The following is a 57,671-nucleotide window of genomic DNA, read 5'->3' on the forward strand; positions in this document are numbered from 1 at the left end:
TGCCTTCGTTCACGTCGGCAGTCGTGTGGACCTTCACCTTGTGCACACAGCGCAAGTCGGAATCCAGCAGGGCGGCGTCCGTATTCGTCCCCCCCACATCAATCCCGATGCGGTAAACCTGGTTTGCATTAGCCGTTGTAACCTCGGTCATTTCGCCGCACCTCCTTTCGAAGCCAACGTCTCGATCGGCACATAATCAAAGTCATAACCGAAATATCTCGGCCCGGCCGTCTCGATGCCTTTTGGCGTGCGCCATTTGTCATCGCACGGCAAACCTGCTGCCGTTACCCGAGCACCATACTTCAAGTTCTCCGTCGTTACCGGCATACCCGTATCCTGATCCAACAGCGTAATCAGGTCAGGCGTAATAGCAAGCGGTTGATCATCAACGGTGGCGAGCAGGAACTCATTCTGGAAAAACAGCCGCATCGTTTTTCCCTTATTCTCGCCGGTACCTTCGAATACCGCTTCGCCGCGCGTAAAGCCGCCGTCCATGCGGCGACGGATATCCACGGCCTTGCCATGGAACAAGGCATGGCCGTTCAGCTTCGTGAGCAGCTCGCGCACAGGATTCAGCTTCTGCTGCTTCGCTTCGAACAGCGTCCGCCCGATCTCATAGGCGAGCGTCAGCGTGCCGCCGATCGCGCTCTGCTTCGCTTGGGCTCCGGATACCGGATAATCGCAGATGGAGGCAGAACCCCCCATCTCCACCGTCAGCGCACGCGCCATCCGTTCTTCCCACACGCCATCAATCGTATGCATCAGCGCGCTGTTGCCGCGCTCGTCCGCCATCGCCACCGGGCTGCACGGGATGCCTTCCAGATGGAACGTCACCATCTGCGATTCGGGAAACGCACGCCCCATCGCATCGGCATCGACGAGCGGAATTCCGCGCTGCGCCGCCGCAATGACCGGAACGAGCGAGTTGCCGCCGCCGACCTCGATCGGCATGACAGCATCCACCTTGCGGCCGAGTTCTCTCTCCATCAGATCAAGCGGTTTGGTCAGCTGTTCAGCCGAAGGGATTTTCTCCAGCATCACCGTCGGTGCTCCGATCATCGATACCGGCACGATAAGCCCTTCATCGTCCAGCTCTTCGAGCTGGGCGATTCGAACCGGGCCAAACTTGCGGATCGCCTCCATGGCCATCAATTTTCCGACATGAGGATCTCCACCGCCGCCCGTGCCAAGCACCGCAGCTCCTATCGCGATATATTCAATGGCTTGTTCATCCAATGTGGTTAATCTGGTTGCCTTGTTCATGCTTTCATCCCTTCTTTACTACCCATTTGCCTATGATTGCTTGTACGATAAATGCCATCAAGAAGCTGTCCAGCGCCGGAACCTGCGTCACATGGAACCATCCGAGCCCATCCGGGGCCATCGTTGTCATAAACCCGAAGAACGTGGCTATGACCCATACGACGATGGAGCGGGGAATCCAGCTCCGATTGCTGTCGAGCCCGTCAAACGAGAATTTATTTTTGTTCACCAACAAATACTCAGCCGTATATATGCCGCCCAGCGGTGCGACAAGCATCGTAATGTACGTCAGGAACGTCATGAAACGGTCATAAATACCAAAACAAGCAAGTGCCGTCGCAATTAAACCTGCAATAATCGTGATCACGAATTTAGGCATCCGTTTGAAGACAACGGAGAAGCCCAGCCCCGCGGAATATAGATTGTTCGTATTGGTCGTCCATTGTGCCAGTGTCAGCACGATAATCGCCGGAATACCGAGTCCGAGCGTCAGAAGAATGCCCGTCAGATCGTCGGAATCCATTGCACGCGACAGGAAGATCGCAATGATGGTCATGAAGCTGTTGCCGACAAAGAAACCGATAAACGCTGCGGTAACTGCATGCTTTGGCGTTTTGGCCCAGCGCGCGATGTCAGGGGACAGCGCCGTTCCAAGGATAAAGATACCGATGACCAGCGATATCGCCGTCCCCATCGGCAGGGCCTCACCCTCGAACGGTGACCAGACGGTGCTTCCGCCTTCCCCGTTAAGCGCCATAACCAGCGCGATAATAATAAACACAACGAGCAGCGGTACCGACCAGACGCTTAATTTTTCAATCGCCCTGTAGCCCCAGATCGCCGTGGACATCATGAGAAGTCCACCAATGATCGACAGCACCCAGAGCGACCAATGCCAACCCCATAGCTCGCTCAACGCCGTCTGGAAGTTGGAAGCGAAGAAGCCGACCTGAACGCCGAACCAGCCCAGCGATGAAATGCCGAGAATGACCGAGACGATCAGTGCCCCTTGGTTCCCAAACAGAAACCGGCTGATCATGGCCGTCGACAGGCCCGTTTTGGCTCCCACATATGCGCAGACAGCCCCGATTATGCCCAATATCGCTGAACCGACGATAACCGCCGTAAACGAGTCGCCGATACTCATGCCCGCGCCGAGCTGCGCACCCAGAAACATCGCAGACAGGTCAATGCCAATCGCAATCCAGACAAATGCCATCGAGAGCCACGATTTCCGCAAATGCTGGGGTACGGGCTCCCGTTCGTAATCTTCTATTTTCGTATCGTTGCTCATGTTCCACCCTCTGCTTTCTGTACCATCTTGTTGAATGCCTAAGCTTCGACGGATCTCCAGAACATCTCAAAGGCATGTTTCAGTTTCCGTTCGAACAGCTCCGGCGATTTATAGTAGTAATATTGCATGCCCAGCCCGTCCATCAAGGTGAGGTACGAATCCACCAGCGTCTCCATCGGGACGATGGCCAATTCGCCGCGATCCAGACCTTCCTGCATGATCTCGACGATAATGCGGCTCAACAGCGTATCGAAACGCCCAAATGCCTCCTGCATCCGTTCCAGCAAGAAATCCGGCGGGAAAATTAAGTACCGGAAGGCAAATACGGCAAGCTCCCGCTTGTCCCGGTGGAAATCGTATTGGCGAAGCAGCAGCGCATGCAGTTTTTTCTCCGTACTCATTCCTTTGCTGGTTTCTGCCATCGCTTGGATATATTCGTTATAGGCGCTCATCGATTCTTCGAAGACCGTCATGAACAGATCTTCCTTGCTCTCAAAAAAGGCGTAGATTGCCGGTGTCTTGACGCCGACCTCCTTCGCGATTTCCGATAATGCCGTTCCGTCGTAGCCCTTCTGTCCGAATAACCTCAGCGCAGCTTCTTTCAGCTTCGTTCTGGTCATGTTCATCCCCTTTTCTCCATTTTAATTAACGTTAATTAAGTAGATTATACAACTTTCTGCATAAAAATCAATCTATTTGATTGTTCTTCCAAATGGTCTTCCAATATTTATACGTTCAGCATTCAAGCAGGACCATGTACTGAGGTGGATAAAATACCATACCAAAAAGAGATATCCTTACTCGAAGGATACCTCTTCTGGAAACTTGAACCCTATTCATTCAAACAATCTTTGATGTTTATGAAAAAATCGGTAAAAGAATTGCACATTGTCCAGCTCAAACCATTCTGCCGTCTGCAAAATCTTGGCATCGAGATTGTAGATCTTGGCATGAAGCGTGCCCAGAACAAAGGGAGAGTGCGTAGCAATAATGAATTGACTGTCAAAATAACGCGCCAGATCGTTCATTTGCTCGGCCAGCTTGATTTGATTCGCCGGAGAAAGCGACGTTTCCGGTTCATCCAATAAATACAGTTTCCCGGGAAGCAAATATTCCTCAAAAAACTGCATCGAGCTTTCCCCGTTCGAATACTTCTCCTGAGCGAATTGAATGATATCCATCTTCTTCTTGAATTCATACGACTGCTCCAGCTCTTCTACCTCGGCCTTGCTCTTTCCCTGAACGAGCTGCTCATGCAGCAGCCCCTCGCGAAGCACGTTTTCCTGCTGTATTTTCTTGATTTCATACAATAGATCCTCTGACTTGATGTACCGGCTCCCGTCGGGAAGCTTATATATGGGACGCTCCTGTTCATCATGCCCGAGTTGATAGCTGCTCTCCTCGATAAACCGCTGCGCGTACACGTTGTGACCATAACTTGTCATTCGCTCAGCGCCCGCAATTCCCAATTTGTTGGCGATCAGATTCAGCAAGGTGGATTTGCCGGAGCCATTACTGCCGTATAATACCGTGATTCGATCAAACAGCAGAACTTCCCCTGCCATGTGTCTGAATACATGATCGGGATATATATTCGGGTTGCTGGAAATGTAAGGAGAGAGTTTGAAGTTACTTAAATATTGCATCGTCTCGCTCACCTCTCGGAAAATGAATTAATGCGGTTTAATATTCATACCCCGCAACCTTCAGCAAAGAAAGCTGGAAGCATATAACTTCTTCATAAGCGAAGTCTTCTCCTGTTCGATTCAACATTTCAGGCCGACTTAGCCTATGGAATGGTCTTTTGCAGCTTGCTTGATGTATAGAAGAAGCTAGGCATACCTATCAAATGTCTCGAACTACATCAAATGTCACGTCCTGATTCGCGGTTTCTGCGTTTGAACGACGGAAAACGCTGCATACAAAAAGAGATGACTCGCGGGGTCCATTAGCGGCCCTTTGAGTCATCCCTTTTAGCTCAAGATGATGTTTATCCGAATTTAGTTATTCCAGTATTGCTTGGCAATCTGTTGACCTTGATCGATTTTTGCCCACTGCTCGGCTTCGCTTAGCTCGTTTCCGCCATCGCAGGACGCAAAGCCGCATTGATGTGAGAGCAGCAGACGATCCTTATCAATGATTTTGGACGCTTCGTCAAGCAGACGGATGACGCGTGCTTCATCATCAAGCGTATTTGTTTTGGAAGACAGCAGGCCCAGAACAATCTCCGTTTCCGGTCTGTCCTTGAAAACCTCCAGTGCTTCAATCGAACCCGCACGATCATCATCCCACTCCAGGAAGAAGCGATCATATTTCAATTGCTTCAGGAACAGGTTGGCGATTTTCGCATAAGATCCACCGCCCATGTTGCGGGAATCGTAGTTACCGCGGCAGTTGTGTGTCCACATTTTCAAGCCGAGGCTATGACCGAAGTCAATCACGGTATTGTTAATCTCAATAAATTCGGTGGCGAGACCCTGTACTTCCGCTTGATTAATATGCTCCCCTGTAAACGGAGAGTTCGGGTTGTCGTCTGCAAACAGCTCCCATAAGCAATCATCGAATTGCAGGATTTTGCCGCCTGCCGCAGCGAATTCCTCCACGAATTCTTTATAGGCGCTCACAAGGCCCGCTTTGAGCTCCTGTTTGTTCTGATAAACCGCATCCGTACCGCCAATGTTATCAGACCAGGAAAGTTCACCGTAGATATGGGAAGGAGAAGGGACACAAAGTTTCGTTTGCTGATCGCCAGCCGTTTCTTGCAGCTGTTTAAACAGCTTAATGAAGTGATGATTCTTTCCGCTTAGTGCGCCAGTAATGCGCAGGCCAATATCTTTGCGTGTTTCATATTTTGAGGTTCCGTCCACATCCCGGAAAAAGTAGCCATGGTCCGCGATATAACGCTCAACTCCGCCAAAGCCCCACACAAAATCAAGATGCCACATCGATTTGGAGAATTCGCCGTCCGTAACAACCGACAGGTTATGCTCGATTTCCTTTTTCACGACCTGTTTGATCGCCTCGGTCTCGCACTCGGCATACCCTTCGAAATTCTCATAGAACGGATACTGGATATCATCACGATGTTCAATTTGCGTTTTATATTTCAGCAGCTCTTCGGGCCGCAACAAACTTCCTACGATCTGAAACTTATCAGTCATGTACATAACCCCCTCGTTGTATAGCGATATCATATCACGACGAGCGGGGTTATAAGGCATACCAAAATCTCATAACTAGTTATAGCTAAAAGCTATAACAAGCATGACGGCTGAGATTACTATGGATACTGAATGAGACTGGAAATCGTTATTTTAAGGCTTATAATACAAATCAAATTATAGGTGTCCATTTAGAAGGAAGTAAGGAACAGTGCAACATGCCATTTGGTACTCACGCTTATGCTACCAAAATATATGGGCTTTCAAATGTTGGTAGAGTAACGTTGTATACTAGTAGTACTGCAAAATCATATTAGGGTCAGCCCCGTACTCACTTATTTTCTTTCTCAATTCGTTCAATTAGGTCCCTTAAATCGTTAGTGGATTGATCTGGTTTAAGAAAGTATGCAAAGTTTGTTTCCGAGACGACAAAGTAATGTCCATTCCCTCCGAAAATTAGATTTATCTCTTTACCGTCTTTCATGCTAATTATAACATCGCGATATCCCACATCATTTACTGCTCCTGGACTTTCAGTTTGATATTCAGAGTTTATGAGGTTGATAAAATTTCGTATGTCATCCGGATCGGTAATTTCCGTTCGATTTCCTTGAGAACCTACAATAACGATAGTAGCAACATCATGCAATTGAATCTTAAACTCCGGTTTTATCTGTTCTTCTTTGGCTGGAGGTATCACTTCTTTTGAACTGCTACAAGAAGTAGTCAGCGGCAAGATACAAAAAAATAAAACAATAAATATAAATTTTTTGCTCATCACAAACCTCCAATTTTATTGTTAATTCTTATAACGTAATAATTACCATTAAGTTATCCGACTAATTTTTTCTCGTTCCGGATCTACGCTGAATCTATCCACTCTTGCTTCTCAACTTTAATGGTTCTTTTATTATATTTTAGATTAAAAAAGCAGAGAGAATGTAATGTTCCCTCTGCTTCATTTACCTTTCGATTTACTGCCCCTAACCAACACACCCACACTCTCCACATGTGTGAACTAAGAAAAATAGACAGTCGTGAAAGAGAATGGTATCTGCACTTGATCCTGATCCCGTATTAATATGAAATACCGACACGTGATTTAATATATTCGCTACTGTGAATCTGGCGGTATGTGAACTCCGCAGTATCCGAAACAGCGATAACAAATCCACCCTCAGGCAAAAAGTCACGTTCTTCACGATACTTCTCCATCCGTTCTCCGTCGGATAAATAGGCAGGACAGACAATCGTCCATTCGAGGTCTGATTGTTTCAGCATGCTGTATACTTTATGATGTTCTTCCGCTGCACGGGTAGACTTACGTTTGGATTCACTTGCCTGATAACGAAGGATCGCAGGGCTGGTTCTGCTTTGCAAAATTCCCGCCGTTCCAATGGTGATAAGTCGTTTTTTGCCTTCGGTTTTCATTGCTTCCATAATGAGCGGCATACTTTCCGATAAAGTAGTGGTTCCATCTGTACTTAATGCACTAACGACCACATCTATGCCACGTATAGAACGCCTGATATCATCTTTATTTAAGGCATTCCCTTGGATCAGGGTTAAATTTTCATCCGTATATTTCATCTTAGCTGGTGTGCGAACAAGTGCAGTAACATGAAGTCTTTCCCTAAGTGCATTCAGTGAACTAAAAAGACTGATTCCGTCGATAACCCAAAAGATGCTGACAAATCAATTACGGGAATTAGAAGAACAGAACATTATCCAGCGAGTTGTCTATCCTCAAGTCCCGCCCAAAGTTGAATATTCCATTACCCAGTATGGGAACACGTTGAAGCCTATTTTGTTCATGATGCACGAATGGGGAGCTGCTCACTTGGAATATATGGGTAATAAAAGCGGCACACAAGATCAGTTGTTACCATAAAGTTAAATGAAAAAGAGGGGCATGAGCCCCTCTTTTCTAATGTAGACTACCAGCCTACCTATTCTGTTCCTCCACCACAAATTCATCAAGCAGCGCCCTTACTTCACTTGTTGATTTTGCGTTCATTAAGTTATTTCTGAGTTCACTTGCCCCTCGGAATCCACGAACATAGATTTTGAAGAAGCGGACAAGTGCGCTGAAGGAGCACCGCATCTGTGCCGAATATTGATCATGGAGATCCAGATGCAGCCGGAGCAGATCAAGCAATTCCTCACTGCTATGATCCCTCGGCTCCTTCTCAAAAGCAAATGGATTATGGAAAATCCCACGCCCAATCATAATGCCATCCACACCATATTGTTCAGCGAGCTTGAGGCCGGTCTGACGGTCAGGAATATCCCCGTTAATGGTTAGCAGCGTATCGGGTGCTACCTCATCACGAAGCTTCTTAATCTCTGGTATCAGTTCCCAATGCGCGTCGACCTTGCTCATTTCCTCTCTTGTCCGCAGATGAATGGACAGGTTCACAATGTCTTGCTTCAAAATATGGGTCAACCAGTCGCGCCATTCGTCTACAGCCGTGAAACCGAGCCTTGTTTTTACACTGACGGGCAGTCCCCCGGCTTTGGCCGCCTGGATAATATCCGCTGCAATATCGGGACGGCAGATCAGGCCGCTTCCCTTCCCATTCTCCGCTACATTCGCTACAGGACAACCCATATTAATATCAATGCCTTTAAACCCTTCTTTCGCCATCCCGATACTCATCTGACGAAAGAATTCCGGCTTATCTCCCCAGATATGGGCTACCATCGGCTGTTCATCCTCTGTAAAAGTCAAACGTCCGCGTACACTATGGTTCCCATCCGGGTGACAATAGCTCTCGGAATTCGCAAACTCCGTAAAAAACACATCCGGTCTGGCGGCTTCACTTACGACATGGCGAAACACAACATCTGTCACATCTTCCATGGGCGCCAGTACAAAAAAAGGTCGTGGCAAATCACGCCAAAAATTGTCTTTCATATCCAATACCCCTCTATAAATATCAGGACAAATCTTTGTCCTCGAAATGATAAATCTAACCTGTTCATGTCCTTGCTTTTCCTTCACTTATAGCATGTTTAAGCAGCGTAAATCAAACGGCAGTATATGTTAATCGTAGACCCTTATTTTATCGCCTTATGCATTGCCGCGACACCGCCACTATAGCTTTTTACATCTACCTTGGAAAATCCCGCTTCCAAAAACATTTGTTTCAGTACATTTTTATTGGGGAAATGACGGGCTGATTCTTGTAACCATGAGTATTCATCATAACTTTTGGCAATAAACTTTCCAAGCAAAGGCATGATATAGCGAACATAAAAGAGGGAAGCTTGTCTATAACCGATTAATGTGGGTTGGGATGTTTCTAAACAAACGACTTGTCCGCCTGGCTTAGTTACTCGATACATCTCCCGCAACACGGTTGAATAATCGGGTACATTTCTTAAACCAAACCCAATGGTTACATAATCAAATGAATCATCTTCAAAAGGAAGATCCATGGCATTTCCCTGAATAAGGGTAAGCTGCTTTAAAGCTTTTTGCTCTTGCTTATCTTGTGCTATTTTCAGCATGTTTTGGCTAAAATCTAATCCAATGACTTCTCCATGCGTTCCAACAGCATTTGCTAAAGCAATCGCCCAATCTCCGGTTCCAGTGCACACATCAAGAGCTTTACTACCTTCTTTCACATTCATCCGTTTCATAACATCATGTCGCCATGCGATATGTCTCCTAAAAGTGATGACCGAGTTCATCGAGTCGTATTGATCCGATATCTTTTCAAATACCTGATGAACTCTTTCCGACTTTGTTTGTTCAGACATGAAATTCCCTCTCTTCCACAAGTGCAATATGATTCTTTCTACGAAAATTATTTATGCTCATCACGCCCTGCGCCGCAGTTCATAAAAATATTGCACAATCGGATGCTTTAACTTCATCCTATCTGCCATGTTTAAAACCCGCTTTTTGCCAACTCGTCTGTCCACCAAAGCTAGAATATTCAATAAGATATCGTCGCTCTCTATGCTTTCTTCTATAGAAGTAGATAAGAACTTATTCGCTGTAGCGACAAAATTGGATTTACTTAATGCAGCCTGTGCTGACAAAAGCTCCTTTGCGAGTACGGATACTTTTCTATTTCTTGCAATGACGTTTAGACGATCCTCTGGAACGGTCCCTTTGGTTTCCTTTCTGACGGCTTCCAATTCATCATCGCTGATCGGAATTTGGATATGGGGATCATTCTTAATTTCCAGCTCCGTCTGATACCACCTTATTGAGCTGGTTTTATCACTCATATGGAGTACGTTCTTTTTATCTACCGAAATATAACAAAGCCCTGCTTTATCAGGTAAATAACGATAACCGGTTGCGCGATATTCAACTCTTCCGGCTAATGCAGGACTGAGAAAACTCTCCAGCTGTTGCTTCAATTTGCTCCAGGACATGGTTCCTCCTATGTTTTCAAACCCTGAGGGGCGCGGTATCAATCTGCACATCTTATTCAGTATGAATAAACCCCTGCCAAAAAACAACCCATAAACATGTCCCACATATTGAATGGAATATCTGCTTCTAGGTTCGTTTAGACAGCTCATCAAGGCTTCCTTGTCTGCCGTTCCCCCTATGTCCGCACCGTTTTTTTTCCAAATAATGCAACAACAAAGACCATGAATCGTATACAATGATAGTATATTAGAACCATTATACATACATTTGATAGTACCGCATTTTGTTGTAAGCAGCATGGTATATATATCCCCATTTATGTATGGATCCCCATCAATTTTTCTGCGTTTTACCATAAAGCCGGCTGCTTCATATATGTCTTCATTGAGCTATCGTTCCCCGTTAGCTTAATAAACTTCTTCGCTGTACCATATGTTTGTGATACGCTTCTCCGCGCTGCCTTTGACGGCAAGTTTAAGGGCCATCCTTTGTGGGATGGCCCTTCGCTTTCTCCCGGCTCCCCCATCGTAAAACGACCACAAAAAAAGGCCAACCAGAAGATAAAATGTACCCCATGTAAAGGACAATTAAAAAAGGTTAGGCACTCTGAAGAAGATGATTTCTGTACTGTACTGTACAGGAGTCATCTTCTTTAAGTTCCATTGATATCGATAGTGGTTGTAATACGTCATATAGCTTTTAATCTCTTATTTTAATTCATCTAATGATTCGCATGATTTAATTTCTGTTTCATCTTTAAAGTGTCCAAAGAATGATTCTTGAGGGGCGTTATCCCAACAGTTTCCACGTCTGGACATGGATTGTTTTAACCCTACTTTTTTTACAAGCTTTTGAAACGTTGGATTTGTGTAGTGGAATCCTTGATCAGAATGAATCAGTGCTTCTGATGTAAGTGTTATTGACCGGTTATTTTTTAGCTTTTTAACCGATTCTAGTGCAATATCAAGCGTAATCTTATCCGACACCTGATAAGCCAAAATTTCATTGGTGGATGCATCTTGAATCGTGGAGAGATATGCTTTCTTCCCTTGTCCATAAAATAAATAGGTAATGTCAGTAAGTAGTACTTTCCCAGGAGTTTCTTGTTTGAATTTACGGTTTAATTCATTTTTAATACACGATGTTCCTGCGTAGCCTTAGCCATTTGACGATAAGGATTTGCTTTTCGGATGGGGCAAACAATGTTATATTTTTTCATTATTCTACGGATCCGTTGACCACGTTGTTCACAGGGATCTTCCAAGCAACAGCGCAAGGAACCGCCGCATTTATTATGTCAGTTATTCAAGGAATTACTCTGATTCCTGTGCTCTATATCGCCAATCGGTTGAACGGCTTCCACGGGGTGGTCTGGTCGCTCGTCATTGCAGATGCCGTCGCGTTCCTTGTTGGTGCCATTATGCTGTATGTTTTGCGGAACAAATTGCATCCGGATTTGGATAGTTTAGTACAGTAGAAACCAAAACCTAAAACACGCAAGAAGGCAGGATAAAGGCACCCCATGCTCCTGTCTTTTTTAGTTACGGTGAAGCCGAAAATTTCGCCGTCACTTATGATACGGTTCAGCTTAACGGGGCTATCGGCGAAAAGTAAAGGCCACCTAATGGTGGCCCTAATTCAACCTGAAATATACTCTAAAGCAGCATTTACAGCAATACTCATAATTTTTCTGGATCGTTTTTCACCTATCATGCTGACTTTTCTCAAATCTTCCTCTGTCAACTTTAAAACCTCTCCTACATTGTTTACGCCTAATTCGTTTTTTAATTTCTGGTATAAAAAATCTGTTATATCTAATTCCTCAATTGGTCTTGTTAGAATAGATTCTATTGCGGACTTCATGTCAATATCAGCATCCATTGACCAAATTACCTCTAGGTCTTTAAACGTAGGATGATTAAATCCAAATTCCGTAAACCTTTTATTAGTTAGCCCTCTGCGAACCTCCGTAGCTTTAGGTACAGGATTACTTTCTTGTGATAATAAAATTCCTAGGTTTAGAGCATATCTATCACCAAGCTCTGACCTAGTCATTTTAACCCCCTCGGAATGGAGCCGTACTATTCCCGAATACTCCAAGATGCGAATAGCAGCCATTATTGCGGCAGGAGCATCTCTATGAATAACGAAGTATATAGTTCTTTCTTTCTCTCCCTTATCATCACGGCCATCATTCTTTTGCTTTGTATCAGGTAGAACAGTTGACTCTATGAAGGATCTTCCCCAATCAATTAAAGGTCTATGACCAACATAAGTCTTTGATAGTCTTGAATGTTCATTCCAAATATCAGCTCGATAAAAATCTCTTATTACCTCATTTACATTGCTCGTCCTAAATCTTGTCAAACTTTCGGAAGCTAAAGTTAAACTTTTTAACAAGTATCTTGGATTACCACTTGCGGCCAGCATTAAGGCATGTAAACTTTCACCGTTGTTCTTTAACATTTCCCACGTTTTATCTTCCACTCGTGCTTTAATGATTTCCTCCATTGTATTAATATAATCAACCGAATCAATATTACGCTCGACTCTCATTACAATGGCATCGTGAAATGCTTGGAAAGTTGCACCATAGGTTGTTAATCCAGGGTAGACTGCAGCAATGCCACATAACTTTGCAAACCTTAGATCCCTAAACAAACTAAAAAACTCTCTTTGCTGTTTTGGTATAAAATTATGTGCAGCCTCATCAAAAAAAACATTAATTCTCTGTATGTTGAATTCCTCACATATATCTTCTATTAATGCTTTAAAATAGTCGGTCTCGTTTAATGCATCTATATATTGAATATTTGAACCTAAGATAATCTTAATTTCCTCATCCTCTACTGTAAATCCATTCCCACTTTTCCAGGAGTTCTCAAGGAGGGATATAAAACTACTTATCTTACTACCTAAGTTATCATCGTCAATATCAATGCCTGTATATCTCCGGAACAGCCCTGTTGATGACGAAATCAACCCCATCTTTGATAATCTACGCTGTAATTGAAATAATATTTTTGCTAGCATCCATGGCCTGAACAATCTAGGTTCTACAAACGGGCTACTACTAAAACTAACCTCTAATGGCAATACTTTATTACTTCTATATTGGTCTAATAGTCTTCTTTCCGCTACCTTTAACAACATGGTCTTTCCAGTCCCACGGCTTCCAACAAGCAAAATAGGTGTAGATCCCATAATAGAATTCAAGATTGTTTCGTCTACTGGTGATGGGACGTAATAATCAAGTAACTCATCAGGATCAATATCTTCCGTTCGAATCCATGAGATTGCCTGTAAACCTTTACTCATCTCTCCACACCTCTGCACATTCTTTTGTCATCTCTTTTATATGTGCAACTATCTCTGAATCAAATGGTGGTATCCGGAATCTTATAGTCAACAAAGTCACTAATGCACTAACAATTTCATTAAAAACCCGCTTCCAATCATCGTATTGGCGTTGATTGAAAGCAATTTGCGCCCCATTGACAGTATGCATATAATTATATTTCCCATGAACATACTGTGAGCTTCTACGATAAAGTTGAACTATTTTATCACAGAAGCCCTTTGCTTTGTCACCTAATTCCGGACAAAAAAAGTGTATGTAATAAATTGAAATAATAGCATCCTTTTTCTCATTACCTGTAGGGTCGTTTAAATTTGCCCATTTGACATCATACATATCTTTTTTCCACTGTAAAAAGTCGTAGTTATGGTCATAAAAATACAGGAATGATATTCCCAGCTCCAGTGAACTTCTGAGCGACATAAACGCGTTCCTATATAATCCATTTGCTGCAGAATAAACTGACGAGAATAAGTCCCAGGTTGCTTCCTGTAAAACATCAACTGCTTCAATTTGCTTTTTTTCTCTTAAGAAAAGTACCCACTGGTCAAGGACATTTAAACTTATATGGGCAGTAGCAAAATCTTCTGGACGTTCTTCTACACAACGTTCCAAATTTGAACTAATGTGCTTGGAAACTTGCAGCATTTCTTCTACGATTCTTGGTAAGCTCATATTCCCTCCAGTAGCAAGCTCTGCTCATACCATTTTACTAATGTTATAAATATTAATCTACAATAATATAAAACAACCAAATCTATTATGCCCGTTGGCCCATTTACTTCCTATATTATACACCAAGACTTAAAATTTGCGTCACTTGTGATACGGTTCCCGCCCGGTAAATCTGCTCCACCAACACCAGCCGCATCAGCTGGTGTGGCAGGGTCATGCGCCCGAAGCTGAGTAAATGATATTCATTGGGAGAATCTGCAGAACGGAACCTTCCGAAATGAGATCATCGATTATACCATTCGTTGCCTGTTCATGAAGCTTAGCGATATTCGAAATTATCTGGAGCCACACCATCAGATTAGTAAATATTATGATCAGTTCCTGAACCTGAGAAATGAAGTTTTCAGTTCTCCTTCTACCTGGTATACTGTCGAGTTCTTGGCGGATAAGATGAATATGAGTCGGTCTTTTTCCAGCATATGTACAAACCTTTGGCATATCGGTAATTAACGATATCATCCTTAACAGAATAGGATATGCCTCTTATTTAAAGAACACATCGTATGCGATCAGCCATTTTCTGAAATTTGCGGTTATGAGAACGATGTACATTTTATGCGGCGATTCAAAAAGTTCGTAGGACTAATTCCAAATGAATACAGAGGAAGGTCTGAGGGTGGGCAATAAGTCTATGTTCTCTCTCTTCTCTTCCCCTTTCTTTAGACTTGGTTGACGGTTTGAAAACACTAAACAACTCCAAGAACGGAAGTTGTTTTTGTGTTTAAATTCTTTAATTTTAAAATTTGTATCAGCTGGTTTCATTCTTCCATTGTCGACTCGTTGAGTCCGCAAGTGACTGATTGGGTTCTCTATTACTTCTTTGGAAAATAAGCATCTTACAAAAGTATACCCAAAGGGTTTAGACATTTCACCGAGAATGGGGTTACCTTCCACTTCTTTCATTTCATATGTTCTGACATCTTGTCATGATGTGCTCGAACGATAAACCTCTTGATTTTTATTGTTCAGTGATTCCAGATTTACCACTTCATCTATAAAGATTGGACGGCAACCACAAGTTTTCGCAGAAAAGTTTGATACGTGAACATGAATGGTATTTGAGGCGAAGAGCTCATTCATAACCATTGCTCCAAAATGGCATCCTCGAACTTGAGCCCGAAGGGTATCATGAAGCATATGATGCTGATTATGATGAAGAATATGTTGACGAATATGGTGATGAGGAATATGAAGACGACGAATACGATGAAAGCGAGGATCAGGAGCGCGGACCTAGATCTATGGAATGCCCGAGCTGCGGAGCCAGGATCATCATATATGCTAATGATGAGAAGGAATGCGACTATTGCGGTAACGTGATTAGCGCGTAAAATGCGATGAAGAACGTTCTGCAAGCTGAGAAGCTGCCTCGTGCGATCTTTGCTGCTTCCGATCTAATCGCCATTGGCGCGATGAGAGCTATCGAAGAACATAATTTATACTCCTCTTTCGATCGCAACCACAGAAAGTACCTGCTCCAAGGATGAGCAGGCACTTTTATTTTTGAAAATAATAATCAGATCTTTAGGCTGCACGTAGTTTTTCAATTCTTCTAAGATTTAAAGCAGCGGGTTCTCGTGTTTCGCTTTCAGAATCGACCAGCGCCGCTCCACTTCTTTTTCAAATTCGCCAAGCATTTCTTTGTTTTCTTCCTTGAGCAGATGTCTTGATTTGCCCATATATTTCAGCCAGTCGCTGAGCGGTACCTGTTTTTTCTTCGCTTCAGGATCGTACGTAATATTCGTTTCTCCCTGCTCCACTTCATACAGTGGGAAGAAGTTTGAATTCACGGCCGCGCGGACGATGTTCTCCCCATCCTTGTCGCTCGATTTCCAGTTCAGCGGGCATGTGATCAACAGCTTGCCGTAGACGGTACCAACATTCTGAGCGTACCACTGCGCTTTCGCCGCCTTTTTCACAAGATCCTGCGGGAATGCTTCCGTCCCCGTGAATACGTACGGAATATGTGCCGCTGCCATCATTTGCACCGTATCTTTATGATGGAACGCTTTGCCCTGCTGCTGTTTGCCGACACCGGACGTACTGGTCATATGCCCTAATGGCGTAGAGTACGAAAGCTGCGCACCGGTGTTCATATAGCCTTCATTATCATATTCCAGAATGATCAGATTATGGCCCCGCAGCGCCGTCCCGATGGCCGAACCCATCCCGATGTCCATGCCGCCGTCGCCGGTCACCATCACAAAAGTGAAATCCTCAGGAACTTCGATTTCCCCACGGCGTTTCTTCTCAAGGAACGCTTCTACCGTGCCGGATAAAGTAGCCGGTCCGTTCTGGAACAAATTATGAATGAAGCTCTGCTTATGCGAGTTATATGGATAACCCGTTGTTGTGATATAAGCGCAGCCGGTATGGAATAAAGTAACGACATTGCCTTCAATCCCTTTGAAAAAGAGCTCCAGCGCCGGGAAAATACCGCAGCCCGGGCAAGCTCCGTGACCGGAAGCAAACCGTTTCGGTTTCGCGGCAAGCGCCCGCATCGGCGGTACTTTAACGGATAATTTACTTGTCTCTTCATCCACCTTTACAGTGATCAGGCCAGATTTAAAGCTGTCTCCATTCATCGGGGTAATGACCGGCTGCAGTCTCTGCTCCTCAACTCCCGGTGTTTGGCCGTAATAATCAAACGGCACTTTGGCATAGCTGAGCTCCATTGCCTCGATCGTCAAGGCAAAAAAAGCTTCCGCGTCATCCGCGTAATAGTCTTTCCCGCCAAGTCCAAATATGCGGGACAGCACAATAGGCTGCGGACCACGGATTTCCTGCAGGGCCGCTTTGACCTCATGGGTCAGATTGGCCCCGTGTGCACCGTAAGAATCGGCACGTTCGCCAACCAGTAGTGCTTTGACACCTGTCAACGCCTCGCGGATTTCTCTTGCCGGGAACGGCCGGAGAATATTCGGGCTGATTATGCCCGCTTTAATTCCTTTCGCCCGCAGCCGATCCACGACGTCTTTGGAGGATTCGGCCGCCGAATTGAGCAGGAATAAAGCCACCTCCGCGTCTTCCATGCGATACAGATCAAGCGGCGAATAGGATCTACCGGATAAAGCCGCGTATTCCTCTGCCACTTCCTTGAATACCTCGCCCGCACGGTACATGGCGTTTGACTGTTGGTAGTGGTTGTTCATCAAATCGTCGCCGTTCATATAAGCCCCAACAACGATCGGGTTGTTCTCGTCCAGCACATGTGGATATTCAGGTGCCTTTTCCCCTACAAACGCCTGAACGGTTTCCCGGTTCGTAAATATTTGTACCCGGCGTTTCTGGTGTGATGTAAAAAATCCGTCATAAGCTACAATGACCGGCAGGCGTACGTCTTCATGTTCCGCGATTCGCAGCGCCATGATATTCATGTCATAAACTGCCTGCGGTGAACGAGCGGTCAAAATCACCCAGCCAGTGTTCAGGCCGTAGTAAAGATCCGAATGGTCACCACGAATATCCAGCGGTCCGCTGACCGCACGCGTCACCAAATTCATGACCATCGGGAAACGTGTGCCCGCCTGCACAGGAAGCTGTTCGATCATATACAGGAAACCATTCGCGCTGGTAGCATTGAATACCCGTGCTCCGGCTGCGGCCGCACCGTAGCAAATCCCCGCCGATCCATGTTCGCCGTCAGCTGGAATCAGCTTGATGTCATGTTCGCCGCGTGTACGCATCATGTCAAGATATTGGGCGATTTCCGTAGAAGGTGTAATCGGAAAATAACCCATAATGTGATAGTTAATCTGGGCAGCCGCCATGGCAGCCATTTCGTTGCCCGATTCGAAGACTGCCGTTTGAGCGGCCGTCAGCTTGTTCTCCGTTGTTTCTTGAATTTGCATATTCATGATCGGACTCCCTCCGCAGTTAAATAGGGAAATGATTGCGGCACACGGTGCTGCTCCGCATAGTACGGCTCTTCTAACATGGCAGCTAAAGCGGTGGTCGGACAAGCTTCGATACACTTCAAGCAGCCTTTGCAATACTGATAATCGATACCTTTCATAAACATCTGCATATTCCCGCGCTTATCCGGTTTCTGCTCCCACACGATGCAGAAATCTGGACATACCGTATCGCAGGCGGCACAGTGAATGCAGTCCTCTATCTTGTACTCTGGCAAATATCCCTGCCGGGAGCCGCTAAGATCCTTCAGGACACTGTTCGCAGTAACGTTCAGAATCCCGCCCGGCTCCTGCGTTTCATATCCAAGAATCGGCTGCGGTCTTGCGAAAGCGATTTGGTCTATAAGCTCTGCGCCATTTCCTAAGGAAAGGAACTGGACTTCGTTATATCCTCTGTCAAAGGTCCGCACATTCGCTTCCACGAGGTGGGGCAGCTTTTTCTCAAATGTTGTGCGGATCACCAGCCGCATATCGTCCGGGTTCAGGAAGCTGCAAATCCGGAACAATGCCCCCAACATGGCCGTATTCACTTTGGTTTTTTCCTCAACGGAAATTTTCAGCGCATCAACTACGGCCAGCGTTCCCTGCGTCATGTTCAGATCAACGGCCACTTCGGAAAGGGCTCGCGCCGTATTCACAAGCACCGTTCCATCAGGCTGTAATCCGCTTATGACATCTATCGTCTTATACAATGCTTCATGAAATACGCCGACGACATGCGGCTGCTCAATGGGACTGTGATCGCGGATTTCCACCTCGGAATCGCAGAACCTTACGAAACTCTTCACGGGCGACCCTTTTTTCTCCGAACCATAGCTGGAAAAATTCGAACCGTTAAGTCCGGAGCCGGTCACCCCGGCTTCGGCCAGCATTTTTCCGGCCAGATTGGCGCCAAGCCCGCCGATGGATTCGAGACGGATCTCGAAAAATCCCAGTTCATTCTTTTGAGGTAAAATCGACATGTTCTCTCCTCATTTCTTCTTAGGTCATTAATTCCAGTTTAAAAGAAGAAACGGACCGGGTTTGTGATTAAACTCACTACTTAAGAAATTGTGATTCCAATCACTATGTCGGTTGTGGGAGCGAAGTATACTGTCTTCAACAGTCCAATTGCGAGGCAATCTTATACTGACCTTAAGGCAAAAAATCACGAAATTGGAGGAGAAATAATGTATAACAACGCCCAAGAGACCTTAAAGCATCAACCGTCCATGTTCTGCTTTCAATGTCAGGAAGCATCCAAAGGAACAGGCTGCACCATTGTCGGAGTATGCGGCAAACCGCATGATGTGGCGAATCTGCAGGATTTGCTGATTTATCTGCTGAAAGGTATCTCTTTTCTCAGTCTGGATGTCCGGCTGCCAGAGGTGCTTGAACAGCGCGTATCGCTGTTTATGATGGACTCCTTGTTTGCAACGATTACGAACGCCAACTTTGACCGCGAGGTTTTTGTGGGAAGAATCCGGGAAGCGATCGAGCTCCGCGACGAGGTGCGAACCTATTATAACGAACAATATCCGGAAGGAACCGCCAATCTCCCTGATGCTGCCGTCTGGCAGGCGGATAACGAAGCTTCTTTTGATGAAAAAGCACGTACGGTTGGTGTCCTCTCGACCCGCAATGAAGACATCCGCTCGCTGCGCGAATTGATTACTTACGGCTTGAAGGGGATGGCTGCTTATACGTACCACGCGCTTCATCTGGAGAAGGATGATAACGAATTAAACCGGTTTATGCGCCGTGCGCTTGCCGCCACGCTTGACGACAGCCTTGAAGTGCAGGATCTGGTAGCTTTGACGATGGAAACCGGTAAATACGGCGTCAACGCCATGGCGATGCTTGATGAAGCGAACACCTCTGTTTACGGAAATCCGGAAATTACGAAGGTCAATATCGGGGTAAGAAACCGGCCCGGCATTCTCATCAGCGGCCATGATCTGAAGGATTTGGAGGAGCTGCTGAAGCAGACGGAAGGAACCGGCGTGGACGTGTACACGCACAGTGAAATGCTGCCTGCCCACTATTATCCGGCATTCAAGAAATATGAGCATTTTGTAGGCAATTACGGGAATGCCTGGTGGAAGCAGAATAGCGAATTCGCAGCCTTTAACGGACCGATATTAATGACAACCAACTGTATCGTTCCGCCGAAAGACAGTTATAAGGACCGTATCTATACAACAGGCAACACGGGGTTTCCGGGTGTCCGCCATATTCCAGAAGGAACAGACGGTGCTCCCAAAGACTTCTCCGCACTAATCCAGCAAGCGAAAGGATGCCCGGCTCCAACGGAACTTGAAACGGGTGAGATCATCGGCGGTTTCGCTCATGCCGCTGTCATGAACGTGGCCGATCAAGTCGTCGATGCCGTGAAATCCGGGGCGATCCGCCGCTTCTTCGTCATGGCCGGCTGCGATGGACGGATGAAATCCCGCAACTATTACACGGATTTTGCGGCTGAACTTCCAACAGACACGGTCATTCTAACTGCAGGCTGTGCCAAGTACAAATACAATAAACTGGATCTAGGCGAAATCGGCGGTATTCCGCGGGTCCTGGACGCTGGTCAATGCAATGATTCTTACTCCCTCGTCGTGATTGCATTGAAGCTGAAGGAAGTATTCGGCCTTGAGGATATTAATGATTTGCCGATTTCCTATAACATTGCCTGGTATGAGCAAAAAGCGGTTATCGTGCTGCTTGCCCTGCTTTATCTTGGCGTTAAAAATATTCATCTGGGCCCTACGCTCCCTGCATTCCTGTCGCCTAACGTCGCCAAAGTCCTCGTGGAAAACTTCGGTATCGGCGGCATTACCAATGTGGAAGATGACATGAAATTGTTCCTTGGTGCCTAATTAGTAGTCGAAGAAAACCTGATAAAGAAAAATGGGCATGGGTTATGCAAGCAATGATCTGCTTGGTAACTCATGCCCTTTCAAATTAAATAAGCCGCTTCCACTCAACAAGGAAATCCTTCCACGTCGCTATTTTTCAATTTACCTATCAATGTAACACCTTAATTCTTACCGCCATAGCCCTTGTAAGTAGCGTAAACTGCATCTGCATATTGATCTGCCAGAATAGGACGGCCATAGGAATCCGTAGCTCCCGGATACCAGTTATCTCCACCGTTGTAGTGTAATAATCCGTTGTAGATATTTCCAAACTTCACAATCTTCTCATTTAAAATCAACGCGCCCAGATATACCTGATCTTGTTCACTGCTATGATTATACGCACGGCCAAATTTTGAGCTGAATTGAGATAAATACGCATTGCGTGTGTTTGGTTCTACCTGCATCAATCCGTCGCCGGCCGATGGACTACCTGGTAAACCGGCTCCAAAGCTGCTTTCCTTTTTGATAACAGCACTTAACAATAAAGCAAAATCTCCGCCTTTCCCATAGGCATTGTCCGCATTCATGACATATGTCCATATATGGCTTGGAACTTCGGCAGGCTTTGTTACTGTAGGAGGTGGTGAACCCGTATAAATCTTGACCGATGACATTTTGTCATTGATCGTGTTGCCAACCCAGGAAGAATCTGAAGTAAAGGTCCACTTGGTTCCTCCAAAATTATCATTCTCGTATACTTCAACCGTCCAACCGCTTGGAACCTTAAGAGACGACATCCAGTCATTCGGAATTCCGTTTGCGTTCAACTGAGACAGTGTATAATTGCCTATCCCGAGTGTCACTGCTTTTCCTCCATAGTTTATATCTGCATAGAATGTTACTCCGTTCGTTGTCGGTGGTGTGGTTGGTGGCGTAGTTCCACCGCTACCGTCTTTCTGCCATAAAGCAGGGACATTGGACGGTTCCCAACCTACGAGAGAAGTATGTGCCTGAAGACAGGTATAAGTGCTTCCACTATAGGTTACTGTGTCATTTACTGCATATGCGGTATTTGGAGCCCATGCTCCTCTAGCGGCTGCGCTCACTGACGGTAAGGCTGCGCAAAATGTGGATAGAAATACTGCTAAAACTACCAAAAGTGATAAGGGCTTAAAAGGAAACCTTTTATTAGTCATTTTCAAACCTCCTTGTTTCTTTATTTATCTGTAGCGCTCCCATGAGACATTCCACAGGTTTTTGTTGTACTATTATCTTACTTTATTTCCATTTTCTAAATTAATTCCACAAAAACAGAAGAAAGACTATGGAAAAATGAAGGGGGACGGATTAAATAAAAAAACCGAGGAAAAACAGGAGTGGATACCTGAATTTCGCCCGGCCTGTAACACAACTTTAGGCTTTAACACGACTTTATAGGCTTTGAGATGACTTTAATTACGTTCTACTCCTATCGCACTAACAGTGCGCAACACTCCACATGTGACGAGTTGACAGTGATAACAAATTACAGGAGCTATTCGCCCCTGCATATCAAAACTCTCGTTCTATCAAGCCCTTTAGTCATATGTAGATAGATAGTCCGTTCAATAATTGATGGGGTGTATCAAAATTTAACCCACCTTACCACTACATATAGATTAGTACCAGTCCCGCGCCAATAATTAATATCATGACGACAATGGGTAATGTTGTTAGAGTAATCCCCGCTATCGCCATACCTCTTCCTTTAGAAGATTTTCTTGCAATAATACCTAAGAAAAAACCTACAACACTAAGTATAAAAGCAAAGAGAATTGTGGCCATAGTACCTGTCGAAGGCATGTAGCTGTACTGGGAATCAAAGCCCAACTTTAACATTCCTACTATGAAAAATAATATTCCGAATATACCGAATATTAATGATACTACAGCTTGCCCTAGTCTATCCTTTGGCTGATTCTTCATGGCGGCTTTTGTTGTTTTACTCGTGTTACCAGAAGGACCATCCGCTCCCCCCCACTTTATTGATTGCTGTCCTGTTTACTTGAGGACTAGCCGCCCTAGATTTACTGCTAACGGTCCTGTTAGCTTGGGCGGGCGTTGTCCTATTGGGCTGATTGAATGCAGTAGTTCTATTATCCTGTTTCACTTCTTTTGACCCCCTTCTGATATGTGTATGTAGTTATTTAGAACTATTCGACGAAACTTCCCAATATCCTCTTTACAACCTCTGAGTCGAAAGTAAATCCATTGACTCTTTTTTAAGACATATTGATATAATTATCGAATCGGTAAGGGACCAAGTTCTTGTCCTGAGCAAAGGACAAGAACTTGGTCCCTTAAAACAGAAAACCCGCGCTGGGCGCGGGCTATTATGGGACTATGTTCTTGTCCACCCACAGTTTACCAGGTTGGCAATAAAACAAGAAGGAGCTGTATTTACGCAGCTCCTCCTTGTTTTATTTATTTTCATTTGATGAACGGTATTCAATCGAAAATTTTAAAACTTAATCTCAAATATATTGATGGTAAAAGGATCAGAGGACAGACTAGCCATATATCCTACATAATAATCTGAAACTGGAGCCTTATATGTGTCTGTTACTGTTTGTTTTATACCTTCAGATCTCCATTCATAAGGTGGGGTGGTCAAAGCTCTAATCCAAGTATAATGATTAGCAGGTCTGTTTAGTTGGTATCTAATGCTCATATTTGTACCTTTGACTGCATATAGTCCACTAGAATTACCTTCCGGAGTAAATGTCACCGCTTCATTATTATACAGCGTTATTCCCCGCCAAGCATATTGAGGCTTAATAATACCATCATCTGAGATTTGCATTGGAATAATTCCTTCTTCAATTACATTGCCATCAGCATCAAACTTTGTATAACTCCAGCTAATATCTGTGCTAGAAGCTTCTTCATTGGTTCCACTAGTAGATCCTGCAGCGCTTACCGATGTAACTAAAAAGAGTGACAATAATAAAACCGATACTAAACTCATCATTTTTTTCTTCATTGTTTATTGTCTCCTTAAAATTAATATAGTAGAATCAATTCCAAAATAAATGGTCTATTATGGTTCATAAAAATATCAGTTATTTTTTGTGAGCCTTAAAGTTCCCTCTCTCAAGGCAATCGTATCAGAACTTGCATTTATTATGTAAAAGTAATATTGCCCTGGTTCCTCAATAGTTAAATTGTAATTCCCCTTTAATTGATCGAATTGTTGCGATGGATTTAGAACACCGTCTTTAACGTAACCAATTAATATATTTTGGTTTTCGACCACCTCCGATTTATACTTTTCAAATACATATTCTACAGAGTCACCGGCTTTTAGTTCCCACCCCCTTCCATTAGTATCTGTTAAGACGCTTATTGAACCATTTACAGTAATTATCTCAGGGGAAATAAATACTCCGTTTTTTTCTTTGGTTTCTAACTCAAATATTGAAGAAGGCATAAAATTTTCTTCCATTATCTTTGTGATAATCCGGTTCTCAGGAAGACCATTTCGTGTTCTATTCTTTAATTCTTCTAGTGAGTACTCGATTCCATTAGAATCAATATATACTCCGTTTCGATATATCATATAATCGCCACTTGTTTCTTTTCCAATCAAATGCCGATTATAATCAGTTATTAACTGTGTTTCTTTTATTTCTTTAGGACTACAAGCAATAATTGTTGATAAACCAACAACGATTATACCGATAAACAAACTTTTTCGGATTTTTTTAGAGTTATTACTATTAAACACCATAAATATGAATCACCTCTCAGAGTAATTATCAGATATGTTATATGTTAATTCTACTGGATAAGATACGCGGTTCCTTTGCTATTGACGAATAACCCATATTCATCTCCTATATTTTGCATTATTGTCCATTCATTATTAATAACACCAATTACAAGGGGAAAGTTTGGTGTCTCTATTTATTTTTTATTGAATTAGCCGGCCATGAATGAAGCGTCCCAATCTACATTGAATCAAATCGGATAGGAGGCTACCCATCGAAGGCAAAGGTCTTCCAGAAGGGATGAGAGTTTTTGGCGACATTTTAAAAAAGTTCTATTACCTTTGCCTGGAGGGGTTCTGGATGATTGGCTATCATGACGGATACGACACGCCCACGGATTATTGCGGAAAAAACGAGAACCAGCCGCCATCGCATAACTAGGATCTGTTCGCTAACCTTCAATCTCTACATTTTCGAAACATCAAAAAAAGAGCCTCCGCATGTGGAGGCTCTGGTCGTACAGGTATGGCTTTCAAAAGGATTCGGAACCAAAGGGAAATGAAATCTACAGTCTCTTGGCAGCTTGCTGCGTAGAGCCTGTGAGTGCCCCCATCTGGATTTTTTGGATAGCGAATAACTTCCACTCCAGAAGATGTAAAATACTGATGCTCATTAAAGGCTGTCTCGACTTCAACCAAGTCGTATGACATTTTAGCTACGAAAAATAGAACCCATTGTATAAACTTCTGGAGAAATAATTCATCTAACAACAAAAAATATATATTGCGTAACGATACGCTATATAATATAATCAATTTAGGTTAGAGATTTCTTGTATAATTCAGTGAGGGATACACTTGAGTTATACTTATCCCAGAAAGTCTCCTTCCTTATATAATGCGTAACGAAACGATTTATAACATATTATTGGAGGAATTTAATTATGCCAAAGATACCAACTTGTACAACAAATGCATTGAACGCCGTAACTATCCCGAATGTAGCACCTACGTTAAATCTTTACGGCCAAAGAAACAACACACGTCGGTTCTTAATGTCTGACAATCCCGAATCGGTATATACAAACAACTTTACAAACGGAACTGCTGTACTTTGGCACGATTCCGTTTCTGGTCAAACAACAGTTTACTACCGCGTATACGTTTGGCATGTGAATAGAACCGGAGCACCCATGAAATTCGGAGTAACGATTGGAAATGCTGGCGCGAGTCCAATTACCGTTTCTAATCTTCAACACTGTGTTGCATTAACAACCAACTATATTGGACAAGGGCAGTGTACAGCAGCCTCACTTGTCGGTTCTTCTTTGACGAGTGACACCATTATTGACACATCGGTTGCCGCTGGTAAAGTCGGATTGATCCAAGAATGGACCGTTCCAAATGGTCAGATTGTTGGCGGCGCACTCGAGTTTCAAATCTCCTCTTCCGCAGCAATGTCTTACAAAGTGCGTACCGTTGCTTCGACCAATACAAGCACAAATTTGAGGACCATTAATAATAAGGTTGCAGATGCAAATAGTGATCACCCTCGAGGATCCTGGCCGTTCTCTAATATTACAGGATTTGCTAATTCCACTTTCTCCCAAAACATTATTTACGATCTAGGAAGTGGTAATAAAGCGTATGCGATCAACAACAAGGTAAATGATAATATCATGGTTAAAAAGGACAGTTATGACGAAGCCAATGCAATAGAATCGAACAAGGGGCACTATGGAGTTGTCTATAAGACTCCTATTACACTTAGAAACCCAACCACCACGGATCGAACAGTTAAGATTTATCTTACAGGTCGAGGGGGAAGTTACGGTGGAGCTGTAAGGTGGAATAATGGCACGACATATAAAGTACCGAAACTTGCGTCGAGCACAGAAGGAGTTCTGGTGGCAACTGTAACGGTGCCGAAGGGAACGAGTGTAAACCATGACATCTATACATCCACTGCCGGATCCCTAAGCACTCCTGCTGCCATTGTATGTATCTCGTAACAAAGAAGGTTTCCAAGAAGCGTATACGCTTCTTGGAAACCTTCTTCACTTTTTAGCCTTCATCTTTGAATGTCAGACCAGGGAAAACCGTGTACGATGATAGCCCCTTTGCTGATCTATCAATTTTCTTAATTAGATATTCATCCACTCTCGCTGGTTTCGGAGTTAAATCAATATCCCATGTGTTTTCAACTGGTGAAGAGCGGCCAACATAAGTTACGAATTTAACGCGTACTTTATACTCGCCTCTACCGTCTACTGTGCCCGTCTTTTTCGCATCAATGATGTCATGATCTAATAATGAAGGATAATTTCCGCCTACAGGGACATAAACTCCTGGGGCAATGAATGTCTTATCGAAACCTTCAACGACAAGGCTCTTAACCAACTCTTCATCCTGGCCATCGTATCCTAGAATAAACTGATCAATCACTCTCTTGACCGCAGCCCACTCCTCGCCATACGTATCATCAAGGGACTGGTTCCAAACATCGTTTGTTACTGGAGCATTAGAAGTTCCTTGTTTGATGGATACTGTCTGTGACTTGGGATCCCATGAAACGTTGGCCCCAAGTGCCTTAGAAATGGTACTGATTGGTACCATCACTCGGCCATTTACATTCTTAGGAGCAACATCAGTCGCGATACTCTCCCCATTCACAACGATTTTAATTTTCCCAGACCCAAAAGTGTAAACCCCGCCCATTACCAACGAAATACTTAGGACTACTGCTGAGACCGAGAATAACTTTTTTTTGTTCACTAACAATACCTCCTCAAATGATCTGCATTAATATAAACGCAATCTATGTTCAATTTGTTGCCAAAAAAGTAAAAAACTATTTATATTCAATTACCCATTTCCAAACATCCCTATACACCAACAAAAAAATATCTCGTCCTCTTTTCCCTCTAGGCATTCACACTTACTTAGAATAAACGAAAAAAATTTAGCGCACTTATTAACGCAGTTATCTTTATGGAAATTATATCCTCTCACAGTATTCCGTGACGATACGCAATATGATATAATCGATATACATACAAAAAAGTAATATAATTGCAAAAATGTAACCGAATAATCTGAAACAATTTAGCAATTAGAGTCGTAAAGAATATACAATAGAGGAAATTATATCCTTAACATGGGAACGTATGTTTGGTATAATTAACAAACCTAGTACAGATTAAACAAAAGGGGGCGTGACATATGGTAATTTTCAAAGGCAAATTCTCTACCAATCAATCCGATTTGTTGAAACCGCCACGACTATCAACAGAACTGTACCTACATATCATGGATATAATAGGATCAAGTCCCACCTCTAATTTTTTCAGCAGAATCAGTGAGAACTATCCTAATGTGCTCATTTGTTTAGTAGAACAAAATCAATTGGAATCGTATACAATGTGCCACATTTTTTCATTTGATCATATTGGAAAAGAATATTCTTATCAGACCGTTACAAAAGAACAGATAGCTTTCATAGAAAGCTATCTGAATGAGCTTAATCTTGTTTAGTGGACCCTTTTTGTTCTTGCATTACACGTTCATATTCTTCTTCAATCGTTTTTGAGAGCAGGTCTGTGGCTGTCATGTTAAGCTTCTTGGCAGCTTCAGCCAACTGCTTTTTTATATAAGCCGGAACATCATAATGAAACTTTACTTTATTACCGTAAGCCAATGCCTTCTCCTCCTATTGACCCATGACTTCTTGATACTTTTTCTCGATTATTCGTATTAACAGTTGCGTCGCGGACATGTCCTGTAAAGCAGCCGCTTCAATCAGCTTTTCTTTGATCTCCGGTTGGAATTCATATGGTAACTTAAGTTTAGGCTCAACCATACGTCCATCTAATGTTCGTTCAGCTTCTATTGCAAGATCCACTAACAACTGCAACGGTGAATCCACTGAAGCCTCTCTCCCATACTTTGGAAGTACGCGAATCAAGTATTGTTTAAGGGCAAGTTGATTTTCTTCCGGAATTTCAATACTTAAGGCATCATTGTTGACCCTGATTTCACAATCCACATTATAACCAAAAAGGTTAACCATGTATTTCATACAAACCCTCCTTATCGCTGTTGTTATTATATAGTGAAACGTTACGTACTACAATATACCTTCTTCTTTCTTGGGCTCCATTTTCAATAATTCTGTAAATATACCATTACCCCTAGCCTTATAATTTGCTAGCAGACCTAGCGTAGCCATAACGACTAATTGCGATTGGGATAGGCCGGTCTGATTGGCCATCTGTTCCAATTCACTCTTCGCAAGATCAGGAAGATAAACCGTTAGCCTAGGGGGTTTTTCTTTACTACTCATTCGTGCATCCTCCTAATTATATAACACATCTTTCATGTTATTATAACATATATTTTATGTTATGTCCTCAAATATATATAGCGTTACGATACGTAATATATTAGAATAAGAAGTATCAAATCTAGAAAGGAGGTACTTTTATGGAATTCGAAGCCTTTGTACAACTCATTGGAAATGTTGGGTTTCCCATCGCATTATCCCTCATCTTACTCCAGACGATATTGGTTAAATTCAACAAGCAGATGGATACATTGGAAAAACGGCTAGGGCAACTGGATAAAACCATGAATTTGTTAGTCCGAACCTACTACCAGAACACACCGAAAACGGAAAAAGATCATGATCAGTAATGGATGTTTGACACAAACAAAAAAACTGGAAATAAATATCGAAAATTATATTGCGTTACGTTACGCTATATGATACGATATAACCAAGTTGAGAAACTGCTAGACGAATTGATAGATTGAGGGATACAGTCTATCGGTCGCCTATATCCCAGCTGTTAACTTAACAAATAATATTATGGAGGTAATTTATTATGGAATATCGTGAATATACAGGAACAATTAGTGTGAATTTGAGTGATATGGGGAAAATCGTTGATATGCACACGGCCCTACTTAACCACGCAGAAACAAAGTATGGTCAAAGCAGGTTAGAACAACACCTTGCCGGTCTCGGCCTTTCTGTTAGTGCTGTTATTGGATATTTTTCAAAGATACCTGGTCCTACTGGGAAAATTGCCTTGGCAGCGGCAGCAATCGCTGCGCAAACGTACGAGATCCTTAGAGCCATCGTTTCCTCCCCATTTACTCTCGATAAAGTTCTTAAAGTAGGTCTTCAGGGAAGCACCAACTCAGTTGGCTTGGCTCGTAACCTGTCGTGGTTTGCGAGCAACTCTTCAAAATATAGAACTATTGAATTTGAAGCCGCATTCTTGGAGTATACCTATACTACATCATCGGGTCGCGAAAGTATCCGGTATATTCAAAGTTGCGCTTCCCCTCGTCGTCTTCAATTACATGACGGCACTTGGATCAGCGCTTCCTAAAATGATTACAACAAAAAGACGGGCCGTAAGCACGGCCCGTTTTTCACTTCAATATCCTAAGTAGTAGCAAAACGATCGTGAAAAAGATAAGTACAAATGCTAAACTAAATGAAACTTTATATCGTTTTGTTTCCTTAACATATTTCAACTCCATATAACCACGATAAAAAAAAGGTAGTGCGAATAGAAGCGCTAGCAATGGTTGTGGTTGGCTTCGATCCAAAAGCCATATTGCGAGTATTACAGGTATGAGTAAGAACCATGAAATTAAATTATACCGCTTATGCGCTGATGTATCACGAACGTCTTCCTCCCCGTCAACAAAAACTTTATTAAGAATAAATTGACCGATTATAACCACAAGAAAAATAAAAGCATACAAACCTTCCATTACAAACCTCCTAGATTTTATTTCAATAAACAGCAAATAAATCCACTTAATTTAATATTATAACAAATAAAATCAGAAAATAACTTGAAATATTTTCCATTTAATTTTCTTGTATTGGGTACTTCTTTCATACACAACAGCATAAAAGACCCGGTCTCCAAGGGTTGAATCTTCTCAGCATTTACCTCACACCCACTTTCAAAAGTGGCTGGGTGAATCCGAACCTCTCTACCGGTATCATTAAAAAAGTCAAATTTCATACGACACCCCTTCTCAAAGAAGAACTCTGGATAACCTCCAACGTTCCATGCTAGGTAATTGATACATGTCCTGTTGTTGAACCTTGGACATTGTTTGGTGCATCTCGCACTTGGATAATTTGTTCCCTACAGCCATAACCTGTTTGGTACATTCTTTCAGTGCTTTATCCAGCAGCTCCACAAGAGAAACGGTAGATGCAATTGAAGCCTTGATTACACATCTCGGCCGGACCAAGAATACGCTGCTGGATGATTTTAATATCTCGGTTAACCGAGTTTTGACGCTGTACGACTTTCTCAAGCTCATGTTTGTTCGGCTGCCGTATCTTATCGATCATCGATTTTGGTTTTAAGGCCTCATAGCGCTTATCCAGGTCTGCTTTACGAGCCTCTAATTTCGACAGCTCATGTTGGGCCCTAATCGGATTTTCAAGCTCGTATAATTTTTTCCGGACTTCTTTCAGCTGCTGCGAAAACTGTTCATTTTGTAACTCTTTATGTACTTCCTTTAATCCTTTATTCCATTCATTCATCGCTGTGAAGTTACATATCACCGGCGAATATCTTCTTCAGGAATGTGGTGACCTCCCTTGGCTACACGTTGAGCTACACTCTCGATATGAAGATTCACATTATCAAGGCCTACAATACAGATTGATATTAAATCCAGCTTGTTTTGCAAGCTCCATTTGCCTTATTGCATTCTGCCCACCCAAGGTAGTTTCGATCGAGAAAGACTTTCCGGATTGAATACAGTCCCGAACACGCTTCACAGCTTCACGGCCGGCAGCAAAGTCGGCTTTGTTTTGGTGTAAATGACGATATCCTCTTGCAATCTCATCTCCGTATCGATGACAACTACATCTGGATTCCGATGTTTAAAATGTTCGTCAACTCGGACTTACCCGCACCATTTGTGCCGGCAAAAACCGTCATCGAAATGAATGTTTTAAAAAAACCTGATCAGAGCCTATCGAATTTATCATAAACTCGTAGTATCACTCCGATCTATATTTGGCTTATAACATCACGACGGACAAAAACGAGAAATGCTACTCATTAACTCATATAAAAGACGAAATACCACTTGTATTTTGCAAGTGGCCTTTGATCTACCCGTTAACACCGTGATTATATGTGCTCTTTTAGAAATTCATATGATATATTCACAGTCTTTTAACTTTCCCCATTAATAACACTTCAACCCATTAAGTCAATAAGACTTCATCTAATCCCTAATCAATTAGCGCAACTCTCCATGAATCATCTTTATTTTTTGCAAATGTTGTGGTATGCATCTTAAGTTCTCTTTCATCTCCGCTTGTTCTGTAATAGAACACAATGTTAATTCTTCCGTTTTCGGAGAACTGGTCGATTATATAAGGTGTGCCGACAAATTCAAAGTCTTCATCGTTTTCAAGTAAAAACAGTTGACTATTCGCTACATCCTCCGAAATAAAACTATTTTTAAATGCAGTTTTATCTTTCGCTGCCCATGCAGTTAAATTCTCTTTGAATATGGTAACGATATCTTGATATTTCTCATCATATTTCATTTCATCTAGTGAGAGTCCCTTTTTGAAGGGGCCGAGTTCATTGATATCCACTTCTTTTGGATCCTCGACCAGCCCACTATTGCTTTGGTTCGTGTCCTCAGAGTTTTCTTGTTCTTGAGTCTGTGATGTTGGATCATGATTGGAGCCACTATTTGTTTTTTCAGAGTTACTCGTACATGCTGTTAAGATTAAACAAACACACAGGATTGCAATAAAAAAAATACGCATAAGGAAATCCCTCCAATAAATTATATTGCGTAACGCTACGCTATATTATATAATATGATTATAGCTTACGTTTGATTCGAAGATGAAGGGTACATTTTCGAATCAGATACCCTCTAAGTTAAACAAAAGAAGGAGTGATAGTAATGGCACAAGCAAAATATTACAACAGTACAATCAGCGGAAAGACAGTTCACTATATTGCTGCAGATCCAGAAGCGATTAATGTTGAAGATTTGGGTGGCGCAGTATTGAGTAGTAGCTCTAAATTCGGAATCAACGGGACATTTTTTGATGATAAGTTAAAAAAAGTATTTGGTATTGCTTGTACTCGATTTGGTCACAGCGTCCGAGAAGCAGGGAGTAGCGCTGTTTACCAACGAGGAACCATGGTTTGCTTACAGCAAAATGCAAGTGCTGCTCATGAGTTAGGAGTATACCAACTGCTCCAGATCGCAGATCTACCAAATAAACATGGTATCAGTCCTAACTACATTAAATGGGCCATCAGTGGACTGGGCTTGTACCTCAATGATTCTAGTATTACTGATAGCAAAACGTTGACAAAAAGGCTGGTAGATAATGAACATGGTCAGTCTGTGAATGCCGTTTCTCCAGCAGCTAATTCAGATCGTGCAGCAATTGGTTACAATAGTTCTACTAAAAAAGTTATTTTAGCAAATATTCTAAATGCTACTCCGTGGGATGTGCGAGTAGTCATGAAATCCTTGAATTGTTCAAGCGCTGTTATGCTTGACGGTAGTTCGGCAACACAACTTCGAGCTAAAAAGGCTGATCAGACTGTTGTTAAGAATGGTGGAGGTCGCAATATTTATAGCATTGTGACTGTCAACGCAACTTGGGTTTAATCTCTTCATATAAGTAATAACGTTATCAAATTCAGGATGTTGCTAAATAATTTGGTTGTTTTAAATTTTGTTATATATTTCCAAAAATTAAACTGTGAAAAGCCTCTCTTTTGGGAGGGGCCTTCGCAGTTATTTTTATTGTGATTTGCTTATTGTCGCACGGAAAGTCTCTTGTAGCACTAGATACGTTCCCGCCGAATGACAATCCTTCCGTCACTAATCAACAGATCAATTCGTTCCCGAGTATGGATAACAGCCGTCACCTCTTACATGCTTCGTACAATGGCCGAGGATGAGCCCAGCTAGGACGTTTACGTTTGGAAATCGTGTTCTCCATGGAATCGCTGCGAGTCAAAATCGCATACGTGTAATCGTTTGCTTCACACCTTGTCCCCAACTGTAAAGCCGGCTGCTTCCAATGATGTTGGCTCAATCCAGATCCGAGTATTTTCACGGTGATAGCTAGTTATCTTTGGTTCTAGTTTTAAATTGATTGGGGCAATTGGTGGTATAGGTATGTTTATTATGTCCCTTTCATTACCTGTAAGTATCTTAGTTGGATTCGTTGGGAGAAGCACTCTTTTGTATAAGCGTTATTCATCCCTGCAACAAACCCCTGTTCATCCCCGGCCACTCTGAACAGCAGTGTATTGATCGTGGGATGCAATATATTATTAAACGTAAAGAACAACATCGTGACTACCATGACATAGTAGAAATGACCTGAGAATAATAAGAATACAAAGGATACTGAGGATAACAACAGCATGGCAACGATGATCCGTTTTTCTCCGAATCGTCGTGTGATCCGGTCGGTGAACAAGAGTTGGTTCAACGTGCCGATGAGTGAACATACGGTAAGCAGTATAGCGATCTGGCGAGGATGCCCTTGTATTCTTACGGCGACCGACATATCAAGTTCAGAAAATCGTTTTTTTTTGAAAAGTATCTATATTAAAAAGAGAACGCCCCTAAATTGGCTCAGTTTTGAGAATAGAATACTACCTGTCGCATCTAATCTATTCCTTCGCGTACCATCAATATTAGGCACTCCATAAGTGACGAATACTTAATATTGATAGAATGTAAGGTATGAAAGGGAGAATCTAAACTCCCGCTAATATCAAGTAGAATCCATTAGTCGGCTTGGGTGAGCATTTTTGCGAGCGGCGAGGGAAACTTCGGCAGGACGCGTTTACCGTCGAGCCAATCGCTAAGCCGTGCGGCTTCGTGCTCTAGCGAGGCCAGCCCTTCTAAGCTGATATCCTTAATAAGTTGAAGGATGACCTCACCGGTGTCACTTTGGACCCAACTCCCCACGATCTGCCCGTCCCACCAAGCTGTGGGTCCTGCGTTGCCGCTGGTGTCGAACAATAGCTCTTTATACGGGCCGAGATACCAGTCGCGTTCAAACCACCCCATGGTCGTAGGATCCAGCGGCGGTAGGAGCGCGGCCCACAGTTCGACGGGATCGACCGGTTCCATATCATCAGGAAGAGCGTAGCCGATCTGGCCGTCGAGATCGACTTCAACCGCATGGAGACCGACAAGCGCCCTGCGTACCGCGGTGAGCGTCGATCCGAGCCACTACTTGATGTCGGTCACAGTGCCGGGGCCGAAGATCCGCAGCCACAGTTCGATCAGCCGCGCTTTACCCTCGGCTTCGTCGCAAGGTTCGATGTCATACCTAGCCAGGAGCTCATCGTGGCCCAGCGGTGTCGGGATGTGCTCCAGGAGCCGTCGTTGGATGCGCGCACAATTTGTCCTGCTGCGGACAGCGTGGTTAGGGCTCTTGGACCGACCGTGACTTTCCCTCCCCAGGACTTCCCTTCTCCATGGGTTATCGAGCCGGTGAGAAGTGGTATCTTCTCGCGCAATTCGGACAGAGTCGCCTCGCGCCCGTCCGCGAGCGAATAGAGTTCGTCGCATCGCCAAGTGCTTGATAAGAGAGCGATCAACGTAAAGGGCGTGATCCATATCTTCCACGGTCATCCCATCGACACGCGCCCAGGCAGAGAGATACACGGTAGGCTGGTCCGTCCCGTGGAGACGCACCATGCTCCTCGCCGCGTCAACAACTTCCTTCGCCCTGAATTCGGGTGCTAAACGGTGGCGACGCGCAATCGCGCTCGACGTTCGGCTACACCGAAACTCCGGGTGGAATGAGTAGTCATTGCTCCTATACCTCCTCTGTTTAAAAAACGATCAAATGAATGACAATCAAATCATTCATCAATGAAGTTAGCGATTATTTTTAGTCAGATACAATTACAACGTTTATTAAAGCAAAGATAACGATCAACAGCAAGCAAACGCCAAGTCAATGTTCGTAGTGCTCTTTTCACTCCTCTCCTTCCACGATTTATCGGCTCATTTGTTTGAAGCATAACATTCTAATCCTGACATCATATATGTCAGAATACCAAACGCTTAGTATCTTGTCATAGTTAGTCCTCTTAGTCTGTTTATGAGATTGTATCCATACTGAGGCTATTCTTCATGGCATAAAAACGTAGTAGATGGAAATGCGGCATACTGTAAATAGTGTATACGATAGCCCACTTTCAAGTTTTCCCTCGATCTTTCTTGTGATTTTCTTCCGCATCAAAAATACCACTGGGCTCCATGATGTTTCGTAAAATTTTCAAAATCAAAATTAGTAGTCGAAAAAAACCTGATAAAGAAAAAAGGGCATGGGTTATGCAAGCAATGATCTGCTTGGTAACCCATGCCTTTCAAAAATCGTCTCGATAATCCTCCAATGCCTTTGTCAATTCTGTCAGACATTCTCGACAATTGTGATCGTGATCTTATTATGCGCCTTCGGTCCTGATGACTTGCGATCATCAAGAAAGATGCAAGATGAGGTTTCAACGATAATTAAGGGTTTAGAAGCAGACGATCAATACGATGAATTTGAATACAGTATAGAAATCTGGGCATATCTTAACATCTGTTGCTGGCTGGATGAAGTATGGCAACTCATCACAGATAAAAATAAAAAGGGAGATCTACAGTATTCGTAAGTAAAAATAAAGCCATTTATTGCGGTGTCGTATGTATGTGATTTTAATAAAAAAATGCAATTATCCATTAGAAGGATAGCTGCATTGGTATCTCATAATTTAACGTTTGTTTAATTTTCTCCGCGATTATTTCTGCCATCAGTGGTGGTACTGCGTTGCCGATTTGAGTTAACACCGCAGTGCGAGGTCCCTCGAAGAAGAAGTTGTCTGGAAATGACTGAATACGCGCAGCCTCTCGAACAGATAAGGATCTAATTTGCTTATTGTCAGGGTGTATATAATAATGCCCATCTTTTGCAATATGAGCAACTACAGTATGTGAATAAGGTAAATCACCACTTACAACCTTGAATCTGTCTAAGAATGAGCTTAAATTATTATGTGTTCTAAGCTCTTCTGGCAAGTCAGTATAGACAAGCCGTTTTTTCTCTTTGTTCCAAAGTTTAATTGCTGTCTTATAAATTTCTCTGTCTCTCTCATTATGCATTCGAGTAATATGCTGAGTTAATATATCGTCGGGTTCCCTTAACCTAGAATCCAATAAATACTGGCTAGGCTCAGATATATATTCCAATGCCTCTCCACCAGGTTTTAGTTTTGGAAGGTCCTTTAGTAAATCATTTACGATGTAACTATGAATAACCTCTTCAAACTCGGGGTAACAATATGGTTTTTCTTTGCTCCAACCTATAAGAATAACTCTTCTTCTTTGTTGAAGCACACCAAACTTACAGGCGTTTAAGGTTTTTGCTTCTATTTCGTATCCCGATTCCCTCATTATAGCTTTTATATCATCGAACAAAGTACCTTTTGCAGCATTTAGAATACCAGGAACATTCTCAAATACAAACATGTCTGGTTTGTATTTCTCCAAGAACTTCACATATTGTTTATACAAATGATTTCTAGGGTCCCTCTCCTTACCATAAGGATCCCTAGCTCTTCCAACTAATGAATATGCCTGACAAGGTGGACCACCGATTATTACGTCGACTTTACCATTTTCAAAATTCTTTAGGTTTTTGTCGATTGCACTAAATATTTCATCTATAGTTTCATCTGATATCTCTGCATTTATAATAGCTTTACTTAAATCTTCTGGAATATGAGTATACAGTTCTTCTCGAGTAATGTTCCCTTTGAGGTAATCTCGATAAATTTCTGTACGACCGTTTTTCTGCAAGTGGAAATAGGCCGCTCTAGTTTTTAGGGTTAGAGAAGCATAGTGATCCATCTCAACATGCGCGACGGGCTCAAACCCAGCTCTAATGAACCCCTCTGATAATCCTCCTGCTCCTGCAAATAAATCAATAAACTTCATTAGCGAATCCCCTATCTTGCTCTATGTGTCCTATTATAGTAGTTGTCATGTATTAACTGAACTAGAAATTCAAATCCCAAGAATTTCCCCGAGCTCCATATCCCTAAAAGCTATCCAGCACTCTTCCTTCTTTGCCCATTCCCCAAAGTTTTGATTTGTAGGAGGATTTGTAATATGTTTATGAGCTGCGTTCATCACTTTTATAATCGTTTCCTTCAAAGATTCAGGTAGTTCTTGCTTTCTCCAAATCTCCTCAAAACCTATAGCTTGTTCTGTTTTGTTTGAGAGCCAAGCTATAGTATAAGTGACAATATTTGCTCTATGTTTATACGGTACTAACTTAGTTATATCATTGTATAATATTGCTTTAGAAACGATATCTTGAAAATACCCTTGATCTGGATCCTTTATATCTCCAGTCTGAAGGAGCTTTGTAAATTCAACAAAGTTCTTTTGAGCCCCTCTACTTACAATATGGGGAAGCTGATTCCATGAATTTATATATTTCGCAAGGTCAGTTTTTGTAATTAATTGTGACTTCGGATATATTTCATCGAATTCTTTTTTACGAGCCGGTGTTAATTCCTTATTTTTCAATCCTAGATACTGTCCTCTTGCACGTTCATAGAACCATTTGGTTTGACGGTTCTTCCCTTCTTTAGCGGGTGCCCATATTGTTCTTGAGAGTTGCTCTAACTTGCGATGATAAGGATCGTTGGCATAAAAATCTGCCGTTTGAATTTTATTTTGACTATTTGCATACTCAGAAATCCTTGGAACTACATCATCCATTTTTTCAGCATCTTTAATTTCAGTGATCTTCATTTGAACAAATACTTTTGAAATGTCAGCATCTTTCTCTTTTTTAATAGTATGATAGATTGATGCTGTCGTTTGCCCACCATTTACAATTTGTAAATCCTTAAAAGATTTAATACAAGGCAATCCCTGATCATTTTTTTCGACAACTACATGTTCTGCTGTGGCCGAAATCCCATTATTATAAGCTAAAAACATGTGAGGTTCATTCATGATGGTTTCTTTGATTCCTTTATTAACTCCTCTAAACTGTAAAAACGATCTCACATTTCTTTCAATCAATCTCTCACCATACTCTTCATAGAGTTGAGATAATAATGTTCCAGGAATGATTGTAAGATATGAATTATAATCATCATTTGATTCTGGCATCTCTAAACACGGCAGTTTGGATCCGTACTTTTCTTCAATATCAATCTCTATGATTTCCCGCTTCCTTCCAGAAGAGGCAAGACGAAATAGGCGTTCCATATCCCATGATTGATATGTCACTTCAATACCTTCAATGTCAGTTTCATCTAATTTAATGGCTTTTGTAAGCCCATCTGTAAGGAAGAATAATCTTAGGCTTGATATTTTACCTTTATTATCATAAATATATTTTGAGAAACTACAAATATCAGAGTTCTCCGAGTCTGAATCCAGCACTAAAGCATTGTGTAACCCATTTAGACTTTTCTTGAAAAAATTAAAACCGCGTTTAAGTACAGGTTCCCAATCATTTTTATTGATTGTTATGGGTGGTATGATCCTTGTGTGTAATGATACATACAAATCGATAGAGACATTTTCTCCATCTTCATTGACGGAGTAACCATTAATCTGAATGCCGGTACGTCTAAAATAATTCACCTCATATATGCCTATTTCCCCTGAGTTTTGCAGCGTATCCAGCATAGTCTCAGTAAACACATTTTGATGACTATGCTGGACTTGCCCTGCTACAACACCATCGATATAATTTTTGAAGTCTTCAGCATATAATCGTAATTCTTTATCCATACCAAGCCCACTCTCTTATAAACTTTCATTATTGTATAAAAACATCTAATTCCAAATTAGAAGCTGTTGTATGCAACTTACCAAGGGCCTTTTTCTCGATTTGTCTCACACGCTCTCGTGTAAGATTGAAGTACTCTCCAACAGCCTCTAATGTGCGTTCTATACCATCATCTAAGCCAAACCGCAGCCGAATAACTTGTTCTTCCTTCTCGTTAAGCTTGTTCAATAGCTGTTTTATGACAACATCTTTTAAAATTCTTCTGTTAACGACATCATCTACTATTATAGCATCCCATAATATTTCTGTATCTATTTCAATACAATTGTTAAGAAAATCCAACTCAAAAACCAAGGTTTCTATATCCTTTTCATCGTGATACAAAGGCTTACTCTTCGCATCTAAAATTGCACTACTATAAAGGGAACCTAACATATTACATGCAATGTCTTCGGACCACAAAACTTCAAATGAAATGTAATCTATTTTGCGGTGTGTATCCAAACATATAATTTCATTTATACCTAGACCATATTCGTTATATAAATCATTATATTCTGGCCATTTCCCTTGTTCATATATAAATGCATTAATATATTGGTCTAGACTTCGAAGCTTCTCATGAATGTGAACAGGCAAACGGATAAGTGTTTCAGAATCAATCATTTTTCTTAGCATTTTACTTAGCACATGACTTTTCGCGTAATTACCGAAGGATACTCCCTGATCTGGAGAATAAAGTTCCACAGCCCTTATAAAACCAAAGAATCCTTCTTGAACTAAATCCATTTCTTCAATGTAATATCGTTTTCTCGAAGAAGCAAATCTACATAGTAGCTTTGCGTAAGCAGGAAATAAGATTGAAACTAAGTCTTCTTTGCTCTTACTTTTACTAATAGCCGTTTCATACCTAATCCCTCGTTGCTTTGATGCCCACTTACTGAACTCGTTCCACAAGGATTGAGTAGTGTATATTTGTTTTCTTCTAGTTCTTTTTTTTCTAACGGTTTTCTCTTTAGAAGTGGATTGAACAAAGTCAGGTATGTCCAAATCATCATCTTCTTCAATTTCGGTTCCAGATTCATCAGTGTAAAATCTAGATAATTTAGTAATATCGATTCGCCAATATCCCTTTTTATTATCATCAACCTGTACGAAACATTCATTTTGAGACAATATGTTATAGATGGTGTTCTTTGTTGTCATTCTTAGTGCATTTACTTTATTGAGTAAATTTGTCCAGTGCATGCCCGCTGGGTAGGTAGCAAGAATCTCACACATAATAGTGAAAAACGATTTGTTAACTCGCTGACTCTCTTCAACTAGTTTCCCTATATCTAAGTATCTAGCTTGTTCACTAGCTATATCTTTGTTGATTTCTCCAATGAAAATATCCACACTTGATTCATCATTGAAATAATACTTCAGTTCATGACCTGGTTCTAACGAAAAATCAAAAAACAAATCTTTGATTCCGTTACCATAAAAATAAACTTTGCCATTATGTCTTTTCCATAACCAACTATATAAGTAGCCATCTACGTTAACACTAATAATACCTCTATCTTCAGCATTCATTTCGGACCAAAATTTAGGTGCAAGTAAATAGCCCTTAACCCGTTCGTAGTAAGTAATGTGATGAATATACTCAGTTTTGTTTTTCCCTTTTTTATTGCTAATATCGCTACTTTTCTCTCCTATAGTACTTGGTTGATCTATTTCAATAGCAATTAATTGTTCTGCATTCGGAATGACTGGAACCGAATTGTAAACAGAATAATCCCAGTAATTAATCTCTCCCAATTCAAGAGATGCACTGACCTGATATTCCCAATTACTTTGCTCATTTAGACTAATTTGACCAATACCACCTAAGAATTTTTCTAGTGAAAGTTTATAGAGTGGGTAGACCTTTTCATAGCTTTTTGTATTAAAGATGTCGTGAATGATGTCCTTAGCCGAAGCTTGTCCACATGATTGAATGTACTTGCATATCAACAAACTACTGCGTGCTACTTCTTCATTGATTTCAACAGGTACATCCTCTAGCAATAGGGGGCTCTTTACTTCTTCATCCTCAATTAAGTCAATTCTAATAAGACCAAGATGATAATAAAATCTTTCATCGATATCTGGAGCGAAGATTACTTCCTCGGGATTAAAACCAATATCAGTTGTCATTATTGAAGTTGCTTCTTCCCATGTAATGGTCTCTTGTTTATTGTCAATTAAGAATGAATAAACATGATCGTTAACTAGAATCCAGTCAGATAACATCCAATATTCCGTACCCTTTGACTGAATTGATGTGAATCTAAGATCGCAAGACAGTCCGATTAATAAAGAGGATTCATCTCTCCACTTAAGTTTTTGGGCCAACTGCTTAACTGAGAGTGGTTCAGGCTTCTTTTTTAGGAATTCCACAACAATACTAAGATTAGGATCATTATGACGTTTCACAGACCACAAGCCAGTTTCCAAATCTTCTTCAAAGAATGAGCGTTTGGCATATAGCGCGTAGATAACAAACTGTTCGGCTTCTGTTCTCCCAATACTTCTCCAGTTTTTTAATAAATCAAGCACTATATCATAAAAAGGCAGAGAACGAGTTGGACTTTGATACAGTGCACGTTTAATAAAACTTAAATTACTATAAACTGGGCCAGATTTTGGGGAATCGCCAGCCATGCCCTCAACTCCTAATCTTCCTTGATAAACCAGTGGTCTTTACTAAGTTCTTTAATAAACATGCAAGGATTATTCTTGTTATATAGCACCAATAATCCTCTCATAGCTCTAGTAAACCCAACAAATAAAGTCCTTCTAGCCACTTTGAGCTCCTCTTCTAGTTCATCTTCATCGAAATCAGTAGAGACTCGAGGGTATTTCTTATCTAGACTTGATAAAGCAACAATTGGAAATTCCAACCCCTTAGAAGAAGCTAAAGTAATAACCTTTACTTCATCAGAATCCAGATCTAGTTGAGATCCTCGCATAAATCTAGCTGGTACCCCTGCTTGAGTTATCCCATCTGCCACTTCCTTGCCTATAGTTGAAGAAGGAACAAGAATTGCTGCTGCAGATACCTTTAGCCTGAAATGACGGGACATTTGTTTTAGGAACTTAACGATGGTTTCATACTGACTCTGTTCAGAACTATAACTAGTCAATATAGGTTGGGGCCCATTTTGAATAGATCTTGTCATTAAGGATTCAGAATCACCACTATTTGTATCCTTCAAAAATGTATTTGCAGCCTCAGAAATTTCACGCGTTGAGCGATAATTTCTTCTTAGAGTTAAAGTTCTGCCTCTAAACTGGAGATTCTCATGAACTTCTTTCCATGAGAAACCTTTGAAATAAATAGATTGGGATGCATCGGCTGTAAGATAAATCCCTTTATTATCGGAGGCCAATTCGACTAGAAAACTTAGACTTATTGGTGTTAAATCTTGTGTTTCATCAATAATAACCGAGTCATATTTTTCTTGATAAAGTCCTGACTTGACGATTTCAAAAGCTTTACAACGAACTTTAGAGATGGTCCACAAACCTTTTCCAATTAGTAGTTTATTTAAAGATTCATATAGTTTCCAGATAGCTTCTCTAGATTGCTTAGTTAAAGCTATTCCTCGTCCAATTCTAGAAACCTCTAGGTATTCATTCAGGGACTTCAAATTCCTTCCTTCAATTACCCATTCAATCTCATCAAGTAAGTATTCAACCCTGAAGCGATTAAGTGACTTATAATCACCATCGTTATTTATTAACATCTCAAGAAATGTCTTAAGTTGTTTTTTATCTGCTACCTGATCAACTTGTTCATAAAGCTTAACTACTTTTAACGCTAGATCATCAGCTGTATTTACATGAACAAGATTCATATGGGTACCTAATAACTGTCGCAAAAGTTGCTCTGAAAACTTTGCCAAAGCAAGGGTATACGTCGTAAACAGAATTTTCAAATTAGACTTACCTTTGCTATGATGATGATCTATGATTGATCTCACTCTGTACAAAGCAATCGTTGACTTACCTGTTCCTGGTCCTCCTTTTATTAAAGCAGGCCCTTGTAATGCCCAATCAACTAATCGTTCTTGCTCTGAATCAAGTCTTAACAAGAACCCCAAAAGATCCCCCTCCTTATATCGGATAAGATCATTTGTATCAAAAACTATTAGATCAGGTTGTTGTATTATTTCTGTCACAGGCCTCGGAAAAAGATTATCAATAACGCGTTCTATGTAATTATCCGGTGTCTTCGATAATAACAAATCATCCTCTGTTTTACAGGATGTTAATTCTGTATGATATTCTTCAGGAATTTTCAAGGAACTTAACCATTCTGTATTAAGATCAACAGGCAATTTCTTTGATTTTAAAGTATCATCTTCAACGGTAGTCCAATTTTGTTCAACGCCAGCGGCTACTTCCTCATCTAATAATAGGTCTGGATCGGGACCTACTCCTAAATTGGTAGGTTCCTCAAAACCAATATCTTTTTGATACGCTTGCTTTCTAGCCCTTATACTTAATAATCTGATCCAGTTACTACCGAATGAATAAAAAATTCTGTAGTCTCCGACCCTTAGCCTGTAAACATCTGCCCATTTATTAAGTTTTTTCTTAAGATGTCCGTCCGGTATTGGATTCTGAGCAAGGAAATTAATTTTCTCCCATACTTGATCACCTAGCTGGGAAGGGAGGGCATGCAGCTCCCTTAAGAAGGATGGTTTAATATTTATATCCCTAGATAAACTCATTTAACTCCTCCTTAAATTCTTCGAAGTATTCTGGAACGCTCTAGAGAAGCAAAATGTCTCGCAATCAGTTTTGCTTCTTCCCCCTGAATTTTGACACCTAACTCTATATTAGAATCTAGACCATGATAAGTCATATTTGCTGAAGTTATAAATATCTCTTTCTGATCAATGCAAAGTAATTTAGCATGTAAACTGGCCATTGTATCGTTACTATTTCCCTTCCATTTCAGCAACATAGGTAGGGGCTTATTTGGCGGCCAGGCCTTTTTAACATTTTCATGATTAAATCCGTCATCGTGCAATGCAATCTTGACAGCACATCCCCTTATATGGGCTTCGGATAGTTTGCGAATTATATTCCTAGTAGTATCCGAAGTAGCTGTGAAACTATATCCCACTAGTAGAATAGAATTCTGAGCGTTCTCAATCATCTCCGACATCAAGGAATAAGTTCCTCTAACCAAACTTGTTGAAGGATTATATGGGCCAGTCCAAGCTAACTCTATTTTAGGAAATCTGCAATACGCTTGGCGCTTTGTCTCCAATGCGCAGCGAATACTAAATGCTAATACATTAGAATCTATATCAATTTGTTTCCAAGACTCTAATAGATCGACCAACAATGGAGTCGGGATGAAATAAGGAGTTAATAGACGTGTCCATGTATTTGCAGCTGATTGCTTTGTTAAATTACCCAATTCCAACTGGGTAATTATTTTTTCAGACAACTCGCTATCTAGTTCGTTAACTATTCGAGAAATCACACCTGCTATTTGGTCAGTTATTGCCATTTTACACCCTCATGAAGAATGCTAGGTCTTGTTCTGATACAGTCGGAACTAAAAAGGACCTATCCAAAAATCTATTTGATTTCTCACAAGATGTCTCAGCTGCCAATTGACAAGCATGGCACGCCGCTCCATTCAAATCACCGATAGAATCAGGCTTATGCTCCGAGCACAATGGATCACCAGAACAAAATTTTGCTTCCTGCAAAGCGTGCCATAATACTTCCTCGAACTTTTCCTTTTTGCCCAGTTCAACTAGCCCACCTAGACTTCCTTCCGAGTCAGGGGTGGAAGTATAAATCAATACTCCAGCCATTTTTTGCCCCTCAATTTCCCTTGAATATATTCGTTCACGTAATGAAGTAGAGGAATAGCCCGAGTCAAGACATAATTGCCTCATGATAGCGTGGGATAGAGTGTGTAATAAGATATACCTTGCCCCTGGTATTTTCACATCGGTTTCATGTCTATCTTCGCAATATTTGAGATATGCATCGTTGATAGGTAACTGTATTATATTGTTGTCATCTCTCCCATATATATTGGCAAGCTTTTGTTCCCACTCGTGAAGTGTATTTTCGTTAAGCGTAAAGAATATGCCCTCGCCGCGGGTAATAATTCCCGGTCGCCAAGAAAGGCGTTGATTACTCAATGGCGCTTTATGAGAATCTCTAACGGTTTCATCATCTTCCGTAGTTGTAGCATCAGGTAGGGGTTCTATTCTGCTGAACCCATCTAGTACCCTCACTTCTGTTAAACGTCGTACCATTACTACTTTTGATATCCATTTCTTAAATCGATCTGCAACCTCTTGCTCTTCTGTTTCAAATTCAAATTCCACATCTGGATTATTTTCACCATGTAATAGTGCATCCCATTCGGGATAATAAAGATCTAGATCTTCCCCTGCTTCCATTCCACGTTGATGTACCATCGTGTCCCAAACCAAATCAATATCAAATTCCTCGAGCTCAGGAAGCGTGCCCATCTCAATTGCAAAAGCCAATTTTTCTTTTGAATCTATTTTCTTGAGTCGTTCTTCTAGAACTTCTGCAACACTTTGATGAAGTGCGTTAGTGTAAGGTGGAATTGCTAATGCGCTAACTACTGATGGGAAATACAGGTTTGATGCTCCCCTTAGAAGAGCTCTTGGTCTTTCATCACAACTAACAGAGTTTCTGGGGCCTAACCAGTGTCGATGCCCTTGACAGGAGGGGAGGCCCCTTCCCGAAAATGCATCTTCTAGTGTTCTAGACTTTTTGCATTTTGTACAGTAGACCTCAACATCTGAAATTGAACCAGTAGCTCCCTTATCATTTAAGCGCAATTCACCCTTACAATCTAGATTATGGTGGTGTGAGTGAAGGTAAAAGTCCCATGGAAAATCATCGATATGTCCCTTTGCACAAGCTAGGATAAAACGCGCCGGGAACACCTTAGTCTCAGCATCACAATGACAGTATGCAACTTCATCTTCATGTAAATTAAACTTATAAAAAGGAGCAATTTTTCTACACTTAGGGCACACCATAAATCTAGGAAATCTATAAGCTGGGAGTGTCCCTTGTTTGTTGTCCTGATCCCACTCTAAAGCTGGTGGTGAATATATTCTACTTATATTTAATTTCTTTAGAAGACGAGGTTCTTTGATAATTTCACAAAGACGTGTATTCCAATTATCTATACCTGCTATGATAACTGAGAAGTCTGGCAAATCCATTATTGCTCCAGGACCAAAAGTAGAAATTAACTGACTGTTTCGAAGTTCTCCGACTTTTCCATTCATATTCTGCTACTCCCTTAACAAATAAATTCCAACGGTTTTTTCTACATCACGCATTGAGTTAGGAACTCCAAAAGCAGCACCTTTCGGTTTACCACCTAAAGGATACATTAATCTGGGCTTTTTCTGAGACTTATCATAATAGAGTTCTGGGCTTACTGAGTGTTGTTCCCAGCGATCTATATAGACTTGCAGGTCATTCAGTACTTCTTGAACCTTTGCCTGCTCAATATCTTTAACTCTGTTTTTAATAAAGTCAGCTAATTTCTTGACTGATTCACTCTGGGGTTTAAACTTTTTTGCGTGCTCCCTCTTAGCCAATCCCGGTGTCATCAGTCTAGTCATTGCTACTAAAGTAGCGGATAGAGCCCTATCCCTAGCTCTAGACGAAAAAGGAGTCACGCTTATAGCTTCTACATAGCGGTATAAAGCAGAATGATAAGAATTAAATCTTTCGTAATGGGATACATCCCTTGGTCTAGCCCAGTTATATATAGTGAATACTAACCCTGGATGCTCACGTCCAACCCTAGATGTTGCCTGAATATATTCTGCTGTAGTCTTTGGCTGGCCTGTAACCGCCATTAGCCCCAAACGCCCAACGTCTACTCCAACTGATATCATATTACTTGCTAACACAACATCAACAGGAGCTACTTCTTTAGAAGAAGCGCTAAAAGGCTGTTCTAGTCTTTGCAAAAGTGGAGGTATTTCACTTGAATCTACACGGCTAGTTAACTCAGGAACACTCTCCCTTATCACTCTCTCTTTGTAAAGATGTAATTGTCCTTTGTCTCTTTGAGCCAGCACTTTCATCCTGGCTTTAATGTCGTCTTCAATTAATCGTACAGCGCCACCTAGTTCCCGCAAGCTGTTATAATATCCAACTATTGTTCTGTATGGGTCTAAGTCATCTATGTCATACTCCATTGCTTCTGTAGCGGATAATAGTGCTGCATAAACCCGAACAATAGCTGTTTTTACACTTCGTCCTGGAGCAAAGATTCCGACATATGTTCTACCTGGAGTATCTTGTATTGGTTGTTCCAGAGCAAAAAAGGAATCCTCTGCTAGCAAGCCAGGACTTGGGAAGATAGCGAGTCGTCTGGCGAAAAGTGACAAGACTTGTTCCTTTGCTCGTCGAATTGTCGCTGTTGAGGCTACCACTTTTGGACCGATTATTTGGCCATCAACATCTCTAGAGCATAAATAATCGATTGCTGTTTCATATAACCCAACCATTGTCCCTAGCGGACCGGAAATTAAGTGTAATTCATCTTGAATAATTAAGTCGGGCGGTAACAATGTACGCTCATCTTGGAATTTCATAGATCCTTTATTAGAATCAACGACTTGCTTGATCCAAGTTTCGGTATTTTTGTCTGATCCCTCAGCAACAAAGCCCCAATGATTTATTTGGCCCTTCACCTTTCCAACAAGTGCTTGTGTTTCACCTACCCAAGGTAGTCGAGCAAACTTATCCACCGTTCCGATGATCATAGTAGGTAGTAATCTATAAATTTCCTCATCAGATACTACTGCTGGAATACCTTCAAAGGGTCTTTTGGTACGGCTGAATTCGCATTCTTTTCGGGAGCAACCGATTATTACTCTTCTCATTTTTCGAATTGCATTATAATCTTTCTTAGTTAACTTCGAACCACACCACGGACAGGCAACTAACTGAACAGGAGTAGTTGTAGTCGGATTTGAGTTTCCAGGCCTTAATACTTCTTCACACTCGTCATAACTATTCGGGGTATTTTTCCCACCGACCCATAAACCAATCCGAAATGGTTCTTTCCCCCATGTATTCGGATCCTCGTTTCGAACAATTTCACACGCACATATCAGAGTAGATGCTCTTTGAAATTGTTGTATTGTTAGAAGCCGTAAAGTGTATCTCATTAAAATTGATACACCCGCATCCCCTCTTAAGCCATTTTCTTCTTTTCTTAATCTACGGATTGCCATTACAAAAGCAGCCAGCCCTAAATAAGCCTCTGTTTTACCACCACCAGTTGGGAACCAGAGCAGATCTGCTATTTTCCTGTCACCATGCTGTGGCTCAACAATACCCGTCAGTGATTGAAGTATGAACGCAATTTGAAATGGCCGCCATGTTGTTTTTATCTCTTCAGGACCATTAGACCAATCTTTTTTCTTACTTGCATTTCTTGCCCATACACTTTGTGTGCGTTGCATAAACATTACTCTATTTGCAAGCTGAAAGGCTTTGAACACTTCGCCATTTCGTCCATTTGAACGAATTAGATCCAAACCTTTTCTCATTCTATTTAACGATTCCCTACATAATCTTAAATGTTCCTCTCCGGTTGATTTCAACTCTGAGTTAAGATCATCCACTTCTAATTCTCTTTCGAATACCCACTGATCGTATTTATCCAATAATGGTTCAAGATATCCGTAAATCTCCTCGCCACTCGTTGCACTTGCTATCTTTTTCATATCCAATGTACCTTGTCCATCCCAATCAGGCGGAATTACGCGAGGAATTTCATATACTGGCATCACCTTCGTGGTTAATACACTTACATGTTGTCTATCATCGGAAATTCCATCCCAATTTACTGATACCCCATGCCCTACCGCAAAAACAGTCTGTTTTCTATAGACTAACTCATCTGCAGCAACATCCGGTAATTTGTAAGTTTGTTCTAAATTCATTCTCCGGACAGAAAACGGCTTACTATTCTTAGGGCCTGTAACTATTATTATTGGCTGGAATATGCATACGGCATCCTTTGGACCCTTTTCAGGCTTTTGCTTTCTATTAACTAAAAACAAACTCACCGCATATCTTTTTAGTCCATCTTTTAAGGGTCTAGAAATCCATTCTAGTTGGATATCAGGATCTTTGTCATAGCTTTTAGAATATCGCTTGCCATCAGCGGGCACTAAGTTAATTTCTTCAGGAAAGTCATGGGATATTCGTTTCCACCCCCTATTCCCCTTGCCCCCAGTGGGTATATAAGTCCCCCAACTACAATTGACATTTATTTTTTCGAACTCTTGTTCAACTACGAATGATAAACCAATTGATGATGGCTTCATTGCCTGCATTAAAGGAGCTGCATTGTCCGGAAGCCCTGCTTCTTCTCCATCCTCTTCAGTCTCATTTCTCTCATCATCTTCCTTGTCTATCTCCGTACCAATTGGCCACAATATTCCCGACAAGTATCTTTGTGCAGGTGACTCGTTAAGCTCTTCATTATTCTCATTTGGGCCAATCAATTCTAGATCAATTCTTCTGATAAGTTCACTTCTAATGCTTACTTTATCGTTATCTGCCATAATTTGACCTCCAAAACTGATTGTCTATCCTCGATAAATTAGACCAATGTACTATTTTAATTCGACAAGGCAGGAAAATATTCCTGTCTTGTCGAACTTGAAATGTAATAATTTCGCATAATATCTAGAACTGTGGTGGTATCTTGAGCTTTGACGAACTATTACAAAACTTCAACAAAGAACAACGCTATTCAATAACAGCTCCAGAAGGTCATTTAGTTATTAACGCTGCTGCAGGCACAGGGAAGACAAGTACACTGGCCGCAAGAATTTTATATCTACAGCTCGAACTTGATGTTCCTCCAAGTTCCATTATTGCAATTTCATTTTCAAGAACAGCCCGCGCTCGACTGACCGAAAAGTTAGCACAACTTATTAAACAGGTTGGTGCTGGAAGTCTTATTCCTGTTTATACTTTTCATGGATTAGCTTATCGAATTATAAGAATTGCAACAGGCAATCAAGAAACTTGGTTGAAACCAAACTTTGAAGTATTAGTGCCAAGTTCGGCCCCTAACTTTGAGGGAAGCAATGAAATTTTTATCCAATATGAGGATTTCCTATTCAACAATATTAGAGCCAATCTTGATAAAGAAATATTAAGCAAATCCTTCACTAAAGTAATAGATCAATTACGCCAAGGCGCGGATGAGATGGAGGCATTACTTGAACCAGAAGATCTTCCAAGAGGCTATGAATTACAATGTGATATAGATCAAAGCACAACAATCAATGTTATTACTGATGATGTCATCACAGTATGGAAAAGATATTCCGAGCTGCTAAAACGTAATAATAAAATCGATTATAACGGGTTAATAACTGAAGCCATTAGAATATTGCAACATACAAATCATAGAACCTTAGATCGTGTAAGAGATGGATTAAAATATATACTGGTAGATGAATATCAGGATACCTCTCGTGCACAGGAACAGTTGTTATCAAAATTAGTATCCTCGACGAATATTTCAATCAATGCAGTTGGTGATATTAACCAAACAATATACACTTTTAACGGTTCCAGCATCTCAAATTTAAGGGATTTCTATACACGCATGGGGGATACTAGCACTAAAACTTTACAACCGATAGTATTATCTGAAAACTACCGTTCCTCTAAGGCGATACTTGATGTAGCAAATAGAATTATACGTAAGGACTCCCAAATCAAATTAGTACCTGCTTCAGGAGTGCTTCCGGAACCATTAAATAAATACAGGGATCAGAACTATCCTGTTCAAATAATTCATGCAACTACACTTGAACTTGCTGCTGATTTTGTTGCCAATGAGATTTCGAAGCTTACAAAAGATGGTGATATTTCTCCAAATGAAATTGCTGTGCTTGTTAGGAAGAATTCTGAATTTGCACCGCAGAGCGATAAAGTAAAAGAATACCTGGACAAATATAATATTGAATATATAGCCTCAACAAACATTATGGAAAAAGAAAATAAAAATAATCAAATGCGTTGTGTATTCGATTTTTGTCAAGAACCTGAAAACTACGTAGAACTAATTGATGTTATTATCGATAGGATAAATAATAAAGAAGTTGAAGTCCCTGAGGAGGCTACCAGCGAATTACTAATAATGTATTTAAATGAGGCGTTAAATGCAGGAGCACAGTATTGCTATGAAGCAGGCGATCTCCTCTATGACAATATTAATGCTGACCCAGAGCCAGATGAATTAAACGGATCCGTACAAATTCGTACAGTGCATTCCGCGAAGGGTGAAGAATTCAGAGTAGTTTTTTTAATGTATTTAGGAGACCGCTCATTTCCACATAGCAGTAAGCCTGACCTAGAGGAAGAGCGGAGATTACTATATGTTGGAATTACTAGAGCACAGGAGAAATTATACATTATAGGAAGACCAGGTATTAAATTTGATGATTATTTAAATGAATGTAAAGGGGGAAATACTAAATTTAACGAGTACTTCTCTTTTAATAAAGAAATGGGACAAAACAGTAAAAACATAATAGAAATATCAAAAAAGGATTTGGGCTTAATCGAACAGGCTAGGTTGATTCAAAAAGAAGAAGAACGCAAGTACCGTCAAGAAATAGAAGCATGGTTTGAAGAAGAATAGATAAATTAGGGGAGAACAGCATGGGAATAAAACTCATAAAGTTAACCGAACAACAGGAAGATTGTGTTAAGTTTAAGGCTGAAGGCGAATTATTAATTCGAGGAATTCCTGGCGCGGGTAAAACTACGGTTGTGCTAGAGCGGGCCATATTTTTACAGAAACAAGCAAGAGCACTAAACTCCTCAAAAGTTGTTTTATTAACATATAACAAAGCACTCTCTATCTATTTACAGCAAATCGCTAGGGCAAGTAGTGATGAAGCCGTTGATGCATTAACGTTTCATACTTGGGGTTCTCAGTTGTTACGCCAGAATGGATTACTTACTAGAAGGATGATAAAAAAAGGGGAGGGTATAAACATTGTATTACATGCAAAACGAACCGTTTCCAAATATGGTGACCCAGACTTCCCCAAAGTAAATACAAAAGGTATGAATGAAGAAAGAGCATTAGCAACTTTCTTAATGGAAGAAATCTCATGGATTAAAAATAATAACATAAAAGATAGACAGAACTATTTATCTACACAACGCAATGGCAGAGGGAAGCAGGTATTTATTAACAAATCCCATAGAGAAACTATATACGATACATTTGAGAAGTATCAACAATTACTAAGAAATAGATATTATTGTATTGACTTTGACGACGTAGCGGTATTATTATTGGATAATTATAATAAAATCCCCTCTGGGGATCTCCCAGATCATATACTAATTGACGAGGCTCAAGATCTATCACCTTTACAATTCATGGTGATAAAAAAACTAACTCAAAAAAGCATTACAATTGCAGCAGACAAGGGGCAACAAATTTATAGACGTACATTTACTTGGAAAAGTGTTGGCATTGAAATTAGGGGTGGACGAAGTAAACTCCTTAGCAAGTCTTTCAGATCCACTAAGCAAATAATTCAGTTAGCTAGAAGCTTGCAAAAACATGATAAAACATTAATCAATGATGATGAGTTCTTACCAACTGAAGATCCAGAAGCTGAAGGACCTAAACCTGAACTAATTATAACTCAAAATAACAAAGATGAAATTCAATCGGTCGTTAGAAAAATTCGTCAAATTAAAGGTACCTTCCATACCGACACTATAGCAATAATTGCTTATTCTCATAATAGATTAATTGAATTTGAAGAAGAACTAAAAGAATTCAATATAGTACCTATACATATTAAAAGTGAAGAAGCAGACCTACTTACGCCAGGTGTAAAGCTTGTTTCTTTTCAATCGTCAAAAGGCTTGGAGTTTGATCATGTTATAGTAACAGGATTAAAAGAAGGCATACTTCCACATTCAAGAATGGAACCTGGTGATGATCCTGATGCTTATGAAGCAACTGAACGAAGAAAATTGTATGTGGCAATGACCCGAGCAAAACTTACCTTAACTTTATCTGCTGTCCGTCCAATTTCACCATTTGTAAGAGAGTTAGACTCAGACTTATACCAGTAAAGAAAAGACACTGAGGCATTTCCTCTCAGTGTCTTTTCTCTTTATAACGATTATTCGTTACCCCCTGCATTTACATTGTGAAAGTAACCATTCCACTTCTTCATCAGATATTTCTCGATGGGATCTTGTTGAATCTGAAATTGTCTTTAATTCCGTTTGTTGATTGGATTCCACCCAGTTCCAATTTATATTTAGAGACCGAAGTTTATCCACCACTTTCTTATCAAAGGATATGGGGAAAGTAAGTATTTTTGAATGAGTTCTACTTCCTATAATCACCACCTCATCAAATCTAGAGTCAGCTTTCAAACACTCTATCTCTTGTCGGTTATCGCCTTTTGTTAATATTTTCTCGACATAGAAATATGCTGTTATATATGCGCTATTGGCATATGAGGTATGAAAGAATACGTAAGATCCTGGAGTTAATGTATTTTTTATTTGGACACCTTTGTTTCCACTATCCCCGTATGTAAGCCATGTGAAATTAGGATCTACATGATTATCTTCTCGCGATATATATTTAATTAACAGGTGTCGCATCCTATTCACCTCATTATAAGATATCTTCTAACAAGTCATGACCCGATAAATCTACTTTTCCGTTATTCAACAATGGTGTTAGCTCTTCATGATAAAAAATATGCAGATCATGGTGAGCTCGGGTAGCAGATACAAATAGCATCTTAGCATCTATTGGGTCACTAGGATCAAATCTTTCCTTACTTGCATTTGCTAAAATTACTGCATCAAATTCCAAACCCTTTGCCAAGTATCCTGGTATCACAACGATTTTCTTTTCCAACTTCTGGTGTGGATCGCTAACTAGTTGTATAGACGGCTCATTAACATTTTCAAAAAGATTTTTTGCTTGTTTAAGATCCTTACAGATAATGGCTATAGTCTTATACCCTTTATCTTCAAAGATACCAATGGAGTTCCTTATATTATCTATGAGATCTTTTCCGTTAAGTATTCTTTGAATAGTAGGCTTTTCACCGTGTCTATTTATCGGCACAATTTTCGGCAAGGATAAGTTAGACTTTTCAATAATACCGTTTGCTAAGTTCATGATTTCGAAGGTTGATCTGTAACTAAGTTGTAATTTCAAAAAAACTGCGCTTTGTTGGAAAACTTCTTTTATGACTTGATCCCATCCTGAGATACTCCTAAAAGAATAGATACTTTGAGCCATATCACCTAATATGCAAACTGATTTTGCGGTGTTATGTAATAGACAAATCTCAAATGGACTCTGATCTTGGGCTTCATCTATGACAACATATTCATATTTCTTAGCCCACCCATTCACCCTTGAATTTATATAAGATAAAGGAGCGAGGTCTTCATAACTAAATGGTTTCTCACCCTCAAATCTCATATCAGAACACAATAATTCTACCTCTTTGTCACTAAGTCCAAGGTTCATTGACTTTAAGATCTCTGGTTCAAATAACTGGGAGTAAACTGTTACTGGATCAATTCGTGTTAAACGCTTCAAATATCTATCCAGTAACATTTTAGAATTTGACTTTATTTTCGTTATTTTCAATTCTTTTATCTTATCAATTTGCTCAAATAATACCTTTCTTCCTTCTGATCCTTCTGGTAGCATGCCTATCCAATTTTCTTGGATATCATTTGCTTTATTTTTTATTTCGTCCACCGCGTTATATTGTTGCTCAATCGTCCAGTCTTTCAAGTGGTTTATTAATTCCGTTATTCTTTTATTAACCGGAAGGTATCTCTTACCCTCATAGTATTTAACAATGTCCGAATGTTTATATTTGGTAATACCAATATCTAAATCTCCTTGTGGCAAAGGGCTACTCTCTAACAAATCAAGGAGTTTATCAATGGCTTCTTTAATTTTTAATGAGCCTTTAAACTTCAATAAGAATTCATTTCTTCCCGACTTATCATCCATATAAGTTTGTATAGTATCATATGGTTCTTTGAACTCTAATTTCAAACCCTTGAGTCCCTCTGTCGCCCATTCATAAAAAGTACTTTGACGAGCTCCAGAGATTTTCAATTTAGGCAATACCGATTCCATATAAGAAATAAACATCTTATTGGGTGCAATAATCATTATATCTTCCGGTAGCCACTGCTCCCGATATTTGTACATTAAGTATGACATTCGATGTAACGCTATACTGGATTTCCCGCTGCCTGCTGCACCCTGAACCACAATGGGTTTATCTAGTCCTAAGCGGATTATTTCATCCTGTTCTGATTGTATTGAAGCTATAATATCCTTGAATTTATGTGTATCGCTTTTACCTGAGAGAATGTAACTTAAAAAATCATCAATTGTACCGGAAGTCGTTGTTTCTTCACCTTGTGGACTTTTCCTTGCTATTGTTTTTTTGGCAATCTTACCACTTTCATTTTCGATTACATTTAACACTTTGCGATCTTCTATATGTATTTGTCTCTTTCTCTGAACATCTACTGTTCTTTTTTCATCATTAGCAATGTACTCGACTTTAGGATTACCACCGTTGTAAGAATAAAAGACCTTGGCGATATCGGCCTGCCAATTAACTACTATTAACTCATTATTATCATTTGCTATACCAACTTCACCAATATATAATGTATCAGGTATCCCATCTTCGATTATATCGATACGACCAAAGTAGGGACTGAATAAAGCACCCTCGGTCCACTTGATTTTTTCTCTGTGTTTTTCAGCAAGTTGAAAATCAGATGGAGTTTTTTTACTTCTTAGATCATTTAATACGCCCTCAATTGCAACCACTTTATCGTTTAGAACGATCTGCTCTTCTTGCACAGGGTTATTTTCTTTTGAGGCGACGCTCTCACTATCAAAATAAGCATCTAGAGCCTTTTCAGCATAATTCTTTAATTCCTCAATCTGCTGTTTCCCCATATAGGCCCACACCTCTCTCTTGAAACTAATATTTATAATACCTCTTTTCGACTCAAAAAATCTATCTAATTCGGATAAGGTTTCATCAAATAAACCAAGAGGTCCACTACTTTTCATTTCAGTCCAATTGTTTGCAGCACTTAATGGGGGGGGATCGCAAGGCTAGCCCTTAACCTCGCGTATGTAATAATAATTTATTATGTTCATTACCAATTTAGAGTAGTTGCTTTCCCCATTATCTCTTGTCATTGTTTCTAAGAATGCTATAACAAAAACTATTCTATATGAATTTTTACAGTCATCAAATATACCAGAAAAAATTTTAGGAAGCCCCATCTCAATTATCTCCTTCATACCCTGCTATTGTAAACTTTATCGTTTTGTTTTTTTCCACTAACATCTTTGCATTTCCTGTTTATCAATATAAAAAAGCGACTACACTTATCACCATTACTTTGAATCCACCTTCTACAAACGATATAGCTGTAATGATTCATGAGTTATTTCACGCAAAATTAAAGCTGCTTGGATTTCCAGATGTATCAACTTATTCAGAAATATCACTACCAGATCCGATTCCCATTTTGCACCATTACATTATACAATACAGCATACATACATCTTCCGAGAAATGCATCGTTTGGGGATTAGTCAAAAGCATATAGATGAATAAAGTGTAGTACAGGTTATAAATATTGGTGATACAGTGGTCTGAAATTAGGTTTGATGTAAAATTGATGTGCTCTGCCTAAATGAACTAATGAGACCAGAAAACTCATGCATCTAATTAAGCTTTTAATCGAGGGAGGGAAATATGAGTTCCAGCTCGTTCCAATAAATTTTGAAGAAGTGCTTGAGCGTATTACAGATTTGGGACAAGCTGTGCTCACTTCCCATGTAGAAAGTGAAACGGAATTCGAGGCACTCCGTAAATCCATCCAGGATTTCATACTCAAGGACGCTTCTCAGCCCTTCCTCCCCCATTTCCCCAATTT

At 41.0% G+C, this 57,671-nt stretch carries 47 protein-coding genes and 6 pseudogenes (1 of these 53 running past the window's edge); 11 read left to right on the top strand and 42 right to left on the bottom strand.

The window, feature by feature from the left end; genetic code table 11:
• From ACETK5_RS26780 to ACETK5_RS26815, 8 genes are all read right to left on the bottom strand, one after another.
• Positions 1-151 carry the 5' portion of an ROK family protein gene (locus ACETK5_RS26780; RefSeq protein WP_394058908.1) on the bottom strand. 1,427 nt of this gene lie to the left of the window's left edge, so only the first 151 of its 1,578 coding nucleotides appear in the window; its start codon is at positions 149-151; its stop codon lies off the left edge, out of view.
• The gene (locus ACETK5_RS26785; protein ID WP_394058910.1) at positions 148-1,263 is read right to left on the bottom strand and encodes a DUF917 domain-containing protein; all 1,116 of its coding nucleotides are present in this window, start codon (positions 1,261-1,263) and stop codon (positions 148-150) included. Before ACETK5_RS26785 ends, ACETK5_RS26780 begins: the two co-directional genes overlap by 4 nt.
• 4 nt (positions 1,264-1,267) lie before the next feature.
• Positions 1,268-2,557: a cytosine permease gene (locus ACETK5_RS26790; RefSeq protein WP_394058912.1), complete on the bottom strand. Its 1,290-nt coding sequence runs from the start codon at positions 2,555-2,557 to the stop codon at positions 1,268-1,270.
• 38 nt (positions 2,558-2,595) lie between these two features.
• Positions 2,596-3,183 (bottom strand): TetR/AcrR family transcriptional regulator, encoded by a 588-nt coding sequence (locus ACETK5_RS26795; protein ID WP_394058914.1) that lies wholly within the window; start codon positions 3,181-3,183, stop codon positions 2,596-2,598.
• Between the two features lie 210 nt (positions 3,184-3,393).
• On the bottom strand, positions 3,394-4,203 hold the full coding sequence (locus ACETK5_RS26800; protein ID WP_216533009.1) for an AAA family ATPase: 810 nt from the start codon (positions 4,201-4,203) through the stop codon (positions 3,394-3,396).
• Between the two features lie 354 nt (positions 4,204-4,557).
• Entirely contained in the window at positions 4,558-5,718 is a 1,161-nt protein-coding gene (locus tag ACETK5_RS26805; protein WP_394058916.1) for a cobalamin-independent methionine synthase II family protein, read from the bottom strand.
• A 331-nt stretch (positions 5,719-6,049) separates the two neighbouring features.
• Positions 6,050-6,496, bottom strand: a complete 447-nt coding sequence (locus ACETK5_RS26810; protein ID WP_394058918.1) for a hypothetical protein — start codon at positions 6,494-6,496, stop codon at positions 6,050-6,052.
• A gap of 299 nt (positions 6,497-6,795) precedes the next feature.
• Positions 6,796-7,392: an NAD(P)-dependent oxidoreductase gene (locus tag ACETK5_RS26815; RefSeq protein WP_394059109.1), complete on the bottom strand. Its 597-nt coding sequence runs from the start codon at positions 7,390-7,392 to the stop codon at positions 6,796-6,798.
• Between ACETK5_RS26815 and ACETK5_RS26820 the strand changes: the two are divergent.
• A pseudogene (locus ACETK5_RS26820) lies at positions 7,361-7,609 on the top strand (winged helix-turn-helix transcriptional regulator); the annotation flags it as partial. The gene ACETK5_RS26815 and the pseudogene ACETK5_RS26820 sit on opposite strands and share 32 nt — an antisense overlap.
• 54 nt (positions 7,610-7,663) lie before the next feature.
• Here the strand turns inward: ACETK5_RS26820 and ACETK5_RS26825 are convergent.
• The 4 genes and pseudogenes from ACETK5_RS26825 to ACETK5_RS26840 all read right to left on the bottom strand — a co-directional run.
• A complete protein-coding gene (locus ACETK5_RS26825; protein ID WP_394058920.1) occupies positions 7,664-8,635 on the bottom strand; it encodes a tRNA dihydrouridine synthase in 972 nt (323 codons plus the stop codon).
• 143 nt (positions 8,636-8,778) lie between these two features.
• Positions 8,779-9,483 carry a demethylmenaquinone methyltransferase gene (locus tag ACETK5_RS26830; RefSeq protein WP_394058922.1) on the bottom strand — a complete coding sequence of 235 codons (705 nt, stop codon included), beginning with the start codon at positions 9,481-9,483 and terminating at the stop codon, positions 8,779-8,781.
• 60 nt (positions 9,484-9,543) lie between these two features.
• On the bottom strand, positions 9,544-10,110 hold the full coding sequence (locus tag ACETK5_RS26835; protein WP_394058924.1) for an SF0329 family protein: 567 nt from the start codon (positions 10,108-10,110) through the stop codon (positions 9,544-9,546).
• 588 nt (positions 10,111-10,698) lie between these two features.
• Positions 10,699-11,348 (bottom strand): annotated as a pseudogene (locus ACETK5_RS26840) (IS3 family transposase); the annotation flags it as partial.
• Between ACETK5_RS26840 and ACETK5_RS26845 the strand changes: the two are divergent.
• Positions 11,346-11,588 (top strand): annotated as a pseudogene (locus ACETK5_RS26845) (MATE family efflux transporter); the annotation flags it as partial. The pseudogenes ACETK5_RS26840 and ACETK5_RS26845 sit on opposite strands and share 3 nt — an antisense overlap.
• Before the next feature lie 161 nt (positions 11,589-11,749).
• Here ACETK5_RS26845 and ACETK5_RS26850 read toward each other — a convergent pair.
• The 3 genes and pseudogenes from ACETK5_RS26850 to ACETK5_RS26860 all read right to left on the bottom strand — a co-directional run.
• Positions 11,750-13,429 carry an ORC-CDC6 family AAA ATPase gene (locus ACETK5_RS26850; RefSeq protein WP_394058926.1) on the bottom strand — a complete coding sequence of 560 codons (1,680 nt, stop codon included), beginning with the start codon at positions 13,427-13,429 and terminating at the stop codon, positions 11,750-11,752.
• Positions 13,422-14,144, bottom strand: coding sequence for a hypothetical protein (locus ACETK5_RS26855; protein WP_394058928.1), 723 nt, complete (start codon positions 14,142-14,144; stop codon positions 13,422-13,424). Before ACETK5_RS26855 ends, ACETK5_RS26850 begins: the two co-directional genes overlap by 8 nt.
• 115 nt (positions 14,145-14,259) lie before the next feature.
• Positions 14,260-14,376: pseudogene (locus tag ACETK5_RS26860) on the bottom strand (23S rRNA (pseudouridine(1915)-N(3))-methyltransferase RlmH); the annotation flags it as partial.
• Positions 14,377-15,289: 913 nt separating this feature from the next.
• Here ACETK5_RS26860 and ACETK5_RS26865 point away from each other — a divergent pair.
• Together ACETK5_RS26865 and ACETK5_RS26870 are read left to right on the top strand one after the other, a co-directional pair.
• Positions 15,290-15,535 carry a hypothetical protein gene (locus tag ACETK5_RS26865; RefSeq protein WP_394058929.1) on the top strand — a complete coding sequence of 82 codons (246 nt, stop codon included), beginning with the start codon at positions 15,290-15,292 and terminating at the stop codon, positions 15,533-15,535.
• 6 nt (positions 15,536-15,541) lie between these two features.
• On the top strand, positions 15,542-15,691 hold the full coding sequence (locus ACETK5_RS26870; RefSeq protein ID WP_394058931.1) for a hypothetical protein: 150 nt from the start codon (positions 15,542-15,544) through the stop codon (positions 15,689-15,691).
• Between the two features lie 72 nt (positions 15,692-15,763).
• On the opposite strand, the gene ACETK5_RS26875 is transcribed toward ACETK5_RS26870, so the two are convergent.
• Both ACETK5_RS26875 and ACETK5_RS26880 read right to left on the bottom strand, forming a co-directional pair.
• Positions 15,764-18,061 carry a thiamine pyrophosphate-dependent enzyme gene (locus tag ACETK5_RS26875; protein WP_394058932.1) on the bottom strand — a complete coding sequence of 766 codons (2,298 nt, stop codon included), beginning with the start codon at positions 18,059-18,061 and terminating at the stop codon, positions 15,764-15,766.
• A complete protein-coding gene (locus ACETK5_RS26880) occupies positions 18,058-19,080 on the bottom strand; it encodes a 2-oxoacid:acceptor oxidoreductase family protein (protein WP_394058934.1) in 1,023 nt (340 codons plus the stop codon). The genes ACETK5_RS26875 and ACETK5_RS26880 overlap by 4 nt, the downstream gene beginning before the upstream one ends.
• A gap of 207 nt (positions 19,081-19,287) precedes the next feature.
• Here ACETK5_RS26880 and hcp point away from each other — a divergent pair, with 207 nt between their 5' ends.
• On the top strand, positions 19,288-20,973 hold the full coding sequence (hcp, locus tag ACETK5_RS26885) for a hydroxylamine reductase (RefSeq protein WP_394058936.1): 1,686 nt from the start codon (positions 19,288-19,290) through the stop codon (positions 20,971-20,973).
• 161 nt (positions 20,974-21,134) lie between these two features.
• Here the strand turns inward: hcp and ACETK5_RS26890 are convergent, their stop codons facing one another.
• The 4 genes from ACETK5_RS26890 to ACETK5_RS26905 form a co-directional block, all read right to left on the bottom strand.
• Positions 21,135-22,151, bottom strand: coding sequence for a carbohydrate-binding protein (locus ACETK5_RS26890; protein WP_394058938.1), 1,017 nt, complete (start codon positions 22,149-22,151; stop codon positions 21,135-21,137).
• A gap of 451 nt (positions 22,152-22,602) precedes the next feature.
• Positions 22,603-22,920 carry a hypothetical protein gene (locus tag ACETK5_RS26895; RefSeq protein ID WP_394058940.1) on the bottom strand — a complete coding sequence of 106 codons (318 nt, stop codon included), beginning with the start codon at positions 22,918-22,920 and terminating at the stop codon, positions 22,603-22,605.
• A 535-nt stretch (positions 22,921-23,455) separates the two neighbouring features.
• Positions 23,456-23,977: a hypothetical protein gene (locus tag ACETK5_RS26900; RefSeq protein WP_394058941.1), complete on the bottom strand. Its 522-nt coding sequence runs from the start codon at positions 23,975-23,977 to the stop codon at positions 23,456-23,458.
• A gap of 75 nt (positions 23,978-24,052) precedes the next feature.
• The gene (locus ACETK5_RS26905; RefSeq protein WP_394058943.1) at positions 24,053-24,724 is read right to left on the bottom strand and encodes a hypothetical protein; all 672 of its coding nucleotides are present in this window, start codon (positions 24,722-24,724) and stop codon (positions 24,053-24,055) included.
• A 923-nt stretch (positions 24,725-25,647) separates the two neighbouring features.
• On the opposite strand from ACETK5_RS26905, the gene ACETK5_RS26910 reads away from it, so the two are divergent.
• Positions 25,648-26,715, top strand: a complete 1,068-nt coding sequence (locus ACETK5_RS26910; protein ID WP_394058945.1) for a hypothetical protein — start codon at positions 25,648-25,650, stop codon at positions 26,713-26,715.
• Positions 26,716-26,767: 52 nt separating this feature from the next.
• Here the strand turns inward: ACETK5_RS26910 and ACETK5_RS26915 are convergent, their stop codons facing one another.
• The 4 genes from ACETK5_RS26915 to ACETK5_RS26930 all read right to left on the bottom strand — a co-directional run bounded on the left by ACETK5_RS26915 (position 26,768) and on the right by ACETK5_RS26930 (position 29,045).
• A complete protein-coding gene (locus ACETK5_RS26915) occupies positions 26,768-27,478 on the bottom strand; it encodes a copper amine oxidase N-terminal domain-containing protein (protein ID WP_394058946.1) in 711 nt (236 codons plus the stop codon).
• Between the two features lie 745 nt (positions 27,479-28,223).
• Positions 28,224-28,400 carry a hypothetical protein gene (locus tag ACETK5_RS26920; protein WP_339270652.1) on the bottom strand — a complete coding sequence of 59 codons (177 nt, stop codon included), beginning with the start codon at positions 28,398-28,400 and terminating at the stop codon, positions 28,224-28,226.
• A gap of 12 nt (positions 28,401-28,412) precedes the next feature.
• Positions 28,413-28,781 (bottom strand): hypothetical protein, encoded by a 369-nt coding sequence (locus ACETK5_RS26925; protein ID WP_394058948.1) that lies wholly within the window; start codon positions 28,779-28,781, stop codon positions 28,413-28,415.
• Positions 28,782-28,829: 48 nt separating this feature from the next.
• The gene (locus ACETK5_RS26930) at positions 28,830-29,045 is read right to left on the bottom strand and encodes a ribbon-helix-helix domain-containing protein (protein WP_394058949.1); all 216 of its coding nucleotides are present in this window, start codon (positions 29,043-29,045) and stop codon (positions 28,830-28,832) included.
• A gap of 140 nt (positions 29,046-29,185) precedes the next feature.
• On the opposite strand from ACETK5_RS26930, the gene ACETK5_RS26935 reads away from it, so the two are divergent.
• Together ACETK5_RS26935 and ACETK5_RS26940 are read left to right on the top strand one after the other, a co-directional pair.
• Positions 29,186-29,395, top strand: a complete 210-nt coding sequence (locus ACETK5_RS26935; RefSeq protein ID WP_394058950.1) for a YvrJ family protein — start codon at positions 29,186-29,188, stop codon at positions 29,393-29,395.
• Positions 29,396-29,586: 191 nt separating this feature from the next.
• The gene (locus ACETK5_RS26940) at positions 29,587-30,099 is read left to right on the top strand and encodes a hypothetical protein (RefSeq protein ID WP_394058952.1); all 513 of its coding nucleotides are present in this window, start codon (positions 29,587-29,589) and stop codon (positions 30,097-30,099) included.
• 43 nt (positions 30,100-30,142) lie between these two features.
• Here ACETK5_RS26940 and ACETK5_RS26945 read toward each other — a convergent pair whose 3' ends face one another.
• The 4 genes from ACETK5_RS26945 to ACETK5_RS26960 form a co-directional block, all read right to left on the bottom strand.
• Positions 30,143-30,490 (bottom strand): DUF4181 domain-containing protein, encoded by a 348-nt coding sequence (locus ACETK5_RS26945; RefSeq protein WP_394058953.1) that lies wholly within the window; start codon positions 30,488-30,490, stop codon positions 30,143-30,145.
• 17 nt (positions 30,491-30,507) lie between these two features.
• Complete coding sequence (locus ACETK5_RS26950) at positions 30,508-30,750, bottom strand: hypothetical protein (RefSeq protein WP_394058955.1); 243 nt, start codon at positions 30,748-30,750, stop codon at positions 30,508-30,510.
• A 164-nt stretch (positions 30,751-30,914) separates the two neighbouring features.
• Positions 30,915-31,283 (bottom strand): hypothetical protein, encoded by a 369-nt coding sequence (locus tag ACETK5_RS26955; RefSeq protein WP_394058957.1) that lies wholly within the window; start codon positions 31,281-31,283, stop codon positions 30,915-30,917.
• 702 nt (positions 31,284-31,985) lie between these two features.
• On the bottom strand, positions 31,986-32,534 hold the full coding sequence (locus tag ACETK5_RS26960; protein ID WP_394058959.1) for a hypothetical protein: 549 nt from the start codon (positions 32,532-32,534) through the stop codon (positions 31,986-31,988).
• A 143-nt stretch (positions 32,535-32,677) separates the two neighbouring features.
• Between ACETK5_RS26960 and ACETK5_RS26965 the strand changes: the two genes are divergently transcribed.
• Positions 32,678-33,400 (top strand): phosphodiester glycosidase family protein, encoded by a 723-nt coding sequence (locus tag ACETK5_RS26965; RefSeq protein ID WP_394058961.1) that lies wholly within the window; start codon positions 32,678-32,680, stop codon positions 33,398-33,400.
• A gap of 523 nt (positions 33,401-33,923) precedes the next feature.
• On the opposite strand, the gene ACETK5_RS26970 is transcribed toward ACETK5_RS26965, so the two are convergent.
• The 11 genes and pseudogenes from ACETK5_RS26970 to drmA all read right to left on the bottom strand — a co-directional run bounded on the left by ACETK5_RS26970 (position 33,924) and on the right by drmA (position 50,215).
• Positions 33,924-34,313: an MFS transporter gene (locus ACETK5_RS26970; RefSeq protein WP_394058963.1), complete on the bottom strand. Its 390-nt coding sequence runs from the start codon at positions 34,311-34,313 to the stop codon at positions 33,924-33,926.
• A gap of 224 nt (positions 34,314-34,537) precedes the next feature.
• Positions 34,538-34,975 (bottom strand): annotated as a pseudogene (locus tag ACETK5_RS26975) (DNA glycosylase AlkZ-like family protein); the annotation flags it as partial.
• 65 nt (positions 34,976-35,040) lie between these two features.
• Entirely contained in the window at positions 35,041-35,277 is a 237-nt protein-coding gene (locus ACETK5_RS26980) for a hypothetical protein (RefSeq protein WP_394059117.1), read from the bottom strand.
• A gap of 37 nt (positions 35,278-35,314) precedes the next feature.
• Positions 35,315-35,458: pseudogene (locus ACETK5_RS26985) on the bottom strand (DNA glycosylase AlkZ-like family protein); the annotation flags it as partial.
• Positions 35,459-36,493: 1,035 nt separating this feature from the next.
• Positions 36,494-37,747 (bottom strand): DNA cytosine methyltransferase, encoded by a 1,254-nt coding sequence (locus ACETK5_RS26990; RefSeq protein ID WP_394058965.1) that lies wholly within the window; start codon positions 37,745-37,747, stop codon positions 36,494-36,496.
• 69 nt (positions 37,748-37,816) lie between these two features.
• Positions 37,817-39,568 carry an AIPR family protein gene (locus ACETK5_RS26995; RefSeq protein WP_394058967.1) on the bottom strand — a complete coding sequence of 584 codons (1,752 nt, stop codon included), beginning with the start codon at positions 39,566-39,568 and terminating at the stop codon, positions 37,817-37,819.
• 28 nt (positions 39,569-39,596) lie between these two features.
• Positions 39,597-42,254, bottom strand: a complete 2,658-nt coding sequence (locus ACETK5_RS27000) for a sigma-70 family RNA polymerase sigma factor (protein WP_394058968.1) — start codon at positions 42,252-42,254, stop codon at positions 39,597-39,599.
• 11 nt (positions 42,255-42,265) lie between these two features.
• Positions 42,266-44,329, bottom strand: coding sequence for a 3'-5' exonuclease (locus tag ACETK5_RS27005; RefSeq protein ID WP_394058970.1), 2,064 nt, complete (start codon positions 44,327-44,329; stop codon positions 42,266-42,268).
• Positions 44,330-44,340: 11 nt separating this feature from the next.
• Positions 44,341-45,120, bottom strand: a complete 780-nt coding sequence (locus ACETK5_RS27010) for a phospholipase D-like domain-containing protein (RefSeq protein ID WP_394058972.1) — start codon at positions 45,118-45,120, stop codon at positions 44,341-44,343.
• 1 nt (position 45,121) lies between these two features.
• Positions 45,122-46,903 (bottom strand): DrmB family protein, encoded by a 1,782-nt coding sequence (drmB, locus tag ACETK5_RS27015; protein ID WP_394058974.1) that lies wholly within the window; start codon positions 46,901-46,903, stop codon positions 45,122-45,124.
• A gap of 6 nt (positions 46,904-46,909) precedes the next feature.
• A complete protein-coding gene (gene drmA / locus ACETK5_RS27020) occupies positions 46,910-50,215 on the bottom strand; it encodes a DISARM system helicase DrmA (RefSeq protein WP_394058975.1) in 3,306 nt (1,101 codons plus the stop codon).
• Between the two features lie 143 nt (positions 50,216-50,358).
• Between drmA and ACETK5_RS27025 the strand changes: the two genes are divergently transcribed.
• Both ACETK5_RS27025 and ACETK5_RS27030 read left to right on the top strand, forming a co-directional pair.
• Complete coding sequence (locus ACETK5_RS27025; RefSeq protein WP_394058977.1) at positions 50,359-52,314, top strand: ATP-dependent helicase; 1,956 nt, start codon at positions 50,359-50,361, stop codon at positions 52,312-52,314.
• A gap of 20 nt (positions 52,315-52,334) precedes the next feature.
• Entirely contained in the window at positions 52,335-53,777 is a 1,443-nt protein-coding gene (locus ACETK5_RS27030; protein WP_394058979.1) for a 3'-5' exonuclease, read from the top strand.
• 57 nt (positions 53,778-53,834) lie between these two features.
• On the opposite strand, the gene ACETK5_RS27035 is transcribed toward ACETK5_RS27030, so the two are convergent.
• Together ACETK5_RS27035 and ACETK5_RS27040 are read right to left on the bottom strand one after the other, a co-directional pair.
• The gene (locus ACETK5_RS27035; protein WP_394058980.1) at positions 53,835-54,320 is read right to left on the bottom strand and encodes a hypothetical protein; all 486 of its coding nucleotides are present in this window, start codon (positions 54,318-54,320) and stop codon (positions 53,835-53,837) included.
• Between the two features lie 13 nt (positions 54,321-54,333).
• Complete coding sequence (locus tag ACETK5_RS27040; protein WP_394058982.1) at positions 54,334-56,793, bottom strand: HelD family protein; 2,460 nt, start codon at positions 56,791-56,793, stop codon at positions 54,334-54,336.
• Between the last annotated feature and the right edge of the window lie 878 nt (positions 56,794-57,671).

This window comes from Paenibacillus ilasis (genome assembly GCF_043195395.1).
Classification (GTDB): domain Bacteria; phylum Bacillota; class Bacilli; order Paenibacillales; family Paenibacillaceae; genus Paenibacillus_AQ; species Paenibacillus_AQ lautus.

Bases quoted from the DNA above. Each gene is read 5' to 3' on its own strand.
- drmA (WP_394058975.1), bottom strand. From the start codon at position 50,215: ATGGCAGATAACGATAAAGTAAGCATTAGAAGTGAACTTATCAGAAGA.
- ACETK5_RS27040 (WP_394058982.1), bottom strand. From the start codon at position 56,793: ATGAAAAGTAGTGGACCTCTTGGTTTATTTGATGAAACCTTATCCGAA.
- ACETK5_RS26890 (WP_394058938.1), bottom strand. From the start codon at position 22,151: ATGACTAATAAAAGGTTTCCTTTTAAGCCCTTATCACTTTTGGTAGTT.
- ACETK5_RS26965 (WP_394058961.1), top strand. From the start codon at position 32,678: ATGGCACAAGCAAAATATTACAACAGTACAATCAGCGGAAAGACAGTT.
- ACETK5_RS26850 (WP_394058926.1), bottom strand. From the start codon at position 13,429: ATGAGTAAAGGTTTACAGGCAATCTCATGGATTCGAACGGAAGATATT.
- ACETK5_RS26835 (WP_394058924.1), bottom strand. From the start codon at position 10,110: ATGTCCTGGAGCAAATTGAAGCAACAGCTGGAGAGTTTTCTCAGTCCT.
- ACETK5_RS26830 (WP_394058922.1), bottom strand. From the start codon at position 9,483: ATGTCTGAACAAACAAAGTCGGAAAGAGTTCATCAGGTATTTGAAAAG.
- ACETK5_RS26880 (WP_394058934.1), bottom strand. From the start codon at position 19,080: ATGTCGATTTTACCTCAAAAGAATGAACTGGGATTTTTCGAGATCCGT.
- ACETK5_RS26825 (WP_394058920.1), bottom strand. From the start codon at position 8,635: ATGAAAGACAATTTTTGGCGTGATTTGCCACGACCTTTTTTTGTACTG.
- ACETK5_RS27000 (WP_394058968.1), bottom strand. From the start codon at position 42,254: ATGGCTGGCGATTCCCCAAAATCTGGCCCAGTTTATAGTAATTTAAGT.
- ACETK5_RS26870 (WP_394058931.1), top strand. From the start codon at position 15,542: ATGAAGAACGTTCTGCAAGCTGAGAAGCTGCCTCGTGCGATCTTTGCT.
- ACETK5_RS26795 (WP_394058914.1), bottom strand. From the start codon at position 3,183: ATGAACATGACCAGAACGAAGCTGAAAGAAGCTGCGCTGAGGTTATTC.
- ACETK5_RS26785 (WP_394058910.1), bottom strand. From the start codon at position 1,263: ATGAACAAGGCAACCAGATTAACCACATTGGATGAACAAGCCATTGAA.
- ACETK5_RS26955 (WP_394058957.1), bottom strand. From the start codon at position 31,283: ATGAATGAATGGAATAAAGGATTAAAGGAAGTACATAAAGAGTTACAA.
- ACETK5_RS26970 (WP_394058963.1), bottom strand. From the start codon at position 34,313: ATGTCGGTCGCCGTAAGAATACAAGGGCATCCTCGCCAGATCGCTATA.
- hcp (WP_394058936.1), top strand. From the start codon at position 19,288: ATGTATAACAACGCCCAAGAGACCTTAAAGCATCAACCGTCCATGTTC.
- ACETK5_RS26875 (WP_394058932.1), bottom strand. From the start codon at position 18,061: ATGAATATGCAAATTCAAGAAACAACGGAGAACAAGCTGACGGCCGCT.
- ACETK5_RS26940 (WP_394058952.1), top strand. From the start codon at position 29,587: ATGGAATATCGTGAATATACAGGAACAATTAGTGTGAATTTGAGTGAT.
- drmB (WP_394058974.1), bottom strand. From the start codon at position 46,903: ATGAATGGAAAAGTCGGAGAACTTCGAAACAGTCAGTTAATTTCTACT.
- ACETK5_RS26960 (WP_394058959.1), bottom strand. From the start codon at position 32,534: ATGCGTATTTTTTTTATTGCAATCCTGTGTGTTTGTTTAATCTTAACA.
- ACETK5_RS26805 (WP_394058916.1), bottom strand. From the start codon at position 5,718: ATGACTGATAAGTTTCAGATCGTAGGAAGTTTGTTGCGGCCCGAAGAG.
- ACETK5_RS26790 (WP_394058912.1), bottom strand. From the start codon at position 2,557: ATGAGCAACGATACGAAAATAGAAGATTACGAACGGGAGCCCGTACCC.
- ACETK5_RS26925 (WP_394058948.1), bottom strand. From the start codon at position 28,781: ATGAAATACATGGTTAACCTTTTTGGTTATAATGTGGATTGTGAAATC.
- ACETK5_RS26810 (WP_394058918.1), bottom strand. From the start codon at position 6,496: ATGAGCAAAAAATTTATATTTATTGTTTTATTTTTTTGTATCTTGCCG.
- ACETK5_RS26895 (WP_394058940.1), bottom strand. From the start codon at position 22,920: ATGAAGAATCAGCCAAAGGATAGACTAGGGCAAGCTGTAGTATCATTA.
- ACETK5_RS26800 (WP_216533009.1), bottom strand. From the start codon at position 4,203: ATGCAATATTTAAGTAACTTCAAACTCTCTCCTTACATTTCCAGCAAC.
- ACETK5_RS26995 (WP_394058967.1), bottom strand. From the start codon at position 39,568: ATGGATAAAGAATTACGATTATATGCTGAAGACTTCAAAAATTATATC.
- ACETK5_RS27035 (WP_394058980.1), bottom strand. From the start codon at position 54,320: ATGCGACACCTGTTAATTAAATATATATCGCGAGAAGATAATCATGTA.
- ACETK5_RS26910 (WP_394058945.1), top strand. From the start codon at position 25,648: ATGCCAAAGATACCAACTTGTACAACAAATGCATTGAACGCCGTAACT.
- ACETK5_RS27005 (WP_394058970.1), bottom strand. From the start codon at position 44,329: ATGAGTTTATCTAGGGATATAAATATTAAACCATCCTTCTTAAGGGAG.
- ACETK5_RS26930 (WP_394058949.1), bottom strand. From the start codon at position 29,045: ATGAGTAGTAAAGAAAAACCCCCTAGGCTAACGGTTTATCTTCCTGAT.
- ACETK5_RS26990 (WP_394058965.1), bottom strand. From the start codon at position 37,747: ATGAAGTTTATTGATTTATTTGCAGGAGCAGGAGGATTATCAGAGGGG.
- ACETK5_RS26900 (WP_394058941.1), bottom strand. From the start codon at position 23,977: ATGAAGAAAAAAATGATGAGTTTAGTATCGGTTTTATTATTGTCACTC.
- ACETK5_RS27010 (WP_394058972.1), bottom strand. From the start codon at position 45,120: ATGGCAATAACTGACCAAATAGCAGGTGTGATTTCTCGAATAGTTAAC.
- ACETK5_RS26950 (WP_394058955.1), bottom strand. From the start codon at position 30,750: ATGAAATTTGACTTTTTTAATGATACCGGTAGAGAGGTTCGGATTCAC.
- ACETK5_RS26855 (WP_394058928.1), bottom strand. From the start codon at position 14,144: ATGAGCTTACCAAGAATCGTAGAAGAAATGCTGCAAGTTTCCAAGCAC.
- ACETK5_RS26905 (WP_394058943.1), bottom strand. From the start codon at position 24,724: ATGGTGTTTAATAGTAATAACTCTAAAAAAATCCGAAAAAGTTTGTTT.
- ACETK5_RS26935 (WP_394058950.1), top strand. From the start codon at position 29,186: ATGGAATTCGAAGCCTTTGTACAACTCATTGGAAATGTTGGGTTTCCC.
- ACETK5_RS26945 (WP_394058953.1), bottom strand. From the start codon at position 30,490: ATGGAAGGTTTGTATGCTTTTATTTTTCTTGTGGTTATAATCGGTCAA.
- ACETK5_RS27030 (WP_394058979.1), top strand. From the start codon at position 52,335: ATGGGAATAAAACTCATAAAGTTAACCGAACAACAGGAAGATTGTGTT.